The sequence below is a fragment of the Rossellomorea vietnamensis NBRC 101237 genome (assembly GCF_001591825.1).
Taxonomy (GTDB): Bacteria; Bacillota; Bacilli; order Bacillales; family Bacillaceae_B; genus Rossellomorea; species Rossellomorea vietnamensis.
Genome location: NZ_BCVQ01000007.1, coordinates 57,672 through 115,342 on the forward strand (window position 1 = coordinate 57,672; position 57,671 = coordinate 115,342).

Here is a 57,671-nt window from a genome sequence, read left to right on the forward strand (position 1 = left end):
CTTCTTCCAAAGGACCAGGGGCCATTATCGTTGTGAATTTAGAAAATGGAGATGCGTTCAGACGGTTAAATGGAGTAAATTCCACTTCACCCGACCCTTATTTTTTACCGAAAGTAGAAGGAGAAATTTTGATGAACCGAAACAAAGATGGCTCAACATCCCCATTTAGATTGGCGTCTGATGGGATAGCGATTTCTCCCGATGGAAAGGTTTTATTTTATTGTCCACTTTCCAGCCGTCATTTGTATTCAATCTCAACAGAAGCTCTAAGAGACCGAACGATACCGGACACTGATTTACGTTACCAGGTTGAGTACTGGGGAGAAAAGGGTGCGTCTGATGGAATGATCACCGGGGCAAAAGGAAACCTTTATGCCGGAGACTATGAAAACAACAGTATTCGAAAGATATTGCCGAATGGCATAATGGAAACCATCGCTCATGATCCGAGAATTTTATGGCCGGATACTTTTTCAATTGGGCCTGATCAATACTTATATGTCATTGTGAACCAATTACATCGGCAGGCAAGGTTTCATTATGGAAAAGACCTGCGACAGAAACCGTATAGTTTACTTCGTATGAAAATTGATGAATTCCCTGCTTCTACCTTTTCGTAATAAAACATAGATGAATAATTTTCACATTACCTCAGGAGAGGGTTAATCGGTAGTAGTTTTTATCTGGGAATTTGCTGACGGTTGGAGGCGCTGAGGGACAGGTTTCCTCGTCCCCCCGAAGACATAACCTCTCTGCTAAAATACAGAGAATCGACTTTTAGGAGCTGCCTTTCTGAAGACTCATCAACTAATTTCATATATCTCTGCAGGCACATAGGCATTATCATCATACAGGAAATTTGCAGCCTGACCCCTGATACGTTAATACGTTAGAGTACCGGGGGTCAGACCCTCACTCTTTTACAGCACCCATTCGTACTTCCCTTTCAAATAATAAGAAAAGGAATTGACCTTTTCACTTTAAAAAGTGAGGGAGATCAATTGCTTTCGTTAAGATTTAAAGTCAACAGGTGTATAAATTTTTATTTATATATTCAGACGACCTTCATTATGGAGTAGTAAAGGACAACCACTGGGAAACCAGCCCGATTTCTCTTCAAACAGGCAAAAGTTTACTTTTTATATCAAGCTAGTTTTGCGTAATGTAGATTAACTAAAACAAAGGAACAGTTGATGATCGATCAAAACTGCTCCTCGGTTTTTTTATAGTGTCGGCAGTTTTAAAGCAGTGTCGATATTCTGCAGGTTGAGATCAAGCTGTTCGTTCGTATCAATGGCATGATACCAGCCCCGTTCCACCATAAAATTATAGATTTGTTCGTGCAGGTCAAGGGCTTCTTCAAGATGCTTTGTCAGCACTTCTTTGATTTCAGGGGAACCTGTTTCAGTTATGGCCATCGCATAATTTCGGACGCCGCTTTTGGCTGCAATCAGAAAGTCCGTTGCAACTACCTGATCTGTAAGTGCCTTCATGCCTGTTAAATTTTCAGCAATAAAATTCATCTTTATTCAACTCCTCATAATTGTTTTGCTTTGGAAAGAATAGCGGAGAATTCCTCCAGTTGACGAGTAGATATTTGCACATCATTCTCCATGATTCTTTTGAGTTTCTCATCGGCAACAAGGGCTCTCATGGTTTTGGACTTGGTTAAACAATTAGTTTTGAATGAGGCCAGTTCCTGGACCTCCAGGACTTCATGCAATACATAATCCATTTCATCAACCTCCTTAGATTTGACGGGAGTTCAATCTAAACTCCCGCGAGACAGCTTTTTTAAGGTTTCAGCACGACTTTAATGCAATTATCTGTCTTAGTATCGAAAATTTCATAACCACGCTTGGCTTCGCTCAGTGGCAGCACATGGGTCACGACATCACCAAGATCAATCTTGCCGGATGTAACCAAATCATACATATGTGGCATAAGGTGAATCATCGGTGCTTGTCCTGAGCGTATATTGACGTTTCGCTGCATGATGTCCCCAAGCGGAAATCCATTATATCTGCCGCCATAAACGCCTGTAATCTGGATGGTACCTGCTTTACGTACTGCCTGTGAAGCAATGACCAGGGCGCTCATGGCACCGCCTTGGAGCTTTAGTCCACTTGCAAGGAATTCCATATCTGTCATCTTTCCATCCATCCCAACCGCGTCAATGACGACATCGGCGCCACCTTTGGTAATCTCCTTAAGATAGCTGCCAACATTTTCGTGGTCTTCAAAATTGACGATTTCGACTTTGTTTGTACGTTTAGCATGATCCAAACGGTATTTGACATAATCCACAGCTATTACCCGTTTTGCACCCTTCATCCAAGCAAATTTCTGGGCAAACAAGCCAACCGGACCGCAGCCAAGGACAATGACCGTATCTCCTTTTTTGACTCCTGCATTATCAACGCTCCAAAAGCCAGTGGACATCGCATCGGCAATACAGCTTAATTTTTCATCCGGTTCCTCGCAGGATTCAGGTATTTTAAAGTGGGTGAAATTGGCAAATGGAACTCTTAGATATTCAGCCTGGCCGCCGGCAAAACCGCCGGTAGTACCTGAATAGCCGAAATAAGCTCCCATATCGCCATTGTCATTGGAATTATCGCATTGGCTTTCCAATTGATTTTTACAATAAATACATTCCCCGCATGCAATATTGAACGGGATGATGACGCGGTCGCCTTTTTTGAGATTTCTCACTTCAGGACCTACTTCTTCCACAATACCCATCGGTTCATGTCCGATGATATAGTCTTCCTGCATGTTAGGGATCATTCCATGGATCAAGTGGAGGTCCGAGCCGCAAATGGCGGTACTTGTGATTTTGACTATCATGTCATCCGGCTTTTCAATCTTTGGATCTGGAACTTCTTTGACTTCGACATTCTTGATGCCTTGGTAGGTTACTGCTTTCATGCTGATTTACCTCCAGTGTTATTGTTCATCCGGTGTCCGGTCAAACATTCCTTTTCTGTTAGTGTCAACAGGGAACAGGTTCATATTTGCAATCATATTTGTATTGTTGGCAGAGAGCTGATCCAATTGATATTGTTCACTCAGGTCATGAGGATGGAACCATTTTTTCTGGACCATAAGCTCTGTAATTTCCTGGTGCATCGCGATGCCTTGAAAAAGCTGTTTCCGAAGGGCTGCTCGTAATTCGGGTGTGGTTGTTTCCGTTAAAGCAACAGCCGTATTTCTAACACCTTCTTTTGCACGAACGAGAAAATCCAATGCAAATGTCATGTCAGCGAGTTCCGGCATATTCAGTGAATTAATGGGATCTAAATAATCTTGGTTCAATGTACGTTACCCTCCTTATCATCGATAATTGGTGTCGGGCGGCTCTGGGGAACCGGGGCTTCAAATGGTGCGTGTTTATAGATCTGCTGTAATTCAGCAAGATCCAACATGGATTGCTGCACATCCTTTTGCATCAATTCTCTCAGGTCCTGGTCAAAAACAAGACCCTGCATCAATTTTGACTTTGCTACACTTAAAGTTTTCAAATTGATCGCTTCATGCAGGTCCAAAGATTCGTGTGGAGCCAATTGATACTTATCCAATGAAACAGACCTCCTTTTTCTTAGTTTTTAGAGTGTTTTTCTTAGGAATTTACGGATATCTGGTCTTCAGCGGCATCTTTCTTTTAGGTAATGTGTCATATAGAAGGAGGCCACTTGTTTACGATACCTAAAGTTACCCCTTTAATATTCACCTTAAGAAGGATAGTATACGCTTTGTATAAATAGGAGTTGGAGGGACACACTGGTTGCCTCACAGCAAATTAAAAGGGACGGAATCCCGTCCCCGCGTGCATTTATTAAAATAAATCGATCACCAACTCCAGAACACTTTCACTTTCTCGGAAAAAGGGGCCAGACCCCCGGTTCGTTAAGAGGATAGTGTGTCGGGGGTCTGTTCCTGATTTCTAAATCTCAATACGGGCTTTGTTATTCCTGTGTGTAAATGTAAATCAAGTAGTAAGGTAATCGTAAGCTAACCTTCTATAGCCATTAGTTATATTAAAAGGGAGAGAGAAAAATGTCTCTGTAACTAATTTTTGATATGGATGGTACACTATTTCAAACAGAAAAATTTTAGAATTATCATTTGAGGATACTTTTAACCACTTATGTTCGTTAGATGGATCTAAGTCCCACGGGCAGGGACGTTCTACCCTGGCTACTGTTATAATAAGAACATATAAAAAAAGGTCAACCAGAAATATCTAGAATTCTGGTTATATACGAACGGGCAGGTTAGTTCAAATTCTGTTTTAAATAAATATAAGACGGTGAAAAAAACACCGTCAAAAATTAGCTATTTATTTTGTGTTAATTCTTTATAATAAAGGTAATCGACTTTATGCTTTGTAGCCATTAACTGTGAAGCCAAAATTGCCGTATAAACAGTGGTTAGTACAATTGCTCCAACACCAAGACCTGAAAGGTTTATCTTATTAGATGTACTCATTCCATTATTGCTTGTGCTCATAGCATTATTACTTGTGGGTGCTTCTTCCATTTTATTAACCCCCTAATTTTTTATAGGGGTATTATTTGTAACGGCAGTTAAACTTATACTCCAAAAAGTAACTTAGAGAAAGAAAACAGGCAGGTCTTAAAAACTTAAAGTTTGTGAACAAATGTACTTAAACTAACGGGGGCGTTAATTTAATAACACAAATATAGCGAAGAGGTCAAGTATACATGATTTTATTCAATAAACTGTGTATTTGGCCACTTTGTTATTTACTTTAAAATAGGACTTTGTTTTACAGATGTCTGTTTTTATAGCTGCTGCATTTCAACTTAATATGGAAAGGAAAGATATTTTCCAATAAGGCGTCTCATATAAATGAGCAGAAACTGTTTCGTTTTAGCTGGCGGTCACAGGTGGTAAACAGCTTGTCATTGGATGGTACATTTCACTGGCCGAAATCAACCAATAGAAGTGTTCACTGTTTTGAAGTGAAAAAGCATAATCCACCTTTTCGTATAGTTATAGAATTACCCCGGAGTTTACTTTGACAAATTTAGGTTAACAAGTATAATTCATCCTATACGGGGAGGGGAAATTATGAACTTAAATGCAACATTATCTATGTTAAAGGATTTAACTGACGCAAATGGAATTCCGGGGAACGAACGAGAACCTAGGAACGTAATGAAGAGATACATAGAACCCTATTCTAACCAAATAAGTACAGATAACTTAGGCAGTTTAATAGCTAAAAAGATTGGCGATGAAAGTGGACCGAGTATTATGATTGCTGGTCATTTAGATGAAGTTGGTTTTATGGTTACAAATATTAATAAGCATGGCTTCTTACAGTTTGAAACAGTAGGCTATTGGTGGTCCCAGGTAATGCTTGCCCAGAAGGTAACGATTTCCACAAGAAAAGGTAAGATTACGGGAGTGATCGGTTCTAAACCACCTCATATTCTAACTTCTGAAGCTCTTAAAGGAGCAATGGATATTAAAGATATGTTTATTGATATTGGGGCTTCTAGTAAGGAAGAAGCACAAGAATGGGGAGTTCGTCCTGGTGATATGATAACCCCAAGCTTTGAATTCACTCCTATGAAAAATAAAAAGCTGCTTCTTGCAAAAGCGTGGGATAACCGAATGGGATGTGCAATTGCTATTGATGTTCTTAGGCAATTAAAAGATGCCCATCACCCAAACATTGTTTATAGCGTAGGAACGGTTCAAGAGGAAGTTGGCCTTCGTGGGGCAAGAACTTCAGCAGCAATGATAGAACCGGATATTGCATTTGGGGTGGATGTAGGAATAGCAGGAGATACACCGGGGATATCGAAAAAAGAGTCCCTTAGCGAGTTAGGAAAAGGACCACAGATAATTCTTTATGATTCTTCTATGGTATCACATAAGGGACTTCGTGATCTGGTGATTAACACGGCTGAAGAAAGCAATATACCCTTTCAATTAGATACTATTGCTGGAGGTTCAACTGATTCTGGAGCAATTCATTTAACTGCAAACGGAGTACCTTCTTTAACCATTACGGTCCCTACACGTTATATCCACTCCCATGCTGCGTTACTACATTATGATGACTATGTTAATACTGTAAAACTAATCACAGATGTAGTTAAACGATTAGATAGAAACACTTTTAATGAAATAATAAATAGTTAAATTAACAAATTAAAAGCTCAAAAGGTTTTATGAACTTTTAATGTGTTTAGGAGCATAAGGAGGGTATTTATGCAAGAGTCCTTGGGAAAGGGTAAAACAGTTTAAGACTTCTAAGGTCAAAAGGATTTATGACTATAGACAATTCTTCATAGATATAAAGGCTAAAAATTGTACGGTGAAAAAGATGGCACTATGTCATGGTTTTGTAAAACAGTGGTTCAATTTAAATAATGCTGAAATCGAATTTATGGAAAATGAGGCTGACTTCAAAGTAACAGTAGATAAATTTGAGTTTGACTTTGAAAATAATCTTCATAATTGTTACGTTAAATGGATAAATGAAATAGAGTTTATTATGTTGATTAAGAATTCCATTGCCAAGGGTACCCCCTCAGTTGAGTTTTGGTTTAGTCTATCAAACTCAAAAGAGGCACAATAACATCATATATTCTTTAAAAGGTTGGAATTTTTGGATATATATGTTATTTTATATATGTAATTTAATATCAAATTAATAACTAGGGGAGTCCATTAGCATGGACTGAGAAAGAAACGCGTTAAAGTTTTTAAACCCTTTGGACCTGATCTGGATCATACCAGCGTGGGGAAGTTGGATTACATACAAAGACAAATAGTATTTGTGTGTGCTATTTTGTGATTAAATCCAGGTCCATATCCTATATGGCCTGGATTTTTTGTGTGTAAATGAAGATTTTCTTATTTATAGTCTATAAGTTGGACTGCTGGCACTGGATCTTTTCCATTAACCCTAATTAAAGGAGAGAGAACCATGTCAAAATCTGCAAATGAATTGAACGTTTCGATGTTGTCAAACTTTAATGGTAGTAAAAAGGTGTATGCAAGCGGATCAAGAACTGACATACAAGTGCCAATGAGAGAGATTGCCTTATCGGATACAGAAGGCTCCTTTGGAGATGAAACCAATCCTCCGATTCGGGTATATGATACAAGTGGTCCATATACCGATGAAAATTATAAGGTTGATATTTTAGAAGGGCTTCCGGCACTGAAAAAGAATTGGATTATGGAGCGTGGAGATGTTGAGGAATACGCAGGACGCAAAGTCATGCCGGAAGACAATGGGATTCTAAATACAAAAAGTAAAGAATCTATTCAAGATTTCTCAGGGTTGAAAAGAGCACCATTACGCGCAAAAAATGGGAAAAATGTTACACAGCTACATTATGCAAGGAGAAATATAATCACCCCTGAAATGGAGTATATCGCCATTAGGGAAAATATATCACCAGAGTTTGTTAGAGATGAAGTAGCCAAAGGTCGAGCGATCATTCCTTCAAACATCAATCATCCTGAAGCTGAGCCTATGATTATTGGCCGTAATTTTCACGTGAAGGTTAATGCTAACATTGGAAACTCTGCAGTCACCTCTTCTATAGAAGAAGAAGTAGAAAAAATGATATGGGCCACTCGATGGGGAGCAGATACCATAATGGATTTATCAACCGGGAAAAACATCCATGCTACACGCGAATGGATCATCCGGAATTCACCAGTTCCGGTTGGAACTGTGCCAATCTATCAAGCTTTAGAAAAAGTGAAGGGGATTGCTGAAAATTTAACCTGGGAAATATATAGAGATACCTTGATTGAACAAGCCGAACAAGGAGTAGATTATTTCACAATTCACGCAGGTGTATTACTGCGCTACATTCCTATGACTGCTAGCCGTATGACAGGGATTGTTTCTCGTGGTGGATCTATTATGGCACAGTGGTGCTTATATCATCATCAAGAAAATTTTTTATATACACACTTTGAGGAAATATGCGAGATTATGAAAAGCTATGATATAGCCTTTTCGCTTGGCGACGGCTTACGTCCTGGTTCTATTGCAGACGCAAATGACGAAGCCCAGTTTGCAGAATTAGAGACCTTAGGAGAGTTAACAAATATTGCATGGAAGCATGACGTTCAAGTAATGATAGAAGGTCCTGGACATGTACCTATGCATAAAATTAAAGAAAATATGGATAAACAATTAGAAATATGTAAGGAGGCTCCTTTCTATACATTAGGTCCATTAACAACAGACATAGCACCAGGATATGATCATATTACATCGGCTATTGGTGCCGCCATGATTGCATGGCATGGGACGGCCATGCTTTGTTATGTTACTCCAAAAGAACACCTGGGCTTACCAAATAAGAATGATGTTCGCGAAGGTGTTATCACATATAAGATAGCTGCACATGCAGCGGATTTGGCAAAGGGACACCCTGGTGCACAGAAACGTGATAATGCGTTATCAAAGGCACGCTTCGAATTTCGTTGGAGAGATCAGTTTAATCTTGCATTGGATCCTGACAGAGCTTTAGAATTTCATGATGAAACCTTACCTGCAGAAGGGGCAAAAACTGCACATTTTTGCTCCATGTGTGGACCGAAGTTTTGCAGCATGAGAATCTCTCAGGACATACGGGAATATGCAAAAGAAAAAGGGTTGGATACCACTGAAGCAATAGATAATGGTATGGAAGAAAAAGCAAAAGAGTTTCAAAATTCAAGTGGTACCCTATATCAATAATCACTAGTTGGTATTTCCCTATTTACAACTATTCTTTCTAATAATCACTTCCCAGTAATAATATTAGGTAGTCATCTATTTAAAACGAAAGCTGAATTACATGGGATTTTCCTACAGTATAGGAATGAGAACAGATTCCCTATTATTTTCAATGCTGGTAAATGCCACAGTAGAATTTCTAAATCATTGATTAAAAGAAGGATAATGCAAGACAAATAACAACTATAAAACGGGTTGAGTTTTAGGATGAACTAGTTTTATAATGGTATTAATCTTTTTAGGCAACCTTTTTAGGGTTAGCGGTAAATTAACAAAGTACAAAGTATAGGCCTTTGGGTTTACTAGTCATTCGATGACTACTTTATCCGAGGGTCTTTTTTGTTTTCTTATATATCTTGGTAAGGAGGGATAGAGCAAAGGTTAAAAAATTGCTGGATCATTATAGAATTTACTTTTTGAGATGGTAAGGATTTTGGAAAAATTGTATGTTTTTTTACGGTTTTTGTGCATAAAGATATTTAAAGTGGTAATATAATAGGTAAAAACGGAAGAAAAACAACGAGGAGTGAAAATATTTGTACATGCGGACGGAAATTTTAAAAATCATTGAAGGGGGTCTTGAAAGGAATTCCGAGAAAGTAAAAAGTTATGCTAAATTATTCTCCGAAAAACTCCATGAAGAAGGGGAAGGAAAATTTGCTTCTAGAATTATGAATTTACTTGAAAACAATTCTGATAGTGCTCATCCTGTTTATTTGGATGAATTCATGAAGAAACCCGTAGATAATGACAGCCGACTGGATATGGTAGAAGTTACAATGTCTAATGATTTAAAGGAAGAAATCGTATTACCAAAGTTAACTCAAACGAAAATAGATAACTATGTAAACTCCTTACAAGCTAGAGATAAATTTATGAACTTAGGGATTGACATACCAGAGTCTTTATTGCTTTATGGACCCCCAGGTTGTGGGAAGACAAGTATTGCTCATTATATTGCCCAAAAAACAGGTCTCCCTTTAGTAACTGCTAAGCTAGATGGAATGATTTCTTCACTTTTGGGTAGTACAGCAAAAAATATAAGGAAAATTTTTAATTACGCGCAAGAGAGACCTTGTATATTATTCTTAGACGAATTCGATGCAATTGCCAAAGCTCGAGATGACGGGCATGAAGTAGGCGAATTAAAAAGGGTAGTAAATAGTCTATTACAAAATATAGATAAATTTAATTCAGACAGTATTTTAATTGCAGCTACGAATCATGAAAAATTGCTTGATCCCGCAGTTTGGAGGAGGTTCTCAAATATTATAGAGATTCCTAAACCATCTAAGGTAGAGATAGAAGAACTGGTACATAATAACCTTAGTATTGTAGAAACTGATTTCCTAAATGATAAGAAGAAGACAGATGTTATCGTTGATCTAATGGTTGGGTTGTCACCAGCAGAAATTAAGTCCCTATGTATAAATAGCATTAAGCAAAGTGTGCTGAAAGATGAAAAAACAGTATCCTATGTTACCTTCTTGTACCAATTATTTTTAAGTGTTGGACAATCAAATGATCAAAATGAAGTTGTGAACTTTTTGTATAATTGCGGTGTAACTCAAATTAGTATCTCGAAAAATTTAGGTATCTCTCAAAGACAATTAAGAAATATGCTTGAAAGTAAAGGAGCTGAAAAGATTTGAATAAAAGGGATTAAAAACCTTCCAATCAAACTATTTGAAGAGAGAGAGAAGATGGACGATAGGTTCACTGAAGGGGGTGGAAGTGGAAAACCTCCAAAGTGGGTGCTTAGAGGAGAGGAGTTATTAAATAAGTCAACTGTTTTATTAGAGGATTTAAACGGTACAGAACAAAGATTAAAAGAAAAGTTCACTAGATATAAAAATTCTCCCGCAGTTATTAAGGCTAAAGTTAATGAAGATGCGTACGCCAAGAGCCATAGGTCTGAGTTAAATAAACTTTTAGCTGCGGATAAAAGTAATAATCGGTTTATTGGTGTATCAAGCGAAAATGAACTTTTAATACGAGTAGATAATATTCAACAAATAAAAGAGATATATAAAAATATCGAGCAAGTTAAGCGCCATGGTAAAGCTATTTCGGGAATTGAGAATATTAATGCTTTTGAACCCGACATTATAATGGAGAAAGTTGAACCGAGGAAAGATGGTAAATTTGTATTTAAAGTAAGGTTATTTGACTTTAATAATTTCCAACTTAATGACTCTATCTTTAAACTTTTCCAAGAGTTCCTAAAAGAAACGGGAACAATCGACTTTATAAAAACAGTAAAATATTCAAACGAATTAATGATACATGAGGTATCTTTAGAATCTTTAGATTCACTAAAATCTTTCGAAGACTTCAGCCCGGTAATGTCAGTGGAACCGATGCCTATAATTGAGGTGACTACGGATGATTTTTTTATTGAAAGAGACATAAAGATACCAGAACCAGACGATGGTACTGAGTATCCAGTAGTTGGAATACTGGATACCGGAATTGCTGATATTCCTCAACTTTCCTCTTGGAAAATTGGGAAAAGATATACTAACTATCCAGAAGCGGTGCTTAATTTTTCTCATGGGACATTTGTTGCAGGCATTTTAAATTTTGGAGACGTATTAGAAGGAAAAGAATATACGGGGACTAAGGGGTTTAAAATCTTTGATGCAGCAGTGGTACCAGATCAAAGTTTGGAATCAATCTCTGAAGGTGATCTGATTGAGAATATTAGAGAGGTTGTTGAAAAACATTCCGATAACATAAAGGTTTGGAACCTGTCAATTGGAATAGAGCAAGAACATAAGAACTCTGAATTCTCAAGGCTGGGAGTGGCACTTGATAATATCCAGGATGAGAACGATGTCTTAATAATAAAGTCAGCAGGAAATTGTGAAAATTTCTTAGATGGTAAACCTGTTGGCAGAGTAACAGGTGGAGCGATTCTATTCGTTCATTGACTGTAGGAGCCTTAGCACATGACAAAAATCAGTATGACCTGGCTGAACCCCACTACCCATCTCCATTTAGTAAAACTGGCCCTGGGCCTGTTAATATTATTAAACCAGAGTTTGTGCATTATGGTGGGAATTGTGTTTCAATGGAAAAGACTTGATGAAAAATGGTATGATTTCATTTTCTCCAACAGGTCAGTTAACGAAAAAGGTAGGAACGAGCTTCTCGACACCTAGAGTGACAGCTATAGCAGCAGATTTAAATGACAAGCTTAGTGAAGATTTTGATCCTGTATTATTGAAAGCGTTACTAATACATTCTTCCAGGTACCCTACTGAGGTAGACTTACAAATGAATGATAAAATAAATCAACTGGGGTTTGGAATGCCAGAAAAACCAATTGATATTCTCTATAACAACCCCCATGAAATAACTTTAGTCTTAAGGTATAACCTGAAAAAAAGTGAGTTTATTGAAATTCTTGATTTCCCCTACCCCCCTAGCCTGCAAGAGAATGGGTTTTTTAAGGGCCAAATATCTTTAACTATGGTGAATAGTCCAATCTTAGAAGGTGGACAAGGCCCAGAGTATTGTCAATCTGATATTCAAGTGAATTTCGGGACATACGACAATAAAAAAGTACGTGATATCAATAAAAGAACGATCAAAAACCCAATCGGCAGGGATGGTGCAAAGAACATCTTGACTTCTGACATTTATAGTAAGAAGAAACCTAAAGATTTAGAAGGATTTGCTAGAGCAGAAAAAACGTTAGTTCAGTATGGTAGAAAGTATTATCCTAATAAGAAGTATGCGGTGGATTTAAATGATCTAACTCCTAAAAACAAAGAGGATTTTTTGGATGATTCTAGAAGTTGGTGTTTAAAATTAGAAGGATTCTACAGGGACTTTATTGAAAGTAAAGCTGAAAATGAGAGAATGGCTTTATCCCAAGAGTTTTGTGTCATTATTACCATTAAAGATCCTCACCAGGGAAAAAATGTTTATGATGAAGTATCCCAGCTATTAGAGAATAATAACTTCATCCATAGAAATATTAAGGTGAGACAAGATATTGATATTTCTTTTGATTCATAGATTGATAGAGCCAACTTTTAGACATTGGTATAATCCGGGAGGTGATTGTCATTAGTAAGAAAGTCGAGTTAATAAAAGAGATGTACTATTTTGAGTTAGAGCAAAAGGAGAAAATTAACAATAGAATCACAATCCCTCTTGCAATCATAACCATACTCATTGGCCTTGCGGTATTTTATTTTAAGGGCTTAGAGCATATTGAAACAAATGTTTGGGGGTACACCTTCTTTGCTATATATGGTATATATGTAATGTTAATCGTTGCATCCATAGTATTACTCTTTCGTGCCTATTATGACTATAAATACTCATATTTACCAAGTCCTCAAGAAGTAGAAAAAGATATGGTTGAGATTGAGAAATACTATGATGATAATTATCAACAATATTTCCAATCAAAAGGTACAAAAGAAGAACTTCTGGAAAAGGATATTGAAAGAATAATACACTCGTATTATTTAAAAGCAACAAAGAAAAACATCCCAATGAATGAGAGGAAGTTTAAACTTCTGAGGTATGCAGGAAAAACCTTATTCTATGCAGTGTTTTTTGCTGCGTTGTCTATAATTCCTTATCAAATCTCTTTTGAGGAAAACAAAGTCGTCAAAGTAGAAATTGATCAACTAGAGAGCATAATAAATAAGAATAACAAAGGGGAAAATGAATGAACAAGACTGCTAAGAAAAAAGATGGAAATAACCCTACTCCTCCACCAAAGCCTACTACCGCAGAACCAAGGGTTGTCCAGGAAGGCTTTGACACAAGAAGTCATAAAAATGATTGATGCAAAAAGATAAAAGAAGAATCCAGGTAATATGGTACCTGTAGTTAAGACACTTAAAAAAGAGTGTTTTACTACAGGTATTTTTTTATATATTTAAGCTTCACTAGCAAGGGACTAGGAGACAACATGATAAAAAAACTTTTTCACCTAAAGAGATAAAAGTACTTCATAAGAACTCAAATGTACAACGGGTCAGTGAGAAATTCATTACCTATACTGATACCTTTAAAAGCAGTTATATGGATGAGTATCTATCCTGTAAAACACCCAAACAAATCTTTATGGAGAATGACTTCAATAAGGAGTCTAAAGGATTGAACTCTCAGCTTGTAGGTGGAAGAAAGCATATAAGACGAACGGATTGACATGGGACTAACAGATACAAGGAAGACTGCATCTGGCAGTGCCTCAAAACGGGATATGCAGAAGAGATGAACAATCATCCTTTTATATCAATCCAATACAAGGCAGTGAGTTTATCATTGACATCCTAGAATGCTAGAGGATTAACTACTCTTGATTGAATCAAAAGGACATATCAAGAATTTTATGCTCTTACAAATGTTTCAACTAAGGGATGAATTAAAACGCTTAGTTGAAACGAAAATTTAGGAGTGTACCTATAATAGACTTTTAATCATAAGAATGATATACAATATTTAGAAGTGAGTTGGTCTCACCTCTGTAATGTATTTTAATAAATAAGGGGGTTTCTATATGGAACAGTTGTATTTAGATAAACTCGTGCATGTAGATTTTGCTGTATTTTCTGATGGTCAGCAGATTGCTGAGCACCAGAGCGATTATAATCTAATTTTTAAAGAAGTCAATCATCAGGTCAATTACTTAACGAGATTTGAGTTCTCTCTATGGAAGAACAATACAAACAGTAATTTGGTTTGGAAGGAAACAGTGATTCACCAAATAGGGACCCCTTTTGATTTAAGAGAAGCTCTAACATCGCTTGATATCAATATCATTGTTATAAAGAATAAAAGCAAGAAGATTGTAGGTTATGTAACCATAAAAGACTTACTGAGAGAAGCAGTTAACATGTATGATAAAATGCAAGCTTTTTTCCATACCATCATTGACACAATAGATAACTCGGTATCTGTTGTGGACAGAGAGGGAAAAACTATTGTATGGACAAAGGGTGCAGAAAATATTTTTTCCATACAAAAAGAGGATATATTAGGAGAGGATATGAAAAAATTCTTTCCTAAGGAAATGCTATTAAATGAAGAAGCAATGGTGACAGGAAAAACATTTAGACACCATTTACATAAACCAAGAGAGGATTTGTTTGTGCTTATTAATATTAATCCTGTCCCACTAAATGGTGAAATTATAGGAGCAGTTGCTGCTGAAACAGATGTAACTAGTCATGTTTTGATGAATCAAGAATTATTAAAAGCATCATCGAGAATTCATGAACTACAGAAGGAGGTTTCAAGACTTAAAGAAACAGTTGACCCTTTTCAAAAAATCCGCGGGTCTAGTATTGAAATTAAGAATGCAATATCCTTAGCAAAGAAGATGAGTAAAACAAGTGCAAATGTTCTTTTACTTGGTGAGACAGGGGTAGGTAAAGAAGTTTTCGCTAAGGCAATTCATGATGAACACCGAGCAGATAAGCCATTTGTTGCTTTAAATAGTGGTGCTTTATCTCATGCTCTTTTCGAGAGTGAACTGTTTGGATATGCGAAGGGGACCTTCTCGGGAGGGGATCCTAACGGAAAGATAGGGAAAATCGAGCTTGCTGGTGAAGGAACTTTATTTTTGGATGAAGTAGGTGACCTTCCACTAGAAATGCAAGTTAAGCTCTTAAGAGTATTGGAGAACAGAACATACTACTCTGTTGGTGGACTGGATATTAAGACAGTCAAATGTAGAGTAATAGCAGCAACGAACAAAGACTTAGAGGAATTGGTCAAAAAAGGAGAGTTTAGAGAAGACTTATATTATAGATTAAACACGTTATCAATTGATATTCCTCCTCTTAGAGAGAGAAAGCAGGATATTCTAGAGTTATTTCATCTGTTTATTTATGAAGCCTCTATAAAACATAATTGCGAAATTCACTATATAGCACCGCAAATTAATCAATTGTTACTAGAATATGATTGGCATGGAAATATTAGAGAGTTAAAAAATGTAATTGAACGGATGGTTTTACTAGCAGAAGATGGTTATATAACACTAAATTTACTTCCGGAGAAAATCGCAAGCATTGATAAAACTAATTATTTACCTTCTTCTAAAGAGTTAGAAAGAGAAGTAAAGCAATATGAGAAACTAAAGATTTTAGAGGCCTTAGAGAGCGAAAATGGAAATAAAACAGAGGCGGCAAAAAGGTTGGGAATCACAAGGGCTACTTTGTATAACAAAATGAGGAAACTTAATATAACAAGTTTTAGTTAAAGAGGAGGCTAGCCTTCTCTTTTTTTGTGGTTAAATTCGCTTGTGTATCAATATTTAGACAATCTTTTAGAAGTGTAAAACATTATCGACACTGAATAGATGCTGAGAATATGTCCTTATTGGATTCATAGTTGGCACGTTTCTTGCATGTGCGATGAGTGAGAGGAGGGGTTTTATTGAAAGCTAGAATAACAAATTTACAGGAGTACTTTAGAAGTAATGAATTGACTGGAGGCCTAATTACTTCGAAAAATAATATCTATTACCTATCAGGTTTCGATTACGAGCCACATGAACGCTTTGTAGGTATTTTTATCTTTGCCGAACATGACCCGATATTTGTTTTACCGGAAATGGAATTGGACATGCTTTTTAGTGCCGGTTGGGTCTATGATTATCTCAGTTATACTGACTCAGAAGATGTCTGGGATAAAATTAGAAGGCGCCTAGGTTTTAAGTTGAGTAAAAATGGTAGTATCGCAGTAGAAGAGAGTGACATATCTCTCAAATATATCCAAATGGTTAAAGCAGTACTACCAGAGGTAGATTTGAGAAACCTCGATAATAAACTATCTGAAATGCGGCTTATTAAAAATTTCGATGAGATAAATAGCCTAAAGATTGCTGCTAAGTATGCTGACTACGCTGTCCATCTTGGTATTAATGCTTTATATGAAGGGGTTACCGAATTGGAGGTTTTGGGAGAGATTGAATATCAATTGAAAAAGCGTGGCATTCGAGAAATGTCTTTTACACCCATGGTCTTATTCGGTAAAAATGCAAGTAATCCTCATGGTGTCACAAGTGAAAATAAGTTAAAAGCTGGTGACACGGTTATTTTTGATCTAGGTGTAAAATACAACGGCTATAGTTCAGATATTACTCGTACAGTTGTCTATAAAAAATCAAGTGATGAAATTGAGAAAATTTATGACATTGTATTAAAGGCGAATAGAGCCGCTCTTAAAGAGTGCAAAGTAGGTAACAGTATTAGCAAAATTGATGAAGCAGCTAGAAAGGTAATTGACGAGGGAGGATATTCGCAATATTTTCCCCACCGGATCGGTCATGGTTTGGGCATTGATGTCCATGAGGAGCCATCTCTTCATTCAAATAATGAACAATTACTTAAAGCAGGGATGGTTCTCACAATCGAGCCGGGCATCTACCTACCTGGAGTTGGAGGAGTTCGAATAGAAGACGATATTGTCATCATGGAAGAGGGTCCAGATTTATTAACAGAGTTTTGGAGAGATTTACAAGTAATAAGGGGGAAATTTAGATGAATAGAATTGAAAAAGTGCAAAAGAAATTAGCCATATTAGGTGCACATGGCATTCTGATAACAAAGGATGTTAATCGCATGTACGTCACTGGATTTACTGGAACAGCAGGAGTGATACTTGTTACAAAAGAGGAAGCTGTATTGTTTACGGACTTTAGATATGATGAACAAGCTAAGAAAGAGGCAGTGAATGCTAGGGTTGTGATTCATCAAGGAAATATTATTAAAGAAGTTAGTGATCTTATTAAACAATTAGGTTTACCAAGTTTACTTATTGAGGAAAACTCTATTTCATTTAAAACCTATGCTGAATTGCAAGAACAATCAAATGTAGAACTAAGAGGGTCTAATCTATTAGTTGAGAGAATTAGAGAAATAAAGGAACCGGGCGAGGTAGAGAAGCTATCAAGAGCAGCGGAAATTGCAGATGCAACTTTTTCAAAAGTAATAGATTTCATAAGGCCGGGAATCACAGAAATCGATATTAAGAATAAACTTGAGTTTACTATGAGAGAGTTAGGAGCAACCTCTTCTTCCTTTAACATGATTGTTGCATCTGGGGTAAGGGCTGCATTACCACATGGAATTGCTTCTTCCAAGGTAATTGCAGAAGGGGACATGGTCACTCTTGATTTCGGTGCACTCTACGATGGGTATTGTTCAGATATAACTAGAACCGTCTCTATTGGTAGACCAAAGGAACAATTCAAAGAAATCTTTGATATCGTACACGAGGCTCTTTTAAGAGCGACAAAAGAAGTATCTCCACAGACACCGGCAAACTACATCGACTTCTTGACCAGAAGTTTAATTGAAAAACACGGTTATGGAGAAAACTTTGGTCATTCAACAGGTCATGGACTGGGAATGGAAGTTCACGAACCATTACGAGTATCTAAAGAAAGTGAAGAGGTATTACAAAAAGGAATGGTAATTACTATTGAGCCCGGCATTTATATTCCTGGCTTTGGGGGTTGCCGTATTGAGGATGATATCTTGGTCACCGAAGACGGATATCTTTCATTGACTCAGGCACCGAGAGATTTAATAATTCTGTAAAAGTAATGTTAGAGCCGGGAGACCTGGCTCTAACTCACCAAGGTGGGACTATCTTGAATGAACTGATTATATTTGTAATCACTATCTTTGCAGTTTTAGGTGGTTTAGATAAGTTAGCGGGAAATAAGTTTGGAATTGGTGAGGAGTTTGCCAAGGCCTTTCAGAGTATGGGAGCTATATCCCTATCCATGATTGGTATCATATCCTTGGCGCCAGTCTTAGCGAATCTTTTAATGCCCATCATTACACCCATATATTTATTTTTAGGTTCTGACCCCTCCATGTTTGCATCTACTATATTTGCATTAGATATGGGAGGATACAAATTGTCTATGGAAATGGCCAAAGAGGCTCAAGCAGCAGACTTTTCTTGGGTTTTTTTGGGTACGATGATGGGGCCAACTCTTGTATTTACAATCCCAGTAGCTCTGAATTTAATATCCAAGGAAGATCAGCCTTTCTTTGCGAAAGGCATTCTTATCGGACTAATGACAATTCCCTTAGGATGTATCGTTGGCGGGATGATTGCTGGCTTTGAACTATGGTGGATGCTTAGAAATCTAATACCAACTATAGGAATTTCAATTGTCATTATGATCTCACTAGCAAAATATCCAAAGTTGACAACACGATTTTTCATTATCTTTTCGAAGGTCATTGAAAGCGTTCTGATGATTGGTTTGGTCATTATTATCTTTCAAACATTGACAGGTGTTGAATGGATAGATAATCTGGTTCCGATTTCGGAAAGCTTTAAAACTGTAGGAAACATAACTATTATTCTTGCTGGAGCATTTCCCCTTATATTTATTTTACAAAAACTCCTTAAAGAGCCTTTTAAGAAACTAGGGATGAAAATTGGGATGAATGATCATGCTTTGGTAGGTTTATTGTCATCTCTTGCTCATCATGTTCCAATGTTTTCAAATTTTAAAGCTATCGATAATAGAGGGAAGGTTGTCAATACATCATTTGCAGTGAGTGGTTCTTTTGTGATGGGGAGTCATTTAGGCTTTGTCGCTGCAGTAGATCAGGCTTTTATAATACCGATGATTGTAGGAAAATTGACTGCTGGAATTTTAGCAGTATCTGTAGCATACCTAGTTACAAATAATGATAGACTAAATAAATCTATTAAAGAGGGAAAAAACATGGGGATCAAAAGTAAAGAAAACTTTAACACTCTTATCAATAAATATCGCTTAGAAATCTTAAACGATAAGGAATTGTTAGAAAAGATTGAAATTGAGATAGAGAACCGTCAGATTAATGGCGTGGAAGGTACAAAGGATAATACAAAAGATTCTCAAAAGTCATCTTAGGAGGAACCACGTCTATGGAAAAAGTAATGAAAAAGTCACTTTTATTTTTATCAGGAAATGCTTTCTTTACTAAAATAGCAAAAAAATATGGCCTGCAGTATGGAGCATCAAGATTTGTAGCAGGGGAGACAATCCATCATGCAACAAAAGTAATAAAAAGTATTAATGAGAAAGGTTTTAAGGTAACAATAGATCATTTAGGAGAATTTGTTGAAGATAGATTAGAAGCAGATGAAAATGCGGATGAATGCATTGTAGCCATAAAAGAAATCGCCTCTAAAGAGTTAGACTCACGGGTATCCTTGAAGCTAACGTCTATAGGATTAGATATTTCAGAAAAAGTAGCCCTTGATAATATGAATCGGATTATGAAGGTAGCTGAAGAGTATAAGGTATTTGTGACAATAGACATGGAAAGCTATTCCCGTTGTCACTCTACTATTGAATTATATAAAAAATTAAAAAGCCGATACGAGAATATAGGGACCGTAATTCAAGCTATCTTCATAGATCAGAATCAGACATTGTGGAACTAAACTCTTTATCTCCAAATCTAAGGTTAGTAAAAGGAGCATATAAGGAATCTCACTATGTAGCTTTTCCGAAGAAAAAGGATGTAGATGATAATTTTCAGAAACTAATTTGTATGCATTTACTAAATGGTAATTTCACAGCAATTGCATCTCATGATGATAGAATAATTGACTTTACAAAGACTTTTGTTCAGAACAATAACATACCAAAAGAACAGTTCGAATTTCAGATGCTTTATGGAATTTGCAAAGAGAGGCAACAGCAACTTCTAGAAGAAGGGTATCAGGTAAGAGTTTATTTACCATACGGTAAGGATTGGTATGGATACTTAATGAGAAGGATGGCAGAGAGGCCAGCAAATGTTCAATTTGTATTAAAAGGGATGTTTAAGTAATTTAGTTATAATTTAATCGGGGGATTATATAAAATAATGAGAGCATTTGATGAATATTTACTGTCGCTTCCTGAAGAGAAGCGACCTATTTTATTATTGCAGGCTTTAAAGGAGCATGACTTTGAAACGTATATACACTCAGTAAATGTAGCTATTTATATGTCTTATTTTGCAGAATATCTTAATTTCCCAAAGGATGAGAGGAAAGTAATCACTGACTTTGCAACGTAATTCCAATATCAACCAAGTTTGTTTGCCTTTGTGATTAGTTACTTACTTAGTTAGCTTTAAAAACAAAAAAAGGAACACCCTTCTAAATCAACAAGTTACCAAGCGAGTTAGCGCTTGCTTATTCAGTTACTGATGGATGATTTGAATGGTCTTCATTTTCTTGGGATGTTTTCTTGGGCGTCCGGGTTTTCCTTTCTTTCGCCTTCCTTTAGACGTTTTACTTGGCTTCCTAAACATAGCTTTCATAAAGTCGTCCCATGGGTCTCCCCAGTAGTGACGGAGGGTTTGGAGTATTCTCCAAACGGATTTATCTGAGTTAGTGTGTATTTTTACCAATTCACAGAGGCCATAGGCAATCATTCCGAGCCATAGCTGGTTCCATACTGCTTCTTTGGCAAAACTGTAGAACCTCACCAGTTTGAGGTATTGTTTAATCCATTTGAAGAAGAGCTCAATCTTCCATCGTTGGCGATAGATTTCTGCGATTTCACTCGCAGTTAAGTCCCGGCGGTTCGTAACGACCCTGTATTTTTTGGATTCCTCATCAAGAAATTCGACTAGGCGGAATGAAATCATTTCATCCGTTTTTGGATGCTTCACTTGGACCTCCGCGTCCAAGACAATATTCGGCTCGTCTCCGATCTTGTTTTTACTGACGATAGTTAGCTTTGAATTTGCTTTTACTCTGGCAACGAATTTGAGTTTCCTTTTTATTAAATCCGAATAGAGGGGGTAACTGATATACCCTCTATCGTAGATATAAGTGACATCCTGATCGATGATCAGTTCAGTAGCGACTTCCTTGTCATCAACGCCAGTAGTTGAAAAAACCGTTTTGCCAGGGTAATACGTTTCCTCATCGGCGACAACCAAACAGAGGTGAAGCTTCACACCATTGTTTTGTCGGGTGGCATAAGCCCATTCACCTGCCTTGGAAGGAAGTGAGAACTGAGAAGAGTCCACAGGCGCCAGCTTTCCTAGATTTTCAAAGCCAGGTTGATGTTTAAGAGACTGGTCAATCTGATTGAAAATCCGATAGGCGGTTTCTTGTAAGAGACCCGTCGGCAGCTTCTGAAGCTTCCTGTTGATAGAAGATTCATGGATACTCTCCAGATGAAGCAGATCTTGGAACTCTTCCTTGGACCTGAGATTTTCACTTAAATCCCATAAGCATTCATGCTTCATGAGCATTCCTTCGACTGCCATCGTAATGACATGGCCGGAAAATAATTTGTGAGCTTTATGGTCCATGAAGGGGTCACGATAATTCTCAAGATTTAACAGTCCCAAACACTTTTGAACTACAGTTGGATCGGGTATAGAATCCATAGAGTTCATAAGAATCCTCCTTTGTAGAATTAAGGGTGTTGGGTAATGTTAAAATGGGACTTTATTTGTCAGATGCTTTGTTCTAGCTGCATTTCAATATAAGTGGGAGGTTAATTCCCAGTATTGTGTGTCATTTAAATCAGCAGAAACTGTTTCATTTTAAATGACGGTCACAAATGCTTTATAACATACCATTTTTCTTAGTTATTATTGCAATTAACATGGGAACATTCTTATTAATTAATCTAAAGTATAAGAAATGGCCATTATGGCTACATGTAGTGTTTGATCGAGTGTATTTGATTAGAAAAAATCCTTCCTCATAAATCGGCATTGTCTTCAGATGAACAAGATGATAGGAGTCAATCGACCGAGGATGCGATTGAAAAGGAACGCAGGCTTGCATATGTAGGAATCACCAGGGCTAAGTCTGAATTATATTTATCCTCCCCTAAAGAGTACCATAATAAAGAATCCAAATTTTAAGGTTTCTTACTGTGGCATTGGATTCAAAACAGGAAGCTAGAAAAAATAGTGTTTAGTAGAGTTAATGGTCAGCTCAAATAACGAAGGAGTGAAAGACCATGGAAACAGTTGAATTAAGCCCAAATGAAGTTTCAAGTGAACAGTTACGAAAGATGAAACACGCTTTGAGGCTAGGTGGAAAAAGCAAACCATATCGAAATTATGTCTCTTTAAATAGTCCTACCGAAGACTGGGAGGACTTGATAAATAAGGGGTTTGCTAATAAGTGCAAAGGTATAAATGGAGATTCATCCGTGATTTAGTACGTTACTTTTAACGCAACAAAACTGATATACAGCAAGAGAATGTCAAAGAAATACTACGACGAACTTTAGCTGAACAATCAATAGAGTGCCAAAACATAAATATATTTATACGCATATGAAAAATAACATCCCCATATCAATGATAGTGGGGATGTTATTTTTACTTACTTCTAGACTTTTGCATTATTGAAAAGATTAATATTAATAATATACATGAAAATATTAGCAATGAAGACTCAACTATTGGTTTTGGATTTATATAAAAATACCAACTAAAACCGATACATAATAAAGCAACCACGACTAACAGTGATTTTAGGACCTTCATTTATCTCTTCACAACCTTCTTTATTGTGGTCTAACCCAATATGGATATAGCTTTTTAGTAAATGGATTTCTTAAAACTTTAATCTTTACTCCATTTCCATCTGCGTTGTTATAAGCGAGAACTCCGCCCCCAATAGTATAGAGAGCCACAGCAACAGTAGCAACTATAGTTCCCGCAACTGGTATTAGCGCAATTAGAGAACTTGCTCCCGCACCTATGGCTATAAGACCAATCATTTTATTAGTTCTGCAGGAGTCCAAATAAATTGTACCTCCAACTATGTTACCATCTACATAAGTTCTTCCTCCACAATTAGATGTTGCATTCACGCTTGCAGTAGAAAATGTAGTTTCATTGTTAAGTATGCTTCTAGAATTATTATTTTTATTCGATCTTACCTCTTTATTTTTTTTGAAATTCTTTATTAGCTTTATCATAGTCCTTTTTAGCTTGATGAACAAGTTTAGGATGTAGTCCATCTACTAAAGCTTGTTTATGATCAAATTCAATTAAATCCCCCTCAACATTCACGTACGGTTGTAAAGCAATTCCATCTTCAATTTGTTGTTGCATTTCCTCATCATTAAGAAGTGCTTCAATCTCAGCTAATTCTTCTTCCGAGAAATTATAACCATTTAAATCTTGAACTATTGATTCTTTATTTAGTGTTGTCTCACTTATTTTATTCTTATCATTCTCCGCTGCAAATGATGGAGTTGCTATCCCCACTAACATTACCAAAACAATTAAACTGCTCATAATTTTTTTCATTGTTCTCTTCTCCTCCTATTAAACTAGTATTCTTCGCTATCTAAGATAAGAAACGAATGAATCTTTCCTATACAGACTAGGTATTAATGGTAGAACGGGCCCGCTATTAACATTACTGTATTTTCCTTTTTTTCAAAATAGGAAAATAACCTTTATAAGGCCTTTTCATTAATAAAACACTTTAATAACACCTCAATGGTCTTGAAAGTGAGGAAAGTCATAAATATATTTATATTTTTTTCTCATTAATGAATACAGCCAAGAGACTTCACCACGCTTGCCATAGTTTTTACTACTATTTACCAGGCTACGCCAACCCATTTACCAATGGATAAAAAAGCCCTCCAGATTAACATTCTTGTAATCTGATAGGACCTATATCGTAATTTAACTACTTAGAGTGGTTTCTGAAGTAATAGAAGATTATCAAGTGTTATTTTTATGCATTCAAAGGGGAAGGTCTTATTCAACAAACGGGCCAGATTGTTGAAGATGTAGTTTAGCACTAGAAGTGGGGAACCGTATCACAAATAGTGGTAAAGCAGAGGCTAGAATTAATTCTGGATAAAGAAGTATTAAAAAGTCTAATTTAAATTGAAGGAGACCGTTCGTGTAATTTAGACGGTCTCCTTTTGGTTTTCTTAAACTTGTACTTCACTCATCAATGCATGAGTATTATCTTCTGTATCTTTAAAAAATACCATCCATGTTTCAGTTTGTCCCATTTTCGTTACCACATGTGGTTCATCGATAAAAGTAACTTCTTTACCTACTAAGCGCTCATATGTATCTTTAATATTATTTACTTGAAAATAAATAACCGAACTTGAATGAGCAAATTCCTCTATTTCTGGAAGTGTTAACATGAGCCGCAGGCCATCGCATTCAAAAAATGCCATACTATCCGTGTTAAATAATAGAGAAAGTCCTAGTTTATCTTTATAAAAATCCAGTGCCCTATTTATATCTTTTACAGGTATTCCAATTTGCCCAACATTCTTAATCATTGTAGTATCCATAAAACATTTCTCCCTTCAAATTTCTTATTCCTAATAAGAATAAAGAATCTTCCTTATAATTTCTTATCCAATCTCACTTTTTTTCGATATTCTTTAGGAGATAAACCAACATGTTGCTTAAACATTTTACTAAATGATACAGGGTTTTGTAATCCAAGTTCAAAGGTTATATCGGTCATATTATGGTCTAATTCTGCTAGTAATTGTTTTGCCTTTTGTATTCTAAATACTGTAATATGCTGATGGGGCGTTCTGCCGTAAATTTGAGAGTAAGTTCTTAATAAATGGTTAGGTGATAAACAAGCAACTTTAGCAACTTCCTCTAGTTTTATCGGTTGATTAAAATAAGATCTAATATAATCGTGTGCTATACTTACCCTTCTGTATAATTCTTCACGTGTAGAATTACGAATTGCATGTAATGATTCGATTTCTGTATATGTATTTATGTGTTCATTTAAAATAGAAAACATTATCTTATGGAATTGTTCCTCATAACCAACGGAATCAATATCAAGACTGGGTAATATCTGCATGAAATATTCCAGTTGATAAGATAGAATATTATTCTTATGATAGGTTTTTTCAAAAAAGCCAATTGAATTTGTATCCTTAAACGGATCGCTTAGAAGACGCTCATTTGTTTCTTTTAAGGAATGAAGGACTTCTTCCGCAAACCCATCTTTAAAGAAAAGACAAAAGGATTCTACAACTTTAGGTTCTTCAATTGAAATTGTGTATGCCCCTTCATTGAGGAGCAGGTATCTACTCTCTTCAACAGCAAAGAAGCCTTTTTTAGTCTTATAATGGGCTTTACCATTAAAGAATGTTTTAACGGAAAGTTGACCATTACCTTCCCAGTAAAACTGTTTACTTTTTGCATTCAAAACGAAATTGGTAGAATCATTTTTTGGCATAATACAATCTCCATAATAGATAACTTAAAATTCCATAGTATTATTATACAATGGAATTTTAAGTATGTTCATATATATTACCAATGCATTTAGATGAACCGTATCACAAATAAAGGTAAAACAGAGGGTAGAAATTGTTATTGAAAAAGAATTTCTAAATAAGATTTAGCCAACTCGTGCTCCCTCTTTTTAATTACTTTATGCATCCTTTGTTTAGAAGTATAATATATCGTAAAATAGGGTTTTAGGGGGGAGTAAAATGGAAAAATTCAACCAAGTAATTTGTGAGAAAAGATCCTATTCAAGAGAGTTTATATCTCATCAACATGAGTGTGGTCAATTTCTTTTTCCACTACAAGGCTCCTTAGAGATACAAACGAAATGGCAGAATATAAATCTGAGCCCGGATTACTGTTTTTATCTTCCTCCAAAGTTGAATCATAACTACCGATCTAAAGACAGGAATGAATTTATAATATTAGATATCCCAACAAAATATTTGCCAGAAGATACAAGCAGCATGTATATAATGTTGGATAAACAATGGGCTTCTATTCGTTATTTGCTATTGGAAGAGGCGAAGAGTCAGGAGAATCTTTCCTCCTTAGTTGATTTAACTAGATATGTGACCAACAAACTACAAATCTCTAGACCTCCTTCTATTGAATATATTCATAAACACTTTAAGGAGCCTATTAGATTAGAAACATTAGCGCAAATAGAAAATTATCATCCAGTATATTATTCATCATGGTTTAAACAAAAAATGGGCAAAAGCCCAAAAGTATATATAACTGAACTTCGATTGAGAGAGGCTAAGGATCTGTTACTTTCAACAGGATGGTCTATGACAAAGATTAGCGAGGAATTAGGTTTTGAGAATTCTTCATCATTTACAAGGTGGTTTGTGAGGTGTGAAGAAATGCCTCCACAAAAATATAGGACCCTTAATAATGGATAAAAAGGATATTAAACTTAGTAAAGAAATTTTTTAAGGAATTTTCTATGATAAGTTTAACTATTCTTTTTATCTTTTTTTTATTGAGGTGAGCAACAATATGGGAAAGATGGCTTCTTTTTTAATATTATTAGCAGCAATGCTTTGGGGGACGACAGGTACAACTCAGGCTCTTGCACCCGAAAATGCACATCCGATTGCAATTGGGGCTACACGCTTAGCCGTAGGAGGTCTATTTTTATTAATTATTGTTCTAGTCAGAGGAAAATTAAATTTTGTAAATTGGCCAATTAAGGCGACGATATTTGCTTCCTTAAGTATGGCACTGTAGCAACCATTATTTTTCTCTGCCGTTGGTATAACGGGGGTGGCCATTGGAACTGTGGTAGCAATTGGGAGTGCACCTATTTTATCAAGTCTCTTAGAATGGATGTTTTTAAAAACACGTCCAGCAAAAGTTTGGTGGTACTCTACTTTACTATCCATTTTAGGTTGTCTCATGCTGTTTATGAATAAAGAATCCGTATATGTAGACCCTGTTGGAATACTATTTGCTTTAGGCGCTGGTTTATCGTTTGCCTGTTATACGCTTGTAAGTAGAGATATGGTTAAAAAATACTCATCTTTATCAGTGATTGCAGTAGTTTTTACACTTAGTGCATTCTGTTTATCGCCATTTTTATTTATTTTTGATATGTCTTGGATAGTGAGTTTTCGAGGAGTGGGTGTAAGTCTTCAACTTGGAATAATGGCGACGGGAGTAGCATATTTTCTTTTTGCCAAAGGTCTTGCCCATGTTTCTTCATCAAATGCGGTGACACTTGCATTGGCAGAACCATTGACAGCAGCGTTATTAGGGGTCTTTATGTTAGGAGAAAACCTAAGCATAACTTCTTGGTTAGGGATTTTCCTTTTAATACTAGGTATCGGAATATTAATATGGTCTTCAAAAAATTCTAGTAGCCAAAAGGAACTTAGGAAAAGTCAATTACCAGTTTATGGTGAAGAACCGTACCATAAATAACGGCAAAATGAAGCATTCCTTTTACATTGTTATGGTACAATTGTATGCAATAAGATTTATAACGAAATTTAGTTATTGATATATCTGCCTTTGACTAACAGTGCTTTAATAAGGAGTTGTGTCAAATGAATAAAAATAAAAGCACAGAAATAAAACGCTCATCAAAAGCAGAAAACATTCTACCTCAGATCAATAGTAAAACTAAGCTAGGCGACTTACGAAAAATCGCGAAGGACATAAAAAAAGATCACGAACTAGCTATGGAACTTTGGTCAACCGGAGAGTTTTTGCCAAGACTATTGGCAATCTTAATTATGGACAAAAAACTTCTTTCACAAGATGTACTAAATAAGCTTGATCAGGATATGCAGACTCACACATATGATGAGCGAAATAACTTAATGGATTGGTTAATGGCTAATCAGCTCACCAAAGACAAGAAGAACATTGCATTGATGGAGTCATGGAAAAATAGTCCTTTTGCTCTTCAAAGGCGAGCTTTCTGGTATTTTCAAGGGCGATTGAGATGGACTGGACAAACACCGCCTGATAACACCGCAGACTTACTATCTGCAATTGAAGCTACTATTACGCAGGAAGAACCGGAAGTTCAATGGGCTATGAATTTCACCGCAGGCTGGATAGGCGTTTATGATGAAAAGTATCGAGCACGTTGTATGAAACTTGGTGAGAAAACGGGTCTTTACAAAGATGAAATGGTATCAAAAGGATGTACTCCCAATTATTTGCCGGAGTTCATTACGATTGAAGTTAACAAACGAATAAATAATTAGTTACCACTGAAAAATTTATAAGGGTTTGATGTGAAAATAAAGGAATTCAAAGCCTCAATATGGAAAGGATCTGAAATCAAGCTTCCAGATCCTTTTTTGCTTGGAGGGAAATTTCAAAAATTTATTATGAGAAGCATTAGGGCAGTATTGTTGAAAAATCAAAATAGGTATTAGGTGAAATCGTATGCTTAAATTAGTATGTCTTGGGGACAGTATTACAGCTGGAAAAGAAGATTGGATACGCCACATTATTTGAGTCAAATGAGAAAAAGTGTGCATTAGAGAAAAACAGGTCTTGTATGTCTATGATAAGAGATAATTTGATAAAGGAAAAATATGTGGTAAACTATCTGAAAATTGGGTATTTAAGGAGTGTTAATTGTGATAAATTATGATGGACGTAAGTTTGTATCAATTGAAAATACAGCTAATGGAGAAGTTTCTTCAAAAACTTTTTTTGAATATAAACAGGAAGGGAATATACTTTCAGCAACTTATAGTGGAGGTGAAATTGTAAAAGGAACATTAATTGGGATTGTGAAGGAAGATGGAAGCTTACAGTTTAGGTATAACCATGTAAACATTAAAAATGTTATTAGGGGAGGTCAATGCAATTCTACTCCTGAAATTCTATCCGATGGTAGAATTCGCCTCCAAGAGAGTTGGAAATGGTTAGATAGCACCCAAAGCGAAGGAGAATCAATTGTTGAAGAAGTTATACATTTATAAAATTGGAAGAGGGAAAGTAGAACTAGCACAGAAGAGGATATCTGACAAGCGACACAAAAGTCCTGATATTGGTATCACTTAATTAAAAAAAATTAATGAAAGGTGATGTATGTAATGAAGGCATCTGAAATAATTATGAAAAGTACCACACCAATATTTCGTATTTTTAATGAGGAGAAAGCCAAAGAATTTTATTTAACATTTTTGGAATTTGAATTGGATTGGGAACATCGATTTGAAGAAGATCTCCCTTTATACATGCAAATTTCTTATGGAAGTTGTATTATTCATCTTTCAGAACATCATGGAGATTGCTGCCCAGGAGGTGCTATAAGGATTGAAGTAGAAAACCTAGAGTTACTCCATTCAAACCTTATATCAAAGAGATACAAATATGCGCGTCCAGACATCGAAACAACCCCTTGGAATTCCCGAGAAGTTCGCATTGGAGACCCATTCGGAAATAGAATTGTCTTTTTTGAAGACCTTTTAAAGTAACACTGCTAATTCTCGTTGTACATATAGCTTTATCATTTGATGCTCTTGAAGTAACAGGTGCTTATTTTCATTAAGACAACATAATTGATCTTCCATAAACGGACGCTTTAATGGGGCAATGAAAAAGCCTAATTTCTCATTTAATGCTGAGAAATTAGGCTTTTTCATATTGGAATTTCCTTAACGTTGTAAATGCGCAATTATCTTAACTCCAATGCGAGAACTATTGGAATATCAATGGTTCACACATTGTTTACATGGATTTGATGTAAAAAAACTTTAAAATAAAGACTGATCAACTTTCCTCTAAATTCTCAGATCGTTTAAAATAATTTGGTGAGTTCACTTTCCTTAAAAAAATTATTGCGTCGTAATGGTCTTGTGGGTAAACTACTTTTGGAGAAAGCCCTGAAAACCCTGATTCTAATAACCACCATTTTCTTTTGAACCACATTTTTTTATCGATGGTTTGATTTTTCACATCTAATGGAAGAAATAAGTCCGATTTTGATGTTTCGTACAACAATGATTCTAAATGATTTTTTTTCGTAGTATCTACCTCTAATTCAACCCGTAACTGAGTTGCGAATTTTCCACTTCCAGCATAAAAGCCAATTGTATAAAAGTCATTGGGGTACTTATGTTGTAACCAATATCCAACTGATTTAATTCCTAATATTTTTGTAGTGAGTGTTTGTCTTTTTCGGATATGAAAGTTATGAGCCCAGACAATTATCCTTTCGTTCTTATAATAGTGATTCATTAACCACTCTAGGTTTTCAAACATATTAAATCCTCTGACAATACCTGAAGATAGATAACCCTTTAAGTTTACTTTTAGCCACTTTAACCTATTTTTCATTCCTTGCTGGATTAATTGAAACATCCTTTGCATTTCAAGGGTTGTGCAGGTTTGCAGTTTCATTTCTATTATATTTAATAGGTTTTCATATTCTTGAATGGCATATTTTATTTTTTCTTTTAAAGGTTTTGTGATTTTTAACATCATCTCACTATCCAATTCAAAATAGCGTCTTTCCAAGGCTCTTATTAATTCATAAAACTCATTATCCGTATGATTTTTTAACCAATCTATCATATATTCAGATATTAAAGGATAAGTAGGCTGAGGATCCATCCCACTAATTTTTATAGATTGAGCCCATTCCTCATAAAAGAGGGGCTTCATTTCTTCATTATGATAAATATCTAATAAGCAATTTTGGATTTGTCTGTCAGGGGAGTAATCTCTTAAAAATTCCTTACATAAAGTTGCTTCCAACAAACCACTTTCTAACACCACAACGTTAAACCCATGGTGCTGATGCAAATAACGAATTAAGTCAGTTTTGGTTGTAAAATAATCTGCAATTCCGTGCGAATTTTCCCCAAGGAGAATAACACGCTTATCTTTTATATAATGGTCAATAAATGAAAAATCATTTCTGTCATTTATTTCAGAAGCCGTTCTTTTAATTTGATTTCCCCAACGATTTCTAGTACTTTTCCTGACAAACTTCAAAATTTCACTCCTTACTTCAAAATTAATATCATCAAAAAGTTTAAGCTTTATAGAATCTTTATAGTTTTATTATTAAGTCTTTCTTATTCAAGATTACTGTACTGTTAATACAGTAAGCAACACCGAAACTATTCATATGAATATCATCGATGAAATTCCGATAATTCTTTATTTTATTCTCAGAGTTTATAGTAGATCATACCACGTAATTCTAATAATTCATCCTTAAGACGTTTGTTTTCTTCTTCAAGTTTTTTAATTCGGTTATTTTTAGCAGCGATAAGCGAATCTTTACTGGCATCCGTCAAATTATGTTTCGTGGTTTTCCTTGTATTTATCCCTTCTTGCTGCTTTCGTAATCCTTCTATTCGGTTTCGTATTTCTTGATTGTTATAGAGAAATGCCTTAGATACACCTGATTCCATCACAACCTGATTAAAGTTAATTTTATCTTTTGTTTTGATAAGACGTTGTATTGCCTGGTCTACCTTTTGGGCTGCCTTTAGGCTTTTCATCTGGGCATGTTTTTTATACCTTCGGCGTTTCTAATATGCTTACTCCTCATGAATGCGTTCCTTTCCGATATATTCGCGGACTTTTTTCCCGGCTAAATGATGAGTTGTACCATTCTTCAAAGTTTCTAGAATGGCTCTAGACGATCTAGAATGATTTGATTCTTATCTATCCGCCATTTTAACCTTTTTCATTCCCTTTATACTAGCTAATCTTGATGTAATGGATGGAGGTATCGGGACAGGCATACTAAGTATTTATTTATCGGGTTTCCTTGGCTTAGGAATAGTGGCGAATATTATCGTAGCTATTTCTATAAAGCAAGATAAAGAAAGTGATCGTAAATTAGTAAGGGCGTTTGCTGTAAAAGCAGCCGCACTTGTTCAAGTATAGGCTCAATAAGGAGGAGTTCTTGTGAGCTTTAAGATTTATAGAATAATTCACCTTGTATTAACAGGAATTATTACGATCACCATCTCCTTGTTTATTGCGAGTAGTGTGCCGGGGGACAGAACCCAATCATCGGATATGTTTACTCCGGTTAGGAAGGATTTGCTGGAGGGATAAGGTGGAGTGGAGCTTCAACCCATTTAGAGGTTGGGGCTTTTTCTTTTTTTGTTATAAGTCAATGGTTGCGGTTGAGGCAGGGAGCGGGTGACTGGTGGGTTGGGGGGTCGGAGGCTTTGATTTGTTTGAAGTTGTAGGACGGGATTGTTCGGTTAAAGGGCCAGTTAATTGAATAACAGTTATTGCTATAGCCACAAATTTTTGAAGGAACTGCAACAAAGTAATCGTGGGAGATCCTGTCCCAGGTGGTGGAAATGATGCCATTGAAACCGTAGATCTTCGTTTGTCAGATTTTCATACCTATATATCATAGAGTTGATATCATGTTCAACAGTTTCATAAAAATCTTGTCTTATTTCCTGAAACGGCAGTTTTGTGGAAGCGGTACTTTCACACCTTCATGTAGCCGTGCCATATTAAATTTTGAAACATAAAGAGGTTAGTATGTAGTATATTGCTAAGAAAAGGGCAGCCTGGCTGTCTTTTTTTATGGGTGAGGCAACTTGTTCCGCTTCATATAAGGCTGTTTCGCCAGGAACAAAATCAAGATTAAATTCTTCTATTGGGTTATAAGAAATAAATGAAGCCAAAAACTTAACACGCCCGTCTAATAATTAGAATCGTAATATTGAAAAGAAGGTGAGTTCCAATTATTGAATTAGTTCATAAAGCCCAGGAAGGCGATGAAGAAGCATTCTTAGATTTATTTCAAGAATACGAAAAAGACCTTTATCGCATTGCTTATGTATATGTGAAAAATCAGGATGATGCTCTGGATGTCGTGCAGGAAACGGCCTATCGGTCATTCAAAAAGATAGGAACACTGAGAAACCCCGCTTATTTTAAAACATGGTTAATAAAAATTGCCATTTCATGCGCCACGGATCTTCTAAGGAAAGAGAAGAAAGTTATCCACTTACATCCTGAATACACATATCTTATTGATTCAGCAGAACAGGATATTCCTCTTTCATTATCATTGAAAGACTTAATTGAGACTTTAAATGAAAATGAAAAAAGTATCATACTCTGGAAGTTTTATTATGGCTATACGCTTCAGGAAATTTCAGAAATTGAGGAATCACCATTGGGTACAGTAAAGTCTGTTTTATATCGTGCGCTGGCAAAGCTTCGTAAACAGATCAGGAGGGCTGATATGTATGAATAATAAGATCAGAAGTGAGTTAGAGAAAATTGAAATCCCAGATGAGTTGCATACTAGAGCCACATTAGGCGTTAAACAAGCCAAAGCAGAATTAATAGAGAAGAGTGTAACAACTGAAAAGCAAAATCTATCGAAGAACAAACTTAGTATTAGCAGCTCTGCAATACGGAAAAAATCCCTTTATAAAAGATTATCTATCATGGCTGCATCTCTCATCATCATTGCTTCAACTCTCACATTAACCCCTGTAAGAGCAGCAATTCAAGAGGTCTATGACAAACTATTTTCTAGTCAGCATATTGATGATTCAGGTGTAAGAACAGCAGTTATAGCTGGGGATGGCCAAGTATTGGACCAAACGTTCTATGACAAAGATCAAAGCATAAATGTGCGTTTTGAACGTGTGTTGATGGATGACAAAGAGACAAAGCTCTTATTGACGTTTCAAAGTGATAAAACTGATTTAAAGAACGTCTATATTGATCTTTTTGAAGGCGATAGTTCAATCAATGTGATGATAGGAAATGAAAAGAAGAAATTAGACAACGTGGGATGGGGCAGCAGATACTACGATAGCAAGGAAAACAAAGTAGTAACAGCCTTATCCTTTGAATCACTAAAGGAATATGAGGGAAAAGACATCCGTTTGGAAATTGATACATTAACGGTTTGGAAAGATAAAGGTTATGATAGTGTACAAACAATATGGCCCCTTGAATTCACGGTTAAACCAGCTGCCATATCTGAGCGAAAAACAGTCCAGCTGAATAAACCATTCACTTACAAAGGTGAAACCTATACTATCACAAAGGTGGAATTTTCAAAGCTAGAAACAAGAGTAGTGGTTACCGGCTCTGACACAGGAATCCTGACGGATGATAGCGGAATGGAATATAGAGTGATGAGTAAATTGGAACATCAATTCCTTAACGCAAGGAAAATCAGTAAAGAATACGGATATACTGTGGACGAAAAAAAATCTGGTGTATTTATTGCGTCCAAAGGCGTCAAAGTTGATCCGGTTTTTAGTAAGGGAGAAGTAGAGGGAGGAAAGGACGAATATATTATGATCTTTGGACCATTCAAAGATCACGGTAACGCTGTCCTTGAAATTGGTGAGGACGTGATCATACCGCTTAATGAAAACGGAAAGGTTGAACAAAGAACAAAATATAATGAAGAAGCAGAAATAGAAGAAATGTTATCAGAATATGGATATACCTTATTGCCGCTAACGGAAGAAGAAAAAAAGCAGATAGACCTGTATCAGGAAAAATTTCCAAAAGAGCTTTCATTAGAAAGAAAAGTCATCGGTAAAGTAAAAGGCAATGAAAACTCAAAACTTTTAGAGGTTAGTCTGTCAGAAAGATCAGGTGTTCTTAGTGAATCTCAGGCTGAAGATGCAGAAGCAGCTAAAAAATTCAGGGAAGAAAACGGATTGTCGTTCATCCCAATTTATTTGAATTCTAACTAAAGTCAAGGAGATTACTTTTTAAGCTTTATTAGAAAGTTTAGCTCTGTTTAATTTTTATTACTCAACCAGTATGGTTCAACGGGTAGAAATGCTTGACTTAATATCTATAGGGGGCAATAACTTAAGATTAGCTATTTGATTCGGCTATTGCCCTTCTTCAATTATTGGGCAGTTTAGCTAAAGAAGAAAAAGCACACAGGAATCGGGGGATAGGTAGGTTGAGGAGCATTAGGCTAAGATAAAAAATACTTTTGCTTGTCGTATTTAGTATGATTTGTATGTTCGTATATAAAAAATTTATCTATACATTTGAGTTTAATAACGGTGAATTTTTTGTAGGTCCTGTGGAATCGCCTAATGGTAAGTATACAGCCAATTCATATTATAAAACGTATGGTGGAGCAGCAGGTGGTGTAAATGTTTGGGTCGAAATTACTGAAGGTACGGGCAATAAGGTTCGTACTATATACTATGCTCCTGGGAAAAGTAATTTTTCTATGAATTGGGTAGACGATGAAACACTAAACATTACCAATGAGGCTCCAGGAGTTCCAAAAGAAAACCGAAGCATCAAATTAACAATAGGGAAAGAAATTTATGATGAGTCTGGTGCAGCCTGTGATAGTTGGGTTATGAAAGATGAATATGAAACTTGTTATGAAAGGGATTAAATTCTCTAATAGCTAAAATGTGAAGAGATGTACTTAAACATACGGGTGCTTAACTTTAACAAGAATACAAAAGAAAGGAGCAGGATTTTTAATATCCAGCTCCTTCTTTATTGTTAAATAATGCAATTTTGTTTGCTAATTCGTATGTGAAACGCGTTGTTATTTGCTTTGCCTTTTTCTATTTTGTACTTCAAAAGAGAACCCGTTAGTATCGTACAGGGGTCGTCTTTTTTTACTTCATTGATACCAGAAGTAAGGTTATGGTTGATGGCACCTTTCACTTCTTGGTTAGAATCTTTTAATACTTCACACCATTTTATATCAGTTAAGTCGTAGAATGACCACATAACCCTTTCTAGGGGGTGTTGTCCCAGCGGTTTCCCCTTCAGGACATGCTTACATATATGTCTGCAATTGTTTTTCCCTATTTTGACTATCCGGGAATGATAGGATGACAACAGCAGCAACGATAAAAAATCCGCCTAATAGTTGAGTAGCACCAAACCCCACATTTAACCAAACGATAGACACAATTGCAGCAACTAGAGGTTCGATACTGGATAATAAACTTGTTTCAGTGGCGCTTAAATAATTCAGACTGCCAATATAGAGTATAAAAGAAACCGTGCCGCAGATAATTACCAGAAGCATCATCGAAAATGTATGAAGTGTTAAGGTTTGGGCCAATTGTACAACGCTAAAATCATGCTTGAAAATTAACAGCACAATGCCGCCAATTAACATACCCCAGCCAATGATGACCGAGGTTCCCCACTCCTTGATCAATGAGACAGGATGGAGTGTATAGAAAGTAAAACCAAGTGTAGTTAGCAGACCAAGAATAATGGCCCTTTTCGATAGCATGACATTTTCCATTGAGCCATTTGTAATCAGGAGAACGGTTCCGGCTAAGGCTGCAATCACAGCTAGAAATTGCAACATTGTTGGTAGTTTTTTTGTCTGCCATGCTACATAAATGGTAATGAAAACGGGACCGAGAAATTGGAATAGTACTGCTGTCACTGCATTACTTTCACGGATGGTTTCTATAAAAAAGTACTGGGCTCCAAGCATTCCCAACACACCAAAAATCATGAGTTGAATCCAAGAACGACGATCCTTCCAGATGCCAAAAATGTTTTTTTGAGTGAAATGCAACAGTCCCAGAGTGAAGATTCCAGCCATAATTAATCGTACAACAAGGAAATTATTCAGAGATAATTCGCTATTTTGAAAAAGCCACTGGATCATTGGTCCGGAGAGACCCCATAATGCTGCTCCACTAATTATCATCAAAAGTCCGACATATCGGGTTGTTTTCATAATGATTGCCTCCCTGCTGATAGTTTTTTAATAGTAATTATTAGGAATGTTTCCATAGATGCATTATAATAAGAGGCTGGCATGGTTTGTAGGGCCAGTTTTTATTATCGGAAGGGAGTCAGATGGATGTATGAATTAACACCAAAACTTGATTCGTATAGTAAAGAACCTCAATATGTACAGTTATATAACTATATCAAGCAAGAGATTGATAAAAGGATGCTTAGGCCAAATACTAAGCTTCCTTCCAAACGAAAACTTTCTTGGTATTTAAACGTGAGCCAAAACACTGTAGAGGCATCGTACGACCAGCTTGTTGCCGAAGGATATATTGAGGGAATCCCACGAAAAGGGTATTTTGTCTGCGAAATTCAGCCAACATTTTCCCATGCTGAAAAAAATTCCGATTATATCAAGGAAAAAATCTTTAAAAGCGACGTCACTTTTGATTTCACTCAAACAGGAGTTGATCATCATTCATTTCCTTTTGCTGTTTTTCGAAAAATAGCAAATGATGTTTTGAAGAGTGAGAGTAAACATTTGTTGACGATTGGGCATCCTCAGGGAGAATTTGAGCTGCGTGAAGAAATTGCCTCCTATCTGTACGAATCCCGTGGCGTCCGGACAGCGCCGAGCCAGATAATCATTGGGTCAGGAACACCAACACTAATACAACTTTTGTTTAAGTTATTAAAGGGAAGCTTGTATGCCGTTGAAGACCCCGGGTACCATAAAAGACTTGTAACCTTCGAAAAAGGACCTGAAAATGTGAAGGGAATTCCGCTTGATAATGAAGGGATCAGCATAACCAGCTTAAAGGAAAGTGGCGCTAATATTGCTTTTGTTACTCCGTCACACCAATTTCCTTGTGGAATGATAATGTCGATATCAAGGCGTAAGCAGTTGCTGAGCTGGGCTAAGGAAAAAAAGGGAAGATACATCGTCGAGGATGATTATGACAGTGAATTTCGTTATTCAGGCAAACCCATCCCTGCATTACAAAGTCTGGATTCCGATGAAAAAGTAATCTATATGGGTACATTTTCAAAAGCGTTGCTACCGTCCCTGCGCATGGCTTATATCGTTCTTCCCAAACTGTTAATGGAAAAGTACCATGAACATTACTTTCACTTCGTTCAGTCTGTGTCTCGGCTTGACCAGGAGATCATCAAAAGATTCATGCAGGAAGGCAGCTGGAAAAAACATATTAACAAAATGCGGATTGTTTACAAAAAAAAGAGAGATGCACTCATCACAGCGCTTTCGACTCATTTCCCAAATTCAATTGAAATCATTGGCCAGGATTCTGGATTGCATCTTTTAGTCCGCATGAATAACGGTATGGTGGAAAAAGAGCTTATTGAACAGGCTGCTAAATATGATATCAAAGTTTATCCTGTATCAGATTACGGTTTAAGTGACGATCGAACCATTCTATTGGGTTTTGCAGTATTATCTGAGGAAGAGATATTTTCAGGAGTTCACTCGTTGGCAAAAGCATGGGGAGGGTAGCACCCCTAAAAAGAAGTTTGTGAAGAAATGGACTTAAACTAATGGGTGCGTTGATCTAGGAAGGATTAAGGCACCTTTTTGCTGAAATTCTTATTAAACAAACGGGGCAGCATTCCTGTAATAAAACTAATTTTGTGAAGAATTGTACTTAAACTATCGGGTGCGTTTGCTGAACAAGCAGCCGAACCTAGCTTGTTCAAGAAAAGGGGTTGTGGGTGAACTCAGATAGAGTTCCTGGCAAAATTAAGGTAGCAAAGTTTATATTGAAAGGAATTTAGATATGAATAAGCTAAAATATTTATTGATTTTTATAAGTTGTTATTTTATACTTTCATTTTTCTATAGTGTTTTTATCAGCAAGGGGGAAGTACTTCCTTTTATTCAATTGTTAAACGCATGTAATTTTGGCTTTCTAGCTTTTGTAGTGCATCAAAAAACCAAAAGTGTTTCGCCAGAAAGATGTTCTTTAAAATAGAAAGAGGGCAGCATTTAGGAGGATATGGATGAGAGATATTATAAAGAATCACCCATTTTTAAAATATAGTTTTTATGTTATTTTTGGCTTTTTATCCCTTTCATTTGGATATATTCTAGGGAAGTGGGTTATTGAAAATTCATTATAACTTTTTTTGGCAAATACGAATAGATCAAACATAATAGGTATTGGAATCTTCCGAAAGGGGGCGTTTGCTGAATAAGCAGCCGCCCTGTTGAGTGAGTATCGCGTAGCATTGGTTAAGATTGAAGAAGGTAAGGGTGTTTAAAGTGATTACTTTTGAAACTAACGAAATAAATAAATGGAAGATTGAATTAGAAATTATGAATTCAAACTCTTCCTATAATCAGATGTCTAAAAATAAAAGCACTATTAACTACGTTGATATCCTATCTGAGTATGAAGAATCCAAAAAGTTAAATACTACTCGATTGTTAATCAAGCAGGGGAATAATTACATAGGATTAGTCGATTATTGTATAAATAATCCCTCTGATAATACTCCTTGGATTAGTTTATTTGTAATTCATAAGCAATTTCAAGGGGGAGGAAATTCACTGGGGGTATTTCAACAATTAGAAGACCTTATTAGAAAAGAAGGAAAGAAAAAATTACGATTGGCAGTCCATAAGGAGAATGAGAAAGGAATTTTGTTTTGGACCAGGCTTGGTTTTAATAAATTTAAAGAAATAATTTTCGAAGGGAAACCACACTACTGTTTAGAAAAGAATCTATAAAGTCTTATTCAACAATCGGGGCCGCTAATGTAAGATCAGTGGCCATTAAGGTGTTCCTACAAAAAGGATCACTTATTTAATAGCTTTGTATAAACCATCTTCTGAATGGGCATACTAGAACCAAAGTTTACTTGGTTGCCAGCCTTGTAGGAGATGATGAATAATGAAACTTTCCGAAGCCTGGGTGAAATATCAGCTAGATAAGAAGATTGAAGGGTATTCTCCATTAACGTTGAAAGCTTATTGTTTTCAATATACTCTTCTGTTAAAACACTTTGGTGATATTAGTATTAATAACTTTACAACCGACGCTTTGAAAAGTTACCTAATCAATTCAGGAGACCATTTAAAGCCGGCGAGCATGGGGCATCGTGTCCGATGCATCAGATCCCTTTTTAAGTGGATTCATGATGAGGGACATCTTCCGAATAATCCAGCTGCTAAGTTAAAGGAACCAAAAATAGGAAAAAGATTCCCTAAGTTTCTTACGGAGCTGGAAATTGAACATCTAAGGGAATCTTGCGAAAGCTCCTTGGAAAATGCCTTGTTTGAATTTTTTTATTCGACAGGCTGCCGGATAGGGGAAATTGTTAAACTTAACCGGGAAGACATCAACTTCTCAGCCAACTCTGTAATTGTTCATGGAAAAGGTGACAAGGAGAGGGAAGTGTATTTTAATACTCGCTGCTCCCTCTGGTTGAAACGGTACTTGGATGAACGGGACGATCAAGAGGATTGCCTATTCGTTACAGAGAGAAAACCCAAACATCGGATGAGTATTGATATGATTCGATACATTATAAAACGGGTTTCTAAGCGAGCAGGTATAAAAAAGAGCATTCACCCTCATCAGTTAAGACATAGTTATGCAACTCATTTAATTAATAACGGCGCACCTCTGGAAGTGATCCAAAGCCTTTTGGGACATGAGAAAAGTGAGACGACAAAAATCTATGCTCAACTTAGTGGAAAACTGCGTCAGGACTTCTATTGTAAGTATTTTTGAAATTCAGAGCTTCGACCCTCAGTGGGTTTGAGGCTCTTTCTTCTTGTATTGGGCCATTTAATGGAATTAGGGAATAAAAGCATTGGTTGTTTATGGTAAAATTGTTATCATGTATTTAATTATTTAAGAGCGATTGTATGCTATGAATACTAGAATTTTGTGGAGGCATGAAATACATGGAAACAAACCCCTTTATAATAGACGAAGAAACTTTTCTACAACAGTATCTACCCGTCTTTGAAAAAAGGTACAGTGTTAAAAATATAAAACATCTTATTCAATTTTCTGTTTTTCTACCTTTTCAGTTACCCTTTCAAGACAACTCAATCATATCATTTTCCGAAAACGATTCAATTTTGTCTTTTACTCTAACAAATCATATAAACGAAAAAAAATACACGGGGGGGAGTTTGGTATCATCACATGAAATTGAATATTATGAAACAAGAGTTGAAATGTCCTACTTTACAGCTAAAACTTATTATTATATGACTGAGAAAGTTTTATCCGAGATATTTAATACTTTATTGGAGGGGCTAAATGATCTTATTATTGCCTATTTAATAAAGAAAAAAGATAATGACGTCTATAAAATTTCAAAAGAAATGTTGGAGCCTATATGTGTTTTTAGAAAGGTAAATATTGAAGGAAATAGTTTCAAACATATTGAAAATGGGTTATTTACGTTGCACCTTAACATAGAACATAAGAAGGAACTTTTAGATTTTAATACCCAGAGCGAGGTAGCAGAGTATGCTGTTGTGGTAAAAGATAACATTAATCCTTTTATTCTTTCTCAAGAATTAATGTTAACTGCAAAGAGAAATTTCAAGCAAGGATTCTATAAAGAAACAATAATAAATACTCAAACAAGCATTGAAACCTTCTTGAGGACTACAATGAGTGAATTTTTGAAAATTGAAGAATTAACATTAGAGGAGATTGAAAAATTCCAAGAAGACACTAACTTTATTACCATGGTGAAAAGAGAGTTTTCTAAGAGAATAGGAGGATCTTGGGATATTCAAAATATAAGAAATGATGTTGGAAAGTGGTTTAAATACTGTTATATGATCAGGAACAGAATTATACATTCTGGATATAATCCTTCATTTGAGGAAGTAGATAATGCGTTAGAGGTCGCCCTAAGTCTCAGAGTTTTTGTCTATAATCGAATTTTAAAATCAAACAAGTACAAAGATATTTCCATATATCTATAATTTTCAACTTATATAACCATGTTTTTCAAAATTGAGATATTCAATGCTTAATCCATAAAAGGGCAGTCTAACAGAATAAGCAGAAACTAAACAAGATTAACATTCGTCTATTATTTAAGAAGAATTTAATGTAGTAAAAGGGGTTGTGCTGCAATGAGTACAAGAAAGGTAATAGTCGTTTTATTTATTATGAGTTTTATATTTTTTGTATTAGGTTTTGTTGGACCAAGTGGAAATCTTGATTTCGCTTTTTCCTTTCTAGGAGGCGGAGTTTTTGCTTTAGCATTAAAAGATTGGGGTTCAAAGGAAGGACGTAAAAGAGATACAGAGATTTGAACATCTTCAGCTAAACCAGCTAATAGTTTGTCAACATTTTTCTATAAAAACTTAAAATAACTCATGTTATACTGAAAATATGCATGCCAAATAACCTTCCACTTACCCTTGTTTGGAAGGTTTTGTCTTATTTAGCTGGAAATCTTAATTAGGCTATATCTTGGAAAGTGGTTCTGTTTTTTAATATGGCATAGATCCAATGTAAGAGCTTATTTACACAAGCAATGACGGCGACTTTATAAAGTTTTCCTTCCTCACGCTTCTTATCATAAAAAGCTCTCAATCTCTTGTTTCTAGGGATGATTTCATCTGTTGTTTTTTTCTTGCGACAGTCACGAATACCAGAGCGAACAGCCATATATAAGGCGTGCCTTAATCTGCTTGAACCACGTTTTGTAATTCGAACGAGAGTAGCTTTAAACTTACCTGATTCAAACACTTCAGGATCAACCCCAGCGAACGCTACAAGCTTTTTAGGGTGATTAAACCGGTCTATCTCACCAATTTCAGAAATGATCGTTGCCGCGATTTTTTCTCCGATACCAGGGATAGATTGGATAATCTTATATTCTTCAACTTCTTTTGCGAGAGCGTCTATCTCTGACTCCATCTTGGATAGATGCTCTTTGTATTGAAGAAGCATATCAATATACATACTTAGACTCAGTAAATGACTCTGATAAAGCGTCTTTTTAAATGGATTCCGCGCTGCAGCTTGCTTAAGATCTCGAGCTTTTTCTTCTGCCCATCTCTTAGAGCGACTCTTACAGAATTCCTTGATTTTATCGGCCAACATATCTTCACCAACAGCCAGAATATCTTCTGATGCGGGAAATTCCTTTAAAACAAGCAAAGACACAACGGAATGTAAATCACCAAAAACCCCTTTATACTCAGGAAAGATTTGATCCAGCACTGCTTGGAATTGAAGCTTAGTTTGAACATATATCCCAGTAATATTTTCATGCTGTCGTGTGAGATTACGCAGGTTCAAGAGCTGAATGCCGCGTCTTTCATAGGGTTCTAAATCCTCTTTGTAGTAAAGCTCACAGAGACGATAGGCATCGATGGCATCCGTTTTAACTTTTCGTAAACTAGAGCTTTTAGCTCTGTGAGAAATCAACGGATTTACGATGATTAATAAATAGTTATGCTGCTCCAGATACTGAACCACTGGTGCGTGATAATGTCCTGTAGATGATTCTAAGATAACCGAAGGTTGGATACCGGTTTTGTCTTTGACACCTTCCAAAAACTCAAGTAACTTTCCTAGACCATTAAGATCATGCTTAATACTAAAACTTTTACCGTAAGGTTTGCCCTTATCTAAAAAGGCCTGAACCTCACTTTCTCCTTTTGAAACATCCAGACCTATGACTGGATTCATTCTCAATCTCCTCCTCAAATTCAACTTGCCAGTAGCCCCTATTTCCTCCTAGTAGTATCATAGCTTCGCTTGTTATACGAGATCTTTGTCCCAACCAGCCTCAAACATGTTTCTACGAGTAGGGGGTGAACGGTTTAACTGACGGGATCTAAGTCCCATGGGCAGGGACGTTCTACCCTGGCTACTGTTATAATAAGACCATATAAAAAAAGGTCAACCAGAAATATCTAGAATTCTGGTCAACCTTATAATACGAAAGGGCAGGATAATGGAAGAAAAAATGAGGCGTGGTAAAAATTAAGAGACTATTTTTATTTCTAACAATTCTTGTGTTTATATTGTGTGGCTGTTCGAATAGTGAACAGGTTAAAGAAATAGAGAATAAAGATAAAGCGAGTTCATTATTTATTCAAAAAGTTGAAGACGATACATCTTCTGAAGAGTTGACGAAGGTAGTGAATGATAAGAAAAAAATAGAACAAGTTTTGGCTATGATAGAAGGTCTTGAAGTCGAAAAAATCAGCTCGGAAGAAACAATGGAAAAGATGAAAGCTTCTAACACATATATGTTTGTATTTTCAGAAGGCAAGAATATCGAATCGGGTAAACAAGCACCGTTCGCTTTTTATGCCCTGGAAAACGGAACCTTCATTTTTCCGTACACTGATTTTAATTCCCCACAAAAACCTCCTTTAATTACAGTTAAAACGAAGGAGGGATTATTAGATGATATGAAGCAATTGTTTGAGCTTACATTTTAGAACTTATTAAACAAAAGGGCAATAACTGAAGATCAGCTAATTGATCGCCGGCTACTGCCCTTCTTCAAGTTTAGTTGAAATCAAAGCAGCGGCAAGGTAAAAGGCATCTTCTGTCCAAATAAATTGCAGATGAAAGGAAAAATAAATACTTTACACAAATCGCTACATCCTCAATATGTAATGAAAATTTACTCAAAGGAGCCACCGCTTTTACAATCACTACTGCTTTATTGTCTCGTTAAGTAAATTGTCACTATCTATTCCATATTAAGCAATAAAGCCAACGTTTGAATGAATCTTTTTTCTAATTTTGCTGATATTCTAGAACAAAGACAACCCCTTTAAAAGATAGTCGGAATTAGCCCACCGTCCATACGGATTGGGGACCCTTTAAATGCCGATGCATAAGGGCTACAGACGAATGTAGTAAGTCTTCCTATTTCAGTAGGTCTGATAAATCTTTGTATCTCAGATTGAGGTAGGTTTGAAGTCATAAATTCCTTCTCTTTCTCTGAAAAGGTCATGTCTTTCCTATCGTACATACCGTCGATGATTTGATGAACATTTTCAGAGAGGGTTGGTCCTGGCATGATCGTGTTAACCGTGACATCTTTCCCAACTGTTAATTTAGATAAGCTTTTTGACAATGATAAGAGCATTGATTTTGTCATACAATACTGAGGCATTTGTCCTGAAGGCATAACGGCTTCTTCACTTGCTATAAAGATAATCCGGCCAAACTCATTGTTCAACATTTTTGGGAGATAAAATTTAGATAAACCATTTGCAGCAAGAACATTGGTGCGGAAGTAGTTTTCCCATATTTCATCGTCTACGTCCTCATATTGCATGATTTCATAGATACCCATATTGTTAACTAAAATATCAATGTCGGGATGCTTTTTGAATAAATTCTCTCGTTGTTCATTATCCACAATATCGGCTGCAGCATTTTGAGGAGAGGTTGGAGGGAAATTTGATTTAATTTCATTTACAATGTTCTCTACCTCCTCATAATGACGGCCATTAATAAGGACATTAACCCCTTCATTTGCAAGTTCAATAGCAATTGCTTTGCCTATACCTTTAGTTGAACCTGTAACTAAAGCTGTTTTATTGGTTAGTCCCATTTCCATCATGTATTTCTCCTTTTCGTTTTAGTTAAAAATAAGGTCAGTTTATAGAGTTAACACCTACATGTACAGTACGCCAATTGGAGGGCGTATCTCCCTCCCAAAGCCGAAAAGCGCGATAGAACGAGTTTTGATCCTCATAACCAATCAGGAAAGCCACTTCGCCTATATCAAGTGAAGGATCTGCTAAGTACTCCCGTGCCAGTTCTTGTCGGACTTGTGATAACAGCTGTTGAAAGCTCGTCCCTTCACCATGAAGACGGCGCTGCAAGGTTCGATTGCTCATTCCTAACTCAGCTGCGACAGTCTGGATGTTGGAAAGTCCTCCCGGCAGGCTACGTTTCGTAATCCACTTGACCCTCTCGATAATTGAGTGGCCAGGTTGCTGCTTATCAATGGATTGGTCCAATGCGGGTGTCAGGATTTCAAGCAATTCTGCGTTATAAGAGACAAAAGGGCGGCGAAGGTCCTTTTTATGGAGCGTCAATCTGTTACGACTTCCACCGACTTGGACCTGGCACCCGAAGTAGGTTTCAAGCGACTGAACGTCGCCCATTAAAGGTGAAAATTCAACGGACTTCGCAGTCAACGGGTGGCCCGTTCCCCTTCGTCCCAACTCTAAAAGAAACGCAAGCGTAATCCCTACTAACATTGGCGGACCCGGTTGCTCTCTATTCAACCATCCGAGTTCAATCCTACATTCGTCGTTTTCATCTGTGATACGTAAGCTTTCAGGGGGGCACAACCGTTTATACCGAATCATGCGTGTAAGTGCGTCGAGGTAGTCACGGGCGTGATAAGCTGCTAAAACAGTTGGTGGAAAATGAACTGTTTCGAATCCGGTCGTTAGCTTAATGATTCCTTTTGCAATGTCCCCTATGATATCGGAATACGCCTCCCAAATAGAGAAATATTGGGCCGTTGTGACCATTGGTTCATTCATAAGAGTGAGTGGAAGTCCAGCCCTTCGAACCACTTCATGGGGGGCAATCCCTAGTTGACGCAATCCCGACCAAAATCCTGCCGGGAATTTAATAGAAGTATAAGCGGTCATATATCATTCTCTCCCCTAGCTATCTATAGCTTGAATAGCTTTTATTGTGTCTACCCTGTTATTAAGATAGTTATCATATTACCAACCCAATGTTGTTTTGTAACTAGCAAAAGACGACATACAACTAACTGTTTGCGCCATACACCTTTTGTTGAAGTGAATAAACAGCAAATGTTAGTGGGAAGCTGCGCCCGTACTTCCTTCTATTGCAAAAATATTATCATTTCAGAGCCTCGACCTTCATTGGGACTGAGGCTCTTTCTTCTTGTTTCAGGCCAAGTCGTTGAATATTCTTTCCCCACTAAAGTAAAGAGAACTTAAAAACACTTACAAAATGGTTAAACGCATAATAGGAAAATAAATGACAAAAGATAACCATTAAGACACACGTATAATTCAGGGGTTAAGATGTGAGGGACATGTGAGGAGGATTGAAGAATGACAGTGAGAGAAGGAATACAACAAGCGAATAGAGCTACCGAACAGATAATCGAAGTAAATGATTTGATGACGGAAGCAGTAGTTCACTCCTTTATGTTTACATGGCAATGGTGGTTTGGAATCGGACTATTTATTATTCCTTGGATCCTTTGGTTTCTATTTAGAAATAAGGAAAGTACAGGCAGACTTCTTATTGGAGGGTTTGTAACCATCATTTTATCATTAGTAATTGACCTTATTGCCTTGTCTTATGGGTTGTGGTCATACCCCATGAAATTTTCACCTGTAGCTCCACTGTTATTTCTTCCCTATCATTTTTCATTAGCACCTGTTGCCATTATGTTTGCACTTCAAATAAAACCGAGAACCAATGCACTTATAAAAGGTTCAATATTTGCTGCCATTGGGGCTTTTATAGGTATGAATTTCTTTGCCATGATTGATTTTTACAATCCAAAAGGATGGTCAACCATTTATGACTTTTTTATTTATCTATTCCTTTTCTTTGTAGCGCATTGGTTCAGCAACATGGATAGTTTTAAAAAAATATCAGATCGCTCTTGAGATAAGGAAGAGAGCCTATGATTTGTTCAAGTAACGGGCGCGATTATTTACATCGCGCTCTTTTTTGACGGAGTAAAACCATTGTAAGAAGTAAAAATTTTTGGAATAATTGGTATTAAGTTAACGTGGGTTTTTTAGAAGCAGGTGGGTTGGGACTTATATTTAAGATAGATTAAGAAACCATCACAATTGAAATACGACAACATTATTTTATATGGAGTATGCCAAAGAAGATAAAGTATTGAAAGTTAAGTAGAGGGACTTGAAAACCAGGGGGGACAAAGTTTGAAAACGATTGGACTTATAGGTGGAATGAGTTGGGAATCCTCAGTAAAGTATTACAAAGTAATCAACGAAGAAGTAAAAGAAAGATTAGGAGGGTTACATTCAGCAAAGTGTCTATTATACAGCGTAGACTTTGAAGAGATTGAACGCTATCAAGCGGAAGGTGATTGGGAAAGTGCGGGTAGAGCATTAGGAGAAGTTGCCTCCTCTTTAGAAAAAGCAGGTGCAGAATTCATCGTCATTTGTACAAATACGATGCATAAAGTCATTGATCATGTTGAGGCGCGAATCAACATTCCGGTACTACATATTGCAGATGCAACAGCAAATGAAATTCAAAGAGCCGATATGAAAACAGTTGGCTTACTTGGGACTGCATATACAATGGAGCAAGATTTCTATAAATCCCGGATTCAATCTAACGGGATTAACGTATTGGTTCCAGACAAAGAAGAAAGAAACACCATCAATAACGTTATTTTTGAAGAGTTGTGTTTAGGGAAAATGGAACAATCGTCTAAGGAGTACTTTAAGAGTGTGATTCAAAAATTAGTGGATAGAGGAGCGGAAGGAGTCATCTTGGGATGTACAGAAATCGGATTGTTAATTAAACCGGATGATTCAGAAGTTCCATTGTTTGATACAACCGTTATTCATGCAATTGAAGCTGTAAATACGGCTCTAAAATTAGAATATTTAAAGTAGGGGGGCAATAATTGAAGATTTGTAAATTGATCCAACTACTGCACTTATTCAATTAGTAAAAAAGGATATGTGGAGGGGATTCTAATCGAAAACAGGAATAGTAGTCTCTCAAATGAAAAGTTATGGTTAAGGGATTTTACTATGAGTGATTGGATTGGTGTACATCAATACGCATCACAAGAGATCGTTTGTCAATATCAGCCTTGGGGACCGAATACAGAAAAAGACTCGCAGGATTTTGTAAATCAAGCGATTAAAGATTCTACACAAAACCCAAGAACAAGGTTTGTTTTTGCCATTATCTATGATGAAATGTTGATTGGAGCTGGAGAGTTAAATATAAGGAGTTTTACTAATAAAGTTGGAGAAATTGGCTATATTGTGAATCCAGATTATTGGGGAAAAGGGATAGCGACAGACGTTGCCACTCTATTAATTGATTTTGGATTTGGAGAACGTAAACTTCATCGTATATTTGCAACTTGTGACCCAAGGAACATAGGTTCATCAAAAGTGCTGGAGAAAGTTGGAATGACCAAAGAAGGTAGAATGCGTGAAGATTTGTTATTGAAAGATGGCAGGCGAGATTCATTACTATACAGTGTTTTGGAACACGAATGGAAATCGTAATAAGCTAACGGGGGCTACAGCTGAAGATCCATCGGACAGCTGATCTTTAGCGTTTTTCTCTGTTCATTCAAGGTTGGCATAAGATTAAAATTGTAAGATGTTTACTCATTATATAGAGGTGGAATTGTATGCCTAAAATTGACAATATGCTGGCCATTCTCTGGATGCTACGTTCAGGTGAAAAAGTGACAGCACAACAAATCTCTGAAAAGTTAGAGATGAATATAAGGACGGTGTATCGTTATATTGATACCATTTCAACAAGTGGCGTACCGATCGTTTCAGAACCAGGTCATAACGGTGGCTACTCATTATTGAACCATTTTGTTGAGGCTCCTCTTTTCTTTGATGTTGAGGAACAAACGTCACTTTATCACGCGGCTGTTTTTGCAGAGGAAGCAGGATATTATGGAGGGGAAGCTCTCGATCGGGCTATTTCTAAACTAAGTCACCACTCCAATCAAGAACAGGAAACAAAAGTAAACCAACATGTAACGAGTCTTGAAGTCATAAGTGGATTACGTTCAGCTTCTATCGAACCTTTCTTGAAGGATTTGGAGCAGGCCGTAGCGGATGGGTACTCAGTCAACATTCTTTATCATAAAAGTGGCGAACAGCCATTAAGTGAAAGATTGGTCGATCCGTACAGAATGATCTATTGGAATAACAAGTGGTATGTGATTGGATTTTGTCATCTTCGAAATGATATCCGCAGTTTTAGAGTCGATCGAATGGAACGTCTGGTGCTAACCGAAAATACCTTTAACCGACCGGAGAATTTTTCAGCACGTGACTACTTTATAAAAAGCCTCCTTCCAACGTTAGAAGATAAGGAAGGGATTATGTCTTTGGTTCTTCAGGGGGAAAAAAGTGCATTGGATGATATTTGCCAGCATTGGTTCTTGGGACATTATTTACAAGAACGTTCCCCCAATCAAGCCGTGTTTCTTCTTGAAAAAGAGATCATACATACCTATGTACCTTATTTACTTCTACCGTACAATACATCGATTAAAGTGATGGAGCCCATCAGTCTTAAGAGAAGGATGATTGAAGTTCTGTCGGAATTAATAGAATTTCATCACGTTTAATGACTTCCCTGACGCTACCTGTCAGGGAAGTTTTATTATAATGGCTCTATCAATAGTGATTGGAGTGTAATTGGATGCAAACTACAAAAGCTTTTCTATATGTATTTGATACAATGTCAGACTGGGAATACGGATACTTAATGGCTGAACTAAACTCAGGAAGATATTTCAAAAAAGACGCAGCATCTATAAACGTCATGACAGTAGGTGCTACTAAAGAAATGATTACGACGATGGGGGGACTGAGCATAAAACCGGATATGTCCCTTGATGAATGGACTCTTGAGAGGGAAGATCTTTTAATATTACCAGGAGGGACCACTTGGAGTGAAGAAATCCATCAAACTATCCTTGAAAGAACTGGCCAAGCTTTAAAGCATGGCACGATTGTGGCTGCCATTTGTGGTGCAGTTGAGGCCCTTGCGAATAGGGGATACTTAGATACTCGAAAGCATACAAGTAATAATTTGGAATACACGAAAATGGTATGTCCTCACTATAAAGGAGAAGCGTTCTATGAGTCGGGACCAGCGGTAGCTGATGGCAACTTAATTACGGCATCAGGGATAGCTCCTCTGGAATTTGCCATGAAGGTACTGAAAAAAATAGATGTGTTTGCGCCTGATACATTGCACTCCTGGTATCAACTGAATCAGACTCATCAACCCCAATACTTCTTTCAGTTAATGAATTCAATAAGTAAATGAAGGTGCTGAAAAAGCTCAATTTCTCTATTTGATTTGTAGAGAAGTTGGGCTTTTTACTTTGGACTTTCCTGACGATAGTCCTATTGGGAAGTTTCATTTACGTAAGATTGGGAATGTAATAATGAAGTAACCAACCACCAATAATCGGAAGCAACGTCATATTCGTCACTGATCAACAGACGGAAATATTCCGCCTATTAACTCAAGAAATGAAATAAGGGATGATGTTTCTGTGTGTAAGTGGAAAACCTCCGCTTATTTCTTTGTGAAGAATACGTATATTAATTACACAAGGCACTCTTTTAGAAACTTCTTAAAGGGATATTTCTGGTCAAAGTTCGCGAAGAAAAGAGGTAATGAAAATGAAACTATTTGCTCATCGCGGAGTGAGTGGAGAGGCTCCGGAGAACACACTGTCTGCCTTTAAAGCAGCAGCCGAGTCAGGTGCCCACGGAATTGAACTGGACGTACAACTGTCAAAAGACGGCCAGATGGTCGTCATCCATGATGAAACCATCGACCGCACCACGAATGGAACCGGTTATGTGAAGGATTTGACATGGGAACAGCTCAGAACCTATGACGCCGGAAATTGGTTTCACCCCTCCTTCAAAGGAGAGTCCATTCCTTCACTAGAGGAGGTCCTGGATGTGGTGACCACCCATCGTGAGTTGATAACCATCAATATCGAACTGAAGAACGATCAAATCGACTACCCACAGTTGGAAGATAAGGTCCTGGAGCTGCTCAAAGAAAAAGGAATGAAAGAACAGACGATTATTTCTTCATTCAATGCTGAGAGTCTGAAAAGGGTCAGAGAGCTTGATCCTGATATTGAGACAGGTTTCCTTTTTGAAGGGATTCCAGCAAATATTCTGGACCGGATCAAGCCATTACAGGTCAACGCCATCCACTGTGAGGCGGAGTTCGCCCAATCGCCAACGGGGCGAATCGTCATGGAGATGGGAATTCCGTTGCGTGTTTTTACCATCAATACAATGGAAGAATTTCAGTTGGTGAAAAAAGCGGGTGTAGAGGTTGTCATGACTGATTATCCGGGGTTGTTATTGGATTATCTATAGAGACATAAAGGGTTCCGTTTTGAGGTGCTCGCACAACAAATAGTGACACTCAAACTAGAAGCCATAAAAAGTAAAGAGATTCGTCGATTGACGAGTCTCTTTGTTTTGGAATATAAATTATTTGCGACATATAAGCGAGTATGTACGAGATAAACTTATATTTCTGAAGGAGTAGTTCTGGAAGCAGCCAATGCAGTCAAAACCTTCTCAATATAACGATATACTTCTTCTGCATTCCCCAGAAATTCTTCAACATCTACATGACTATCCAAGTAACACGCATACAGATAGTCAACTAATGCTGAATCAATAGTACAATATTCTAATATGCCATTCTTCATCTTAGAAATGTCATCTTGCCAAACCACTGTATCTTCTAAAACCAAAGAGTATAATGCACGAATTAATTTTTTTGAGTAACCTTTGGTATATCTGGATTTCAGCGTGTCATCAGTGGCATTAGAGAGAAAACCGCGAACGCGTTCCACTGCCTCTTGAGTGTCTGAATTCAAGTCTAATATGAACTCAGGTGAAATAAGAATAGGCGGTACTTCTTCACCAATATCAGTACCATGTATACAAACACAGATGATCTTGATCCAAAATCCCCATTCATTGGGCTTACTTCTTACATCATCCAGTGAACAAATAACCGTATCAACCTTCGTTACGAATGGATATTTCTGTAACATCTGGTCCTTCAGACATGATACTCTATCATAATCTATATCTTCTGGTCTTTCACATACTATTGTAAAATCTGCATCAGACTCAAATGGCTTAGCAGTACCTTTAGGAATGGAGCCACACATATAAATACTGTGAATCTTCCCATTGAACTCTGAAAGTAAGCTAGCTGTATACTCCTCTACAAAAGGTTTGTACTCACTCTGAATATTAATCTTCTTTATAACCTTCTCCAAAACCCTATCTGGTCTCATTTTATCTCCCCCTGGTTAAAAGTCATTTTATAAATTTTTCTTTTATTGCTTTTTTCACTATCCTGCCCGTTAGCCGAAGATGCTCTGACCTAACAAAAGCGGGGCGGCTACTTGTTCAACAAACACCCCCTTTAGCGTAATAAGCTCTTTAGCAAAACTTGAACTCATTTATCCCTGTTCTTTCTTGTTTCTCTTTTTTTTTCAATGTACCTCAATCGCAATTATTCGCTTCTGACTTGCACTATACGCTCTACAACAAATCCAACTAATAAGCCGATAGCAAAAGGAAGTAATGCAATATTTGCATCAAAAATCAACCCATTTTCTAACGGTTCGTTTAGAACTAATGAAAACCTAAATAGAGATAAATCGAATATATTACCAATCCAATAAAATAGTGCCATTGTCAAAATTGATGATAATAAAGGAAACCATATTTTTCTCATAAGAGTCCTCCTCTTCAGTCTTTGTTATTGAATTAACCTGCCCAATAATGGAATAACATAAATTCTAATCAATTTCTTTAAACTCGATGTACGGCATATCATCTTTTTTTGCCTTTTTCCTTGAACGATACAACTCTAAAACTTCTTTTTCATACTCGTTTTCTGCACCGAAATTTTCTTCATAATACTCACCTATATAAATGGCACGATACTTATTACCCTTTTTGTCTATAACGTCTACCACCCCACAAGAGAAGTGGTCATTTAACCCAGAAAAACTATCAGCAACAAATAGTCTAGCAGCTTCTTCACCCACCTCTGCTATCTCGACCTCAGTGTATCGCATTGTTGTATTGTCCATCTCTTCTCTGCTTAGTAGAGTGAACTCTGGAACAGCTTTATCCTGTGATACTTCTAGCTTCTCAAAAACGATTGAATCCCTAGAATCCTCAAAACATCCGACAAGAAGCAAGGCAACCACTATTATACAAAAACAATATTTGATCATAACGCCCCCTTTTGAATTAGGCGAAACCGAATAGAATTAAGTGTCCCGTTAGGAAATACCTCTTATAAAGAATATGGTTGATCTTTTAGAAATAATTAAAGAACCTTTGGGTCCTCTTAATCTTTAGACTTCTTCTTTTCAATCATGGATAATATCGAATACAAGATAATTCCACATGCCATCATCAGAAGAAAAGTGTTTGTGATAAGGTTAAAATCAAGCTCATGGATGACTTGTTCTACTTCTCCGTTCCCACTGACCGTAATGTATTTCCATCCATCATATTCGAGCGTAAAGAAAGAGAGAATCAAGCCTACAATAATTCCACCGACAATTGAAATCCAACCTTTTTTCATTGCCTCACCCCTTAACGTAAGTATAAAGGAACAAAGGGGGAAATATTAGTAAATTCTGTAATATTCGTTGATATCCATTCACATCTGGATAAAATCCCCCCTCGAACACGTCCGTGCCATCCATTTAAAAAGAGATCAAAACAAACGAAACTATTGCAAACGATTACAAAATTGTGTTACCTTATGTGTAACCGGTTACACAAATAACCAACCAAACGAACAGGAAGTGACTTACGTGGCAACAATCAAGGATGTGGCGAGTGAAGCGGGGGTGTCGGTGGCGACTGTCTCCCGGGTGCTGAATGATAACGGCTATGTAGGAGCCGAGACGAGGAAGAAAGTGATGGGGGCGATCGAGAAGCTGAATTACAGCCCGAATGAGGTGGCACGCTCTCTCTATAAACGGGAGTCGAGACTGATCGGACTGCTGCTTCCGGATATCACGAACCCGTACTTCCCGCAGCTGGCGAGAGGGGTCGAGGATGAAGTGAGCGAGGCTGGGTTCAGGCTCCTCCTTGGTAACAGCGACGAGAACATCCAGAAGGAACTGGATTATATCCAGACCTTCGTTCAGAACAATGTCGTCGGCATGATCTCTGCGACCAATCATTTGGAGCATGATCAGCTGTATAGTGAATTGAATCTCCCACTCGTCCTCCTTGACCGGACTACGGACAACTATCCGGCTGTCTATGCCGACGGACGCAAAGGAGGGCGCCTCGCGGCAAAGACCTTAGTGGAAAAAGGCTCGAAGCGGATCACCGTCATGAAGGGGCCGGCACACGTCAAGCCGGCTCAGGACCGGTTCCGTGGAGCCGTCGAGTATTTAAGCGGGACAGACGTCGATTTCACGGTGATGTCCACGACCTCGTTCTCCTTTGAAGACGCAAAGGGCTGGGCTGAGGAACTGTTCGCCACCTATCCTGATACGGACGGGGTCATCGCGAGCAATGATATCGTCGGGATCGCGATTCTCCATGAGGCCTTGAGGCTCGGGAAAAAGATTCCGGAAGACGTACAGATCATCGGCTACGATGACATCCCCCAGAGCAGCCTTTCCTATCCGGCGCTCTCGACGATCAGGCAGCCGGCTTACGAAATGGGCAGGCAGGCCGCGGCACTTCTGATTAAACTGATAAAAAAAGAAAAAAACATCGATACAACGGTTCAGCTACCGGTTGAACTCATACAGCGAAACACAACACGAAAGGGATGAAGGAAGATGAAAAAAGCGAAGATTGCCGTAATCGGCAGTTCATCCATGGATCTAGTGGTCACATCAGCGAAACGCCCCGGTGCAGGGGAAACGGTACTTGGCGACAGCTTTGACACGGTACCCGGAGGAAAAGGAGCCAACCAGGCCGTTGCAGCAGCAAGACTTGGGGCAGATGTTTACATGATCGGATGCGTCGGCGATGATCCTTACGGCAAAGAGATTTTGGAAAACTTCAAGAGTAACGGTGTTCATACAGAGTATGTGGAACCGGTTACAGGTCAGAAATCCGGAACCGCACACATCATCCTCGCTGAAGGGGACAACAGCATTGTCGTCGTAAAAGGGGCCAATGATCTTGTGACACCAGAATACGTTGAGAAAGCAGCAGATTTCCTCAAAACATGCGATCTCATCATGATCCAGCAGGAAATCCCGGAGGAAACAGTTGAGTACGTGGCAGATCTTTGTAACAAGATTGAAGTACCACTGCTACTGAACCCGGCACCGGCACGAAAGATTTCACAGAATGTCATCGTTGGTGCCAGCTACCTGACACCGAATGAACATGAAGCAGATGTACTCTTTAATGGAATGAATCCGTCAGAAGCGCTGAAACAATATCCTGACAAAGTCATCATCACCGAAGGAGCAGCGGGAGTTCGCTACCATAATGGAATAAAAGAAATTCTCGTTCCTTCCTTCAAAGTAGAAGTGGTGGATACGACAGGGGCAGGCGATACCTTCAATGCCGCATTCGGAACGGCTGTTGCTGAAGGACAGTCAATGGATGAAAGCCTCCGATTCGCAAACCGCGCCGCATCTCTTTCCGTGACCGGATTCGGGGCACAGGGCGGAATGCCGACAAGAGACGAAGTGGAAAGGAAGCTGGCAGAATGAAACGACATGGCATCTTGAACAGTCACATAGCAAAAATACTGGCCGACTTCGGCCACACGGATACGATCGTCGTGGCCGATGCCGGTCTCCCGATTCCGTCAGACGTCGTGAAAATCGACCTGGCATTGAAACCGGGAGAGCCGTCCTTCCTAGACGTGGTCGAACTGTTAAAGGAAGAAATGGTTGTTGAAACCGTAACGCTAGCTGAAGAAGTCGAAACGAATAAAGGGGTTCACGAACAGATGACCTCATGGTTCGACGGGATCCAGTATGTATCCCATGAAGACTTCAAGAAAGAAACCCACAAGGCGAAGGCCGTCATCCGCACGGGGGAAGTCACACCGTACGCGAATTGTATTCTTCACGCGGGAGTCATTTTTTAAAACAAAGGGGGTAGTAGCATGCAGATCAGCATGAAGAATATCCATAAAGCATTTGGGACGAACAAGGTCCTTGAAGGCGTCGACATCGAGATCGGGGACGGCGAAGTCCATGCCCTGATGGGAGAAAACGGGGCCGGAAAGTCGACCCTGATGAACATCCTGACGGGTCTTCACAAGAAGGATCAGGGCACGATCACTATCGACGGGAAGGACATGACGTTCGACAATCCGAAGCAGGCCGAGGAATTCGGCGTTGCCTTCATCCATCAGGAACTGAACGTCTGGCCGGAGATGACCGTCCTTGAGAATCTTTTCATCAATAAGGAACCGGTTACACAATTCGGTCTCATCAATACGAGAAAAATGAAAGCGGTTGCGAATGAGCAGTTTAAGAAACTGAACATTTCCATCCCTCTCACAAAAGAAGCGGGGCAGTGCTCGGTCGGGCAGCAGCAGATGATCGAAATCGCCAAAGCCCTTATGACGGATGCAAAAGTCATCATCATGGACGAGCCTACAGCGGCCTTGACGGACCGG

The 57,671-nt window shown here is 37.3% G+C and carries 61 protein-coding genes, 3 pseudogenes and 1 riboswitch (2 of these 65 cut by a window edge); of the genes and pseudogenes, 42 read left to right on the forward strand and 22 right to left on the reverse strand.

Translation table 11 applies throughout. The features are described from left to right. A protein-coding gene (locus BVI01S_RS05815; RefSeq protein ID WP_061809604.1) for an L-dopachrome tautomerase-related protein crosses the window boundary here: on the forward strand, window positions 1–620 show its 3' portion. The gene continues 478 nt to the left of window position 1, outside the view; the window shows 620 of its 1,098 coding nt (coding positions 479–1,098); its start codon lies off the left edge, out of view; the stop codon is at window positions 618–620. Between the two features lie 603 nt (window positions 621–1,223). Here the strand turns inward: BVI01S_RS05815 and BVI01S_RS05820 are convergent. The 6 genes from BVI01S_RS05820 to BVI01S_RS05845 all read right to left on the reverse strand — a co-directional run bounded on the left by BVI01S_RS05820 (window position 1,224) and on the right by BVI01S_RS05845 (window position 4,542). Beyond that, a complete protein-coding gene (locus BVI01S_RS05820) occupies window positions 1,224–1,523 on the reverse strand; it encodes a spore coat protein (RefSeq protein WP_061809605.1) in 300 nt (99 codons plus the stop codon). Between the two features lie 14 nt (window positions 1,524–1,537). Next, complete coding sequence (locus BVI01S_RS05825) at window positions 1,538–1,735, reverse strand: hypothetical protein (protein ID WP_034756414.1); 198 nt, start codon at window positions 1,733–1,735, stop codon at window positions 1,538–1,540. 59 nt (window positions 1,736–1,794) lie between these two features. Beyond that, window positions 1,795–2,931: a zinc-dependent alcohol dehydrogenase gene (locus BVI01S_RS05830; RefSeq protein WP_061809606.1), complete on the reverse strand. Its 1,137-nt coding sequence runs from the start codon at window positions 2,929–2,931 to the stop codon at window positions 1,795–1,797. Window positions 2,932–2,949: 18 nt separating this feature from the next. Beyond that, entirely contained in the window at window positions 2,950–3,318 is a 369-nt protein-coding gene (locus BVI01S_RS05835; protein ID WP_034756420.1) for a spore coat protein, read from the reverse strand. Next, a complete protein-coding gene (locus BVI01S_RS05840; RefSeq protein ID WP_034756423.1) occupies window positions 3,315–3,581 on the reverse strand; it encodes a hypothetical protein in 267 nt (88 codons plus the stop codon). The genes BVI01S_RS05835 and BVI01S_RS05840 overlap by 4 nt, the downstream gene beginning before the upstream one ends. Before the next feature lie 757 nt (window positions 3,582–4,338). Next, window positions 4,339–4,542: a hypothetical protein gene (locus BVI01S_RS05845; RefSeq protein WP_034756426.1), complete on the reverse strand. Its 204-nt coding sequence runs from the start codon at window positions 4,540–4,542 to the stop codon at window positions 4,339–4,341. A gap of 555 nt (window positions 4,543–5,097) precedes the next feature. Between BVI01S_RS05845 and BVI01S_RS05850 the strand changes: the two genes are divergently transcribed. From BVI01S_RS05850 to BVI01S_RS05915, 14 genes and pseudogenes are all read left to right on the forward strand, one after another. Continuing rightward, window positions 5,098–6,180, forward strand: a complete 1,083-nt coding sequence (locus BVI01S_RS05850) for a M42 family metallopeptidase (protein WP_034756428.1) — start codon at window positions 5,098–5,100, stop codon at window positions 6,178–6,180. A 184-nt stretch (window positions 6,181–6,364) separates the two neighbouring features. Further along, window positions 6,365–6,619, forward strand: a complete 255-nt coding sequence (locus tag BVI01S_RS05855; RefSeq protein ID WP_034756431.1) for a hypothetical protein — start codon at window positions 6,365–6,367, stop codon at window positions 6,617–6,619. A gap of 71 nt (window positions 6,620–6,690) precedes the next feature. After that, window positions 6,691–6,805: riboswitch (TPP riboswitch) on the forward strand. 165 nt (window positions 6,806–6,970) lie between these two features. Further along, window positions 6,971–8,749, forward strand: coding sequence for a phosphomethylpyrimidine synthase ThiC (gene thiC, locus BVI01S_RS05860; RefSeq protein WP_061809607.1), 1,779 nt, complete (start codon window positions 6,971–6,973; stop codon window positions 8,747–8,749). Between the two features lie 581 nt (window positions 8,750–9,330). After that, window positions 9,331–10,440 carry an AAA family ATPase gene (locus BVI01S_RS05865; RefSeq protein ID WP_244886882.1) on the forward strand — a complete coding sequence of 370 codons (1,110 nt, stop codon included), beginning with the start codon at window positions 9,331–9,333 and terminating at the stop codon, window positions 10,438–10,440. Between the two features lie 51 nt (window positions 10,441–10,491). Then, window positions 10,492–11,721: a S8 family serine peptidase gene (locus BVI01S_RS05870; protein WP_061809609.1), complete on the forward strand. Its 1,230-nt coding sequence runs from the start codon at window positions 10,492–10,494 to the stop codon at window positions 11,719–11,721. A gap of 127 nt (window positions 11,722–11,848) precedes the next feature. After that, a pseudogene (locus BVI01S_RS05880) lies at window positions 11,849–12,814 on the forward strand (S8 family serine peptidase); the annotation flags it as partial. Between the two features lie 41 nt (window positions 12,815–12,855). After that, a complete protein-coding gene (locus tag BVI01S_RS05885; RefSeq protein WP_061809610.1) occupies window positions 12,856–13,482 on the forward strand; it encodes a hypothetical protein in 627 nt (208 codons plus the stop codon). 271 nt (window positions 13,483–13,753) lie between these two features. After that, window positions 13,754–13,963 carry a hypothetical protein gene (locus BVI01S_RS23255; protein ID WP_369690881.1) on the forward strand — a complete coding sequence of 70 codons (210 nt, stop codon included), beginning with the start codon at window positions 13,754–13,756 and terminating at the stop codon, window positions 13,961–13,963. A gap of 352 nt (window positions 13,964–14,315) precedes the next feature. Then, window positions 14,316–16,022, forward strand: a complete 1,707-nt coding sequence (locus BVI01S_RS05890; RefSeq protein ID WP_051758170.1) for a sigma-54 interaction domain-containing protein — start codon at window positions 14,316–14,318, stop codon at window positions 16,020–16,022. Between the two features lie 176 nt (window positions 16,023–16,198). Continuing rightward, a complete protein-coding gene (locus tag BVI01S_RS05895) occupies window positions 16,199–17,308 on the forward strand; it encodes a M24 family metallopeptidase (protein ID WP_061809611.1) in 1,110 nt (369 codons plus the stop codon). Further along, window positions 17,305–18,366, forward strand: a complete 1,062-nt coding sequence (locus BVI01S_RS05900) for a M24 family metallopeptidase (protein WP_061809612.1) — start codon at window positions 17,305–17,307, stop codon at window positions 18,364–18,366. Before BVI01S_RS05895 ends, BVI01S_RS05900 begins: the two co-directional genes overlap by 4 nt. A 53-nt stretch (window positions 18,367–18,419) precedes the next feature. Continuing rightward, window positions 18,420–19,688, forward strand: coding sequence for an ethanolamine utilization protein EutH (gene eutH / locus BVI01S_RS05905; protein WP_244886883.1), 1,269 nt, complete (start codon window positions 18,420–18,422; stop codon window positions 19,686–19,688). A 14-nt stretch (window positions 19,689–19,702) separates the two neighbouring features. Further along, window positions 19,703–20,616 (forward strand): annotated as a pseudogene (locus tag BVI01S_RS05910) (proline dehydrogenase family protein). Between the two features lie 36 nt (window positions 20,617–20,652). Beyond that, entirely contained in the window at window positions 20,653–20,847 is a 195-nt protein-coding gene (locus BVI01S_RS05915) for a hypothetical protein (RefSeq protein WP_034756448.1), read from the forward strand. A 126-nt stretch (window positions 20,848–20,973) separates the two neighbouring features. On the opposite strand, the gene BVI01S_RS05920 is transcribed toward BVI01S_RS05915, so the two are convergent. Beyond that, window positions 20,974–22,185 carry an IS4 family transposase gene (locus tag BVI01S_RS05920; RefSeq protein ID WP_061809613.1) on the reverse strand — a complete coding sequence of 404 codons (1,212 nt, stop codon included), beginning with the start codon at window positions 22,183–22,185 and terminating at the stop codon, window positions 20,974–20,976. A gap of 303 nt (window positions 22,186–22,488) precedes the next feature. Between BVI01S_RS05920 and BVI01S_RS22485 the strand changes: the two genes are divergently transcribed. After that, entirely contained in the window at window positions 22,489–22,662 is a 174-nt protein-coding gene (locus BVI01S_RS22485) for a 3'-5' exonuclease (RefSeq protein WP_156477306.1), read from the forward strand. Between the two features lie 98 nt (window positions 22,663–22,760). Then, complete coding sequence (locus BVI01S_RS05925; RefSeq protein ID WP_034756456.1) at window positions 22,761–22,964, forward strand: hypothetical protein; 204 nt, start codon at window positions 22,761–22,763, stop codon at window positions 22,962–22,964. Between the two features lie 351 nt (window positions 22,965–23,315). On the opposite strand, the gene BVI01S_RS22490 is transcribed toward BVI01S_RS05925, so the two are convergent. The 4 genes from BVI01S_RS22490 to BVI01S_RS05945 all read right to left on the reverse strand — a co-directional run bounded on the left by BVI01S_RS22490 (window position 23,316) and on the right by BVI01S_RS05945 (window position 26,002). Then, a complete protein-coding gene (locus tag BVI01S_RS22490; RefSeq protein WP_156477304.1) occupies window positions 23,316–23,732 on the reverse strand; it encodes a hypothetical protein in 417 nt (138 codons plus the stop codon). Further along, the gene (locus tag BVI01S_RS05935) at window positions 23,698–24,066 is read right to left on the reverse strand and encodes a hypothetical protein (RefSeq protein ID WP_061809615.1); all 369 of its coding nucleotides are present in this window, start codon (window positions 24,064–24,066) and stop codon (window positions 23,698–23,700) included. The genes BVI01S_RS22490 and BVI01S_RS05935 overlap by 35 nt, the downstream gene beginning before the upstream one ends. A 641-nt stretch (window positions 24,067–24,707) precedes the next feature. Then, window positions 24,708–25,085, reverse strand: a complete 378-nt coding sequence (locus BVI01S_RS05940; RefSeq protein ID WP_034756463.1) for a VOC family protein — start codon at window positions 25,083–25,085, stop codon at window positions 24,708–24,710. 53 nt (window positions 25,086–25,138) lie between these two features. Beyond that, window positions 25,139–26,002 carry a helix-turn-helix domain-containing protein gene (locus BVI01S_RS05945; RefSeq protein ID WP_034756466.1) on the reverse strand — a complete coding sequence of 288 codons (864 nt, stop codon included), beginning with the start codon at window positions 26,000–26,002 and terminating at the stop codon, window positions 25,139–25,141. Between the two features lie 259 nt (window positions 26,003–26,261). Between BVI01S_RS05945 and BVI01S_RS05950 the strand changes: the two genes are divergently transcribed. From BVI01S_RS05950 to BVI01S_RS05970, 5 genes and pseudogenes are all read left to right on the forward strand, one after another. Beyond that, complete coding sequence (locus BVI01S_RS05950; RefSeq protein WP_061809616.1) at window positions 26,262–26,963, forward strand: AraC family transcriptional regulator; 702 nt, start codon at window positions 26,262–26,264, stop codon at window positions 26,961–26,963. A gap of 97 nt (window positions 26,964–27,060) precedes the next feature. Further along, window positions 27,061–27,984: pseudogene (locus tag BVI01S_RS05955) on the forward strand (EamA family transporter). Window positions 27,985–28,109: 125 nt separating this feature from the next. Beyond that, window positions 28,110–28,778: a DNA alkylation repair protein gene (locus BVI01S_RS05960; RefSeq protein ID WP_034756470.1), complete on the forward strand. Its 669-nt coding sequence runs from the start codon at window positions 28,110–28,112 to the stop codon at window positions 28,776–28,778. A gap of 381 nt (window positions 28,779–29,159) precedes the next feature. Next, a complete protein-coding gene (locus BVI01S_RS05965) occupies window positions 29,160–29,507 on the forward strand; it encodes an avidin-fold protein (protein WP_174523017.1) in 348 nt (115 codons plus the stop codon). A gap of 105 nt (window positions 29,508–29,612) precedes the next feature. Then, window positions 29,613–30,005 carry a glyoxalase superfamily protein gene (locus BVI01S_RS05970; RefSeq protein ID WP_408005905.1) on the forward strand — a complete coding sequence of 131 codons (393 nt, stop codon included), beginning with the start codon at window positions 29,613–29,615 and terminating at the stop codon, window positions 30,003–30,005. Here the strand turns inward: BVI01S_RS05970 and BVI01S_RS22495 are convergent. The 3 genes from BVI01S_RS22495 to BVI01S_RS05980 form a co-directional block, all read right to left on the reverse strand. Beyond that, complete coding sequence (locus BVI01S_RS22495; RefSeq protein ID WP_156029927.1) at window positions 29,997–30,173, reverse strand: hypothetical protein; 177 nt, start codon at window positions 30,171–30,173, stop codon at window positions 29,997–29,999. The two genes, BVI01S_RS05970 and BVI01S_RS22495, sit on opposite strands and share 9 nt — an antisense overlap. A gap of 127 nt (window positions 30,174–30,300) precedes the next feature. Then, the gene (locus BVI01S_RS05975) at window positions 30,301–31,527 is read right to left on the reverse strand and encodes an erythromycin esterase family protein (RefSeq protein ID WP_034756475.1); all 1,227 of its coding nucleotides are present in this window, start codon (window positions 31,525–31,527) and stop codon (window positions 30,301–30,303) included. 179 nt (window positions 31,528–31,706) lie between these two features. Next, window positions 31,707–32,042 carry a DUF6262 family protein gene (locus BVI01S_RS05980; RefSeq protein WP_061809617.1) on the reverse strand — a complete coding sequence of 112 codons (336 nt, stop codon included), beginning with the start codon at window positions 32,040–32,042 and terminating at the stop codon, window positions 31,707–31,709. A gap of 412 nt (window positions 32,043–32,454) precedes the next feature. On the opposite strand from BVI01S_RS05980, the gene BVI01S_RS22500 reads away from it, so the two are divergent. The 4 genes from BVI01S_RS22500 to BVI01S_RS05995 all read left to right on the forward strand — a co-directional run bounded on the left by BVI01S_RS22500 (window position 32,455) and on the right by BVI01S_RS05995 (window position 35,917). Continuing rightward, entirely contained in the window at window positions 32,455–32,607 is a 153-nt protein-coding gene (locus BVI01S_RS22500; protein WP_156029929.1) for a hypothetical protein, read from the forward strand. Between the two features lie 736 nt (window positions 32,608–33,343). Next, the gene (locus tag BVI01S_RS05985) at window positions 33,344–33,775 is read left to right on the forward strand and encodes a sigma-70 family RNA polymerase sigma factor (protein ID WP_369690882.1); all 432 of its coding nucleotides are present in this window, start codon (window positions 33,344–33,346) and stop codon (window positions 33,773–33,775) included. Then, window positions 33,768–35,246: a DUF4179 domain-containing protein gene (locus BVI01S_RS05990; RefSeq protein WP_061809619.1), complete on the forward strand. Its 1,479-nt coding sequence runs from the start codon at window positions 33,768–33,770 to the stop codon at window positions 35,244–35,246. Before BVI01S_RS05985 ends, BVI01S_RS05990 begins: the two co-directional genes overlap by 8 nt. 251 nt (window positions 35,247–35,497) lie before the next feature. Next, window positions 35,498–35,917: a DUF5412 family protein gene (locus BVI01S_RS05995; RefSeq protein ID WP_051758173.1), complete on the forward strand. Its 420-nt coding sequence runs from the start codon at window positions 35,498–35,500 to the stop codon at window positions 35,915–35,917. A gap of 396 nt (window positions 35,918–36,313) precedes the next feature. Here the strand turns inward: BVI01S_RS05995 and BVI01S_RS06005 are convergent, their stop codons facing one another. Continuing rightward, on the reverse strand, window positions 36,314–37,240 hold the full coding sequence (locus BVI01S_RS06005) for a DMT family transporter (protein ID WP_034756492.1): 927 nt from the start codon (window positions 37,238–37,240) through the stop codon (window positions 36,314–36,316). Between the two features lie 126 nt (window positions 37,241–37,366). On the opposite strand from BVI01S_RS06005, the gene pdxR reads away from it, so the two are divergent. The 5 genes from pdxR to BVI01S_RS06030 all read left to right on the forward strand — a co-directional run bounded on the left by pdxR (window position 37,367) and on the right by BVI01S_RS06030 (window position 42,547). Next, complete coding sequence (pdxR, locus tag BVI01S_RS06010; RefSeq protein WP_034756495.1) at window positions 37,367–38,752, forward strand: MocR-like pyridoxine biosynthesis transcription factor PdxR; 1,386 nt, start codon at window positions 37,367–37,369, stop codon at window positions 38,750–38,752. 756 nt (window positions 38,753–39,508) lie between these two features. Beyond that, window positions 39,509–39,985 (forward strand): GNAT family N-acetyltransferase, encoded by a 477-nt coding sequence (locus BVI01S_RS06015; RefSeq protein ID WP_034756497.1) that lies wholly within the window; start codon window positions 39,509–39,511, stop codon window positions 39,983–39,985. A 163-nt stretch (window positions 39,986–40,148) separates the two neighbouring features. After that, the gene (locus tag BVI01S_RS06020; RefSeq protein WP_061809620.1) at window positions 40,149–40,991 is read left to right on the forward strand and encodes a tyrosine-type recombinase/integrase; all 843 of its coding nucleotides are present in this window, start codon (window positions 40,149–40,151) and stop codon (window positions 40,989–40,991) included. 176 nt (window positions 40,992–41,167) lie between these two features. Continuing rightward, entirely contained in the window at window positions 41,168–42,211 is a 1,044-nt protein-coding gene (locus BVI01S_RS06025; protein ID WP_034756503.1) for a hypothetical protein, read from the forward strand. A 153-nt stretch (window positions 42,212–42,364) separates the two neighbouring features. Continuing rightward, a complete protein-coding gene (locus BVI01S_RS06030) occupies window positions 42,365–42,547 on the forward strand; it encodes a hypothetical protein (protein WP_034756505.1) in 183 nt (60 codons plus the stop codon). Between the two features lie 148 nt (window positions 42,548–42,695). On the opposite strand, the gene BVI01S_RS06035 is transcribed toward BVI01S_RS06030, so the two are convergent. Then, window positions 42,696–43,934: an IS110 family RNA-guided transposase gene (locus BVI01S_RS06035; protein ID WP_034756507.1), complete on the reverse strand. Its 1,239-nt coding sequence runs from the start codon at window positions 43,932–43,934 to the stop codon at window positions 42,696–42,698. A gap of 287 nt (window positions 43,935–44,221) precedes the next feature. On the opposite strand from BVI01S_RS06035, the gene BVI01S_RS06040 reads away from it, so the two are divergent. Then, on the forward strand, window positions 44,222–44,695 hold the full coding sequence (locus BVI01S_RS06040) for a hypothetical protein (RefSeq protein WP_156477305.1): 474 nt from the start codon (window positions 44,222–44,224) through the stop codon (window positions 44,693–44,695). Between the two features lie 341 nt (window positions 44,696–45,036). Here the strand turns inward: BVI01S_RS06040 and BVI01S_RS06045 are convergent, their stop codons facing one another. Both BVI01S_RS06045 and BVI01S_RS06050 read right to left on the reverse strand, forming a co-directional pair. Further along, window positions 45,037–45,831, reverse strand: coding sequence for an SDR family NAD(P)-dependent oxidoreductase (locus tag BVI01S_RS06045; protein ID WP_061809622.1), 795 nt, complete (start codon window positions 45,829–45,831; stop codon window positions 45,037–45,039). 37 nt (window positions 45,832–45,868) lie between these two features. Beyond that, the gene (locus BVI01S_RS06050) at window positions 45,869–46,882 is read right to left on the reverse strand and encodes an AraC family transcriptional regulator (RefSeq protein ID WP_061809623.1); all 1,014 of its coding nucleotides are present in this window, start codon (window positions 46,880–46,882) and stop codon (window positions 45,869–45,871) included. 438 nt (window positions 46,883–47,320) lie between these two features. On the opposite strand from BVI01S_RS06050, the gene BVI01S_RS06055 reads away from it, so the two are divergent. The 6 genes from BVI01S_RS06055 (at window position 47,321) to BVI01S_RS06080 (ending at window position 52,387) form a co-directional block, all read left to right on the forward strand. Next, entirely contained in the window at window positions 47,321–47,887 is a 567-nt protein-coding gene (locus tag BVI01S_RS06055; RefSeq protein ID WP_034756521.1) for a CBO0543 family protein, read from the forward strand. A 285-nt stretch (window positions 47,888–48,172) separates the two neighbouring features. Beyond that, the gene (locus BVI01S_RS06060) at window positions 48,173–48,877 is read left to right on the forward strand and encodes an aspartate/glutamate racemase family protein (protein ID WP_061809624.1); all 705 of its coding nucleotides are present in this window, start codon (window positions 48,173–48,175) and stop codon (window positions 48,875–48,877) included. Window positions 48,878–48,961: 84 nt separating this feature from the next. Beyond that, entirely contained in the window at window positions 48,962–49,507 is a 546-nt protein-coding gene (locus tag BVI01S_RS06065) for a GNAT family N-acetyltransferase (protein WP_439951100.1), read from the forward strand. A gap of 128 nt (window positions 49,508–49,635) precedes the next feature. Next, the gene (locus BVI01S_RS06070) at window positions 49,636–50,598 is read left to right on the forward strand and encodes a helix-turn-helix transcriptional regulator (RefSeq protein WP_061809626.1); all 963 of its coding nucleotides are present in this window, start codon (window positions 49,636–49,638) and stop codon (window positions 50,596–50,598) included. Window positions 50,599–50,672: 74 nt separating this feature from the next. Continuing rightward, on the forward strand, window positions 50,673–51,305 hold the full coding sequence (locus tag BVI01S_RS06075) for a type 1 glutamine amidotransferase family protein (protein WP_061809627.1): 633 nt from the start codon (window positions 50,673–50,675) through the stop codon (window positions 51,303–51,305). A gap of 362 nt (window positions 51,306–51,667) precedes the next feature. After that, entirely contained in the window at window positions 51,668–52,387 is a 720-nt protein-coding gene (locus BVI01S_RS06080; RefSeq protein ID WP_244886886.1) for a glycerophosphodiester phosphodiesterase, read from the forward strand. A 155-nt stretch (window positions 52,388–52,542) separates the two neighbouring features. Here the strand turns inward: BVI01S_RS06080 and BVI01S_RS06085 are convergent, their stop codons facing one another. The 4 genes from BVI01S_RS06085 to BVI01S_RS06100 all read right to left on the reverse strand — a co-directional run bounded on the left by BVI01S_RS06085 (window position 52,543) and on the right by BVI01S_RS06100 (window position 54,638). Continuing rightward, window positions 52,543–53,328, reverse strand: coding sequence for a nucleotidyltransferase domain-containing protein (locus BVI01S_RS06085; RefSeq protein ID WP_061809629.1), 786 nt, complete (start codon window positions 53,326–53,328; stop codon window positions 52,543–52,545). Window positions 53,329–53,549: 221 nt separating this feature from the next. After that, entirely contained in the window at window positions 53,550–53,774 is a 225-nt protein-coding gene (locus BVI01S_RS06090) for a hypothetical protein (protein ID WP_061809630.1), read from the reverse strand. Between the two features lie 64 nt (window positions 53,775–53,838). Beyond that, window positions 53,839–54,282 (reverse strand): hypothetical protein, encoded by a 444-nt coding sequence (locus tag BVI01S_RS06095; protein ID WP_061809631.1) that lies wholly within the window; start codon window positions 54,280–54,282, stop codon window positions 53,839–53,841. A 116-nt stretch (window positions 54,283–54,398) separates the two neighbouring features. Continuing rightward, window positions 54,399–54,638, reverse strand: coding sequence for a hypothetical protein (locus tag BVI01S_RS06100; protein WP_061809632.1), 240 nt, complete (start codon window positions 54,636–54,638; stop codon window positions 54,399–54,401). Window positions 54,639–54,873: 235 nt separating this feature from the next. Between BVI01S_RS06100 and BVI01S_RS06105 the strand changes: the two genes are divergently transcribed. The 4 genes in view from BVI01S_RS06105 to BVI01S_RS06120 are tightly spaced (at most 18 nt apart) and all read left to right on the forward strand, a layout consistent with a single transcriptional unit that may run on beyond the window. Continuing rightward, window positions 54,874–55,854 carry a LacI family DNA-binding transcriptional regulator gene (locus BVI01S_RS06105; RefSeq protein ID WP_061809633.1) on the forward strand — a complete coding sequence of 327 codons (981 nt, stop codon included), beginning with the start codon at window positions 54,874–54,876 and terminating at the stop codon, window positions 55,852–55,854. A 6-nt stretch (window positions 55,855–55,860) separates the two neighbouring features. Continuing rightward, complete coding sequence (gene rbsK, locus BVI01S_RS06110) at window positions 55,861–56,751, forward strand: ribokinase (protein ID WP_061809634.1); 891 nt, start codon at window positions 55,861–55,863, stop codon at window positions 56,749–56,751. Beyond that, the gene (gene rbsD, locus BVI01S_RS06115; RefSeq protein ID WP_061809635.1) at window positions 56,748–57,134 is read left to right on the forward strand and encodes a D-ribose pyranase; all 387 of its coding nucleotides are present in this window, start codon (window positions 56,748–56,750) and stop codon (window positions 57,132–57,134) included. The genes rbsK and rbsD overlap by 4 nt, the downstream gene beginning before the upstream one ends. 18 nt (window positions 57,135–57,152) lie before the next feature. Further along, on the forward strand, window positions 57,153–57,671 hold the 5' portion of the coding sequence (locus BVI01S_RS06120; protein ID WP_061809636.1) for a sugar ABC transporter ATP-binding protein. It continues 972 nt past the right edge of the window; only the first 519 of its 1,491 coding nucleotides appear in the window; its start codon is at window positions 57,153–57,155; its stop codon lies off the right edge, out of view.

Coding starts and splice junctions, on each gene's coding strand:
- BVI01S_RS06020 (WP_061809620.1), top strand. CDS start 40,149: ATGAAACTTTCCGAAGCCTGGGTGAAATATCAGCTAGATAAGAAGATT.
- BVI01S_RS06035 (WP_034756507.1), bottom strand. CDS start 43,934: ATGAATCCAGTCATAGGTCTGGATGTTTCAAAAGGAGAAAGTGAGGTT.
- BVI01S_RS05900 (WP_061809612.1), top strand. CDS start 17,305: ATGAATAGAATTGAAAAAGTGCAAAAGAAATTAGCCATATTAGGTGCA.
- BVI01S_RS06030 (WP_034756505.1), top strand. CDS start 42,365: ATGAGTACAAGAAAGGTAATAGTCGTTTTATTTATTATGAGTTTTATA.
- BVI01S_RS05855 (WP_034756431.1), top strand. CDS start 6,365: ATGGCACTATGTCATGGTTTTGTAAAACAGTGGTTCAATTTAAATAAT.
- BVI01S_RS05845 (WP_034756426.1), bottom strand. CDS start 4,542: ATGGAAGAAGCACCCACAAGTAATAATGCTATGAGCACAAGCAATAAT.
- BVI01S_RS06095 (WP_061809631.1), bottom strand. CDS start 54,282: ATGATCAAATATTGTTTTTGTATAATAGTGGTTGCCTTGCTTCTTGTC.
- BVI01S_RS06055 (WP_034756521.1), top strand. CDS start 47,321: ATGACAGTGAGAGAAGGAATACAACAAGCGAATAGAGCTACCGAACAG.
- rbsD (WP_061809635.1), top strand. CDS start 56,748: ATGAAACGACATGGCATCTTGAACAGTCACATAGCAAAAATACTGGCC.
- BVI01S_RS05935 (WP_061809615.1), bottom strand. CDS start 24,066: ATGAAAAAAATTATGAGCAGTTTAATTGTTTTGGTAATGTTAGTGGGG.
- BVI01S_RS05940 (WP_034756463.1), bottom strand. CDS start 25,085: ATGGATACTACAATGATTAAGAATGTTGGGCAAATTGGAATACCTGTA.
- BVI01S_RS06090 (WP_061809630.1), bottom strand. CDS start 53,774: ATGAGAAAAATATGGTTTCCTTTATTATCATCAATTTTGACAATGGCA.
- BVI01S_RS05950 (WP_061809616.1), top strand. CDS start 26,262: ATGGAAAAATTCAACCAAGTAATTTGTGAGAAAAGATCCTATTCAAGA.
- BVI01S_RS05980 (WP_061809617.1), bottom strand. CDS start 32,042: ATGAAAAGCCTAAAGGCAGCCCAAAAGGTAGACCAGGCAATACAACGT.
- BVI01S_RS05870 (WP_061809609.1), top strand. CDS start 10,492: ATGGACGATAGGTTCACTGAAGGGGGTGGAAGTGGAAAACCTCCAAAG.
- BVI01S_RS05920 (WP_061809613.1), bottom strand. CDS start 22,185: ATGAACTCTATGGATTCTATACCCGATCCAACTGTAGTTCAAAAGTGT.
- BVI01S_RS22490 (WP_156477304.1), bottom strand. CDS start 23,732: ATGATAAAGCTAATAAAGAATTTCAAAAAAAATAAAGAGGTAAGATCG.
- BVI01S_RS06050 (WP_061809623.1), bottom strand. CDS start 46,882: ATGACCGCTTATACTTCTATTAAATTCCCGGCAGGATTTTGGTCGGGA.
- BVI01S_RS05925 (WP_034756456.1), top strand. CDS start 22,761: ATGGAAACAGTTGAATTAAGCCCAAATGAAGTTTCAAGTGAACAGTTA.
- BVI01S_RS06045 (WP_061809622.1), bottom strand. CDS start 45,831: ATGGAAATGGGACTAACCAATAAAACAGCTTTAGTTACAGGTTCAACT.
- BVI01S_RS05865 (WP_244886882.1), top strand. CDS start 9,331: ATGCGGACGGAAATTTTAAAAATCATTGAAGGGGGTCTTGAAAGGAAT.
- BVI01S_RS22495 (WP_156029927.1), bottom strand. CDS start 30,173: ATGAAAAAGCCTAATTTCTCAGCATTAAATGAGAAATTAGGCTTTTTC.
- BVI01S_RS06075 (WP_061809627.1), top strand. CDS start 50,673: ATGCAAACTACAAAAGCTTTTCTATATGTATTTGATACAATGTCAGAC.
- BVI01S_RS05820 (WP_061809605.1), bottom strand. CDS start 1,523: ATGAATTTTATTGCTGAAAATTTAACAGGCATGAAGGCACTTACAGAT.
- BVI01S_RS05850 (WP_034756428.1), top strand. CDS start 5,098: ATGAACTTAAATGCAACATTATCTATGTTAAAGGATTTAACTGACGCA.
- BVI01S_RS05890 (WP_051758170.1), top strand. CDS start 14,316: ATGGAACAGTTGTATTTAGATAAACTCGTGCATGTAGATTTTGCTGTA.
- pdxR (WP_034756495.1), top strand. CDS start 37,367: ATGTATGAATTAACACCAAAACTTGATTCGTATAGTAAAGAACCTCAA.
- BVI01S_RS06100 (WP_061809632.1), bottom strand. CDS start 54,638: ATGAAAAAAGGTTGGATTTCAATTGTCGGTGGAATTATTGTAGGCTTG.
- BVI01S_RS06070 (WP_061809626.1), top strand. CDS start 49,636: ATGCCTAAAATTGACAATATGCTGGCCATTCTCTGGATGCTACGTTCA.
- BVI01S_RS06085 (WP_061809629.1), bottom strand. CDS start 53,328: ATGAGACCAGATAGGGTTTTGGAGAAGGTTATAAAGAAGATTAATATT.
- BVI01S_RS05830 (WP_061809606.1), bottom strand. CDS start 2,931: ATGAAAGCAGTAACCTACCAAGGCATCAAGAATGTCGAAGTCAAAGAA.
- BVI01S_RS05915 (WP_034756448.1), top strand. CDS start 20,653: ATGAGAGCATTTGATGAATATTTACTGTCGCTTCCTGAAGAGAAGCGA.
- BVI01S_RS06005 (WP_034756492.1), bottom strand. CDS start 37,240: ATGAAAACAACCCGATATGTCGGACTTTTGATGATAATTAGTGGAGCA.
- BVI01S_RS05945 (WP_034756466.1), bottom strand. CDS start 26,002: ATGCCAAAAAATGATTCTACCAATTTCGTTTTGAATGCAAAAAGTAAA.
- BVI01S_RS05990 (WP_061809619.1), top strand. CDS start 33,768: ATGAATAATAAGATCAGAAGTGAGTTAGAGAAAATTGAAATCCCAGAT.
- BVI01S_RS06080 (WP_244886886.1), top strand. CDS start 51,668: ATGAAACTATTTGCTCATCGCGGAGTGAGTGGAGAGGCTCCGGAGAAC.
- rbsK (WP_061809634.1), top strand. CDS start 55,861: ATGAAAAAAGCGAAGATTGCCGTAATCGGCAGTTCATCCATGGATCTA.
- BVI01S_RS05960 (WP_034756470.1), top strand. CDS start 28,110: ATGAATAAAAATAAAAGCACAGAAATAAAACGCTCATCAAAAGCAGAA.
- thiC (WP_061809607.1), top strand. CDS start 6,971: ATGTCAAAATCTGCAAATGAATTGAACGTTTCGATGTTGTCAAACTTT.
- BVI01S_RS05825 (WP_034756414.1), bottom strand. CDS start 1,735: ATGGATTATGTATTGCATGAAGTCCTGGAGGTCCAGGAACTGGCCTCA.
- BVI01S_RS05970 (WP_408005905.1), top strand. CDS start 29,613: ATGTATGTAATGAAGGCATCTGAAATAATTATGAAAAGTACCACACCA.
- BVI01S_RS06025 (WP_034756503.1), top strand. CDS start 41,168: ATGGAAACAAACCCCTTTATAATAGACGAAGAAACTTTTCTACAACAG.